The sequence below is a fragment of the Mesorhizobium sp. BR1-1-3 genome, assembly GCF_020165455.1.
GTDB classification, from domain to species: Bacteria; Pseudomonadota; Alphaproteobacteria; order Rhizobiales; family Rhizobiaceae; genus Mesorhizobium; species Mesorhizobium ciceri.
Genome location: NZ_JAIUIC010000008.1, coordinates 1 through 54738, shown reverse-complemented (window position 1 = coordinate 54738; position 54738 = coordinate 1). Strand labels below are relative to the sequence as shown.

Below are 54738 nucleotides of genomic sequence, written 5' to 3'. Positions count from 1 at the left end.
CTATGTCGATCAGGTCAAGGTCAGCGAGAACCAGCTGGTCAAGGCCGGCGATCCGCTGCTCGTCGTCGATGACGGCGATTACAAGATTGCCGTCGCCCAGGCCGAGGCGCAGATCGCCACCTTGAGCAAGACGCTCGACCGTATCGACGCCCAGACCGACGCGGCCCGCGCCTCGCTGCAGCAGGCCCAGGCGCAGAAGGTCGCCGACCAGGCCGCGGCCGACAACGCAGCCAAGGTCGCGGCGCGCGCCTCGCAGCTGCTCAAGACCCATGTCGGCACACAGGCGCAGCTGGACGACGCCCAGACCGCGGTCCAGCAGGCCGATGCCGCCCTTGTCGGCGCCGACGCACAGATCGCCGCCGCGCAAGCCAATATCGGCGTGCTGCAGGCGCAGCGCGCGGAATCGGCGAGCACGCTGGCGTCCCTGCAGCTCAGCCATGACAAGGCGCTGCGCGATCTTTCCTTCACCGTGCTCAAGGCGCCATATGACGGCATCGTCGGCAACCGCTCGGTCGAGCAGGGCGACCTTGTCAGCCCCGGCCAGAAGCTCGCCGTCATCGTGCCGATGGACAAGCTCTACATCGTCGCCAACTTCAAGGAGACACAACTTGCCCGGCTGGTTCCCGGCGAGAAGGTCAGGATCTCGGTCGATGCGACCGACGGCCAGGACTTCGAGGGAACCGTTTCGTCGCTGGCGCCGGCTTCGGGTGCCGTGTTCTCGCTGCTGCCGCCCGAAAACGCCACCGGCAACTTCACCAAGGTCGTGCAGCGCGTTCCGGTCCGCATCGATGTGCCGGCCGATGCGCTGAAGAGCGGTAAGCTGCGCGCCGGCCTGAGCGTCGTCGTCGCCGTCGACAGCCGCACCGCCCCATCCGGGTCGGCGTCAGTGGCAGCGTCGAATTGAGCGGCGGCCGGGGAGCAATGCCATGGCAACCGCAACCCTGACAGCAGGAGCGCCGCCGGCGAGGCCGGCTGTGCCTGACACCATTTCGACGCGGCGCGTCATCGCCTTCCTGGCGATGGTGTTCGGCATGTTCATGGCCATCCTCGACATCCAGATCGTCTCCGCCTCGCTGTCGGAGATCCAGGCCGGCCTGAGCGCCAGCTCCGACGAAATTCCGTGGGTGCAGACCGCCTACCTGATCGCCGAAGTGGTGATGATCCCGCTGTCGGGCTTTCTCAGCCGGATGCTGTCGACGCGCGTGCTGTTCACCATCTCGGCGGCAGGCTTCACCGCGGCCAGTGCGCTGGCGGCGACCGCCACCAACATCGACCAGATGATCGTCTACCGCGCCGTCCAGGGCTTCATCGGCGGCGGCATGATACCGAGCGTCTTTGCCGCTGCCTTCACCATCTTCCCGCCCTCGCGCCGCGCCGTCGTCTCGCCGATGATCGGCCTCGTGGCGACGCTGGCGCCGACCATCGGCCCGACCGTCGGTGGCTATATCAGCCATGCCATGTCATGGCATTGGCTGTTCCTGGTCAATGTCGTGCCCGGCATCCTGGTGACAACGGCGGCCTGGACGCTGATCGACTTCGACAAGCCCAACCTCAAGCTGTTCAGCAAGTTCGACTGGTGGGGCCTCGCCGGCATGGCGGCCTTCCTGGGCTGCATGGAATATGTGCTCGAGGAAGGCCCCAACAATGACTGGCTGCAGGACCAGGGCGTCTTCATCTGCGCCGTCGTCATGACCGTCGGCGCGGTGCTGTTCTTCTGGCGCGTATTCACCGCCGAGGAGCCGATCGTCGACCTGAAGGCCTTCACCAACATCAACTTCGCCTTCGGCTCGCTGTTCTCGTTCGTCATCGGCATCGGTCTCTACGGCCTGACCTATCTCTACCCGGTGTTCCTCGGGCGCATCCGCGGCTACGATTCGATGATGATCGGCGAGGCTCTGTTCGTCAGCGGCCTGGCGATGTTCTTCACCGCGCCGATCTCGGGCATCCTGTCGAACAAGATGGACCCGCGCCTGATGATGATGATCGGCTTCTTCGGCTTCGCCACCGGCACCTGGTGGATGACGCATCTGACCGCCGACTGGGATTTCTATGAGCTGCTCATCCCGCAGATCCTGCGCGGCTGTTCGATGATGCTGTGCATGGTTCCGATCAACAACATCGCGCTCGGCACCTTGCCGCCCGAGCGGCTGAAGAATGCGTCCGGCCTGTTCAATCTCACCCGCAACCTTGGCGGTGCCGTCGGCCTTGCGCTGATCAATACCGTGCTGATCGACCGCAACGCCTTCCACTACGCAAGGCTCTCCGAGCATGTGCAATGGGGCAGTGAAGCCGCGCAGGCCAAGCTGCAGAACATGACCCGCAATTTCGAGCAGACCCCCGGCCTCGACGCCACAAGCGCTGCGATCTCCAAGTTGTCTGGCATGGTCCAGCAGCAGGCGGCGCTGCTGTCCTTCATGGACGTGTTCTTCATGCTGACGGTGCTGTTTGCGACGCTTGGCCTGTTCACCATGCTGATCCGCAAGCCGGCCGCACCGGGTGGCGGCGGCGGTGGGGGGCACTGATACGGAGCAATTCCAGGAAAAGTGCGCAGCGCTTTCCCTTGGAGATTGCGACAAGACAAAGATACGTGGGCAGATGTTTCGGGAAGCTCCTCCAGTCCATGCCCGAAAAGCTCTGACCGCGCAAAAAACTCCGGGCCGCAAGCCCGGAGTTTTTTGCATTCCAGTCTATGGACTCAGGCCGTGGCGGGTTTGAAGGTCAGCGCGACGCCGTTGATGCAGTGGCGCAGGCCGGTCGGCGCCGGACCGTCGTCGAAGACATGGCCGAGATGGCCGCCGCAGCGGCGGCAATGTGCCTCGGTACGCGTCATGCCGAGCGACCTGTCCACGGTCGTGCCGATCGCCTTGGGGATCTCTTGCCAGAAGCTCGGCCATCCGGTGCCGGAATCGAATTTCGTCTCCGACGAATAGACCGGCAGGTCGCAGCCGGCACAGGCGAAAATGCCCTTGCGGTGTTCGTTGAGCAGCGGGCTGGTGCCGGGGTACTCCGTGCCTTCCTTGCGCAGCACGTCGAAGGCGGCCGGCGACAGGATGGCTTTCCACTCGGCGTCGGTCTTGACGACCTCGAAGCTCTCGGCCGCTTGTGCTGCCTGCGGATCGCCCATGCGCAGCATCGTTGCCGCGGCCCCGATCACGCCGATGGCGGCGGCACCGCTCAAAAGAAAGTCGCGACGGTTCATGACCAGTTCCTCCTGATGTCCTTTTGCCAAACTACACCGCCGCGCGGAAATCAAAAGCCGGTGACGGTAGCCCCTCGAACGAACACTCCGCGCCCTCCCACATCCGAATGCAGGCGGGCGCGAAGTGCACGGGCCAATTGCGGATCACGGGAGCGGGATCGTGCAATCGACGGAGGGGCCTTGCCGTCAGTTCGCCGGCAGCAAGCCCCTTGTTACATCTTGGGCAAAAGAACCTTGTCGATGACGTGGATGACGCCATTGGACTGTTCGACATCGGCGATCGTCACATTGGCGACATTGCCGTTCTCGTCGGTGACCGTGACCTTGCCGCCGTCGGCCTTGAGCGACAATTCGCAGCCGCCGACCGTCTTGACCTTGTGGGTGCCGCCGTCAGCCTTGGCCATCGCGGCGACATCTGCTCCCATCGCCTTGGCGCCGATGACATGGCAGGTCAGGATCTTGGTGAGCTTGTCCTTGTTTTCGGGCTTGAGCAGCGTCTCGACCGTACCGGCCGGAAGGGCTGCGAAGGCTTCGTTGGTCGGCGCGAACACGGTGAACGGACCGGCGCCCTGCAGCGTCTCGACAAGGCCGGCGGCCTTCACGGCGGCGACCAGCGTGGTGTGATCCTTCGAGTTCACGGCGTTCTCGACGATGTTCTTGTTGGCATACATGGCGGCGCCGCCAACCATCGGGTTTTCGGCGTAGGCGGCGGTGGCAAGGGCCGAAACGGCGATCGTACCGGCGAGCAAAAGGGTGGCGTATCTACGCATGATGTCGAACTCCTCGGGTTTTTCTCTTCCCATTTTTGGGGACGCGAGGAGATACGGAACAAACTCGCCCGAGTTTCAGAAATATTGTGATTCTTGATTTTATCCATGGCGCAGAGGGATTTCCCGAGCCATCGGCCGCCTGCCGACATGCTGTCTATGGGCATGTTCAGCGAAGGATAGACTTATGATAGTCTGTTGTGATCTTTCAGGTGAAGAGCCGGTCAGATGCTCTTCAGGTCGCCAGCGGCAACCACCGGTCCGGTCGGCTGTCCGGTCGGCGAACCGCCCGACGGCTCGAGGCTGACGGCAAGCACCGCGCCCTGGGCAAGTTTCTGATGGGCCGCCGGCGAGACGATAATATGCGCCGTTGCACCTGCCGGAATGACGCCCATCGAGACCGGCGGGTTCTTGCCCTCGATCATCCACAGCTCGAAGTCCTTGCCGGAAGCACGCTCACCGGAGACATGCGACAGGCCGACTTCGTGATGCGCGGCGTCGTAGACGGCAAGATATTTGACGTCGCTGCCTTCGGCGGCCAGCGAAGCGACGAGTCGCGCCTGCGGCTGCTCGACCGGTGGGTTGAGAATGGGCACGGCGATGTAAATCGCCAGTGCCGCAACCGCGGCTGCGGCAAGGCCGCGCCAGAAAGCCAGGCTGGACCACAGGCCGCCGCGCACTTCGGCGGGCCTGCTCACCGCGGCAGCGGTAGCGAACAGGCGGCGGTCGACCGCGGTCTTCACCGAAACCGGCGGCTCGACTTCCCGAAAGGCGGCGGCAAGCGGTGAAAGCCTGACCTCCCAGTCCTCGACAAGACGGGCGAAAACCGTATCCGCATCGATGCGGCGAGAAACGATCTGGCGTTCGTCGGCATCGAGCACGCCGAGAACGTACTCGGCGGCGAGCAGGTCGTCGCCTCCACGTTCCGGTCCTGTGTCTTCTGCCAGCGTCATCTTTCCAGGCATTCTCTGAGTTTCAACAGGCTGCGGCGCAGCCATGTACGCATCGTGTTCAGCGGCACGCCATGGCGCTCCGCCAGTTCGGCATAGCTCTCGCCCTTGAGATAGGCGCCCCGGACGGCTGCTGCCCGGTCCTTCTCCAGCTCATCGAGACAATGGTGGATACGTTCGGATTCGTCGCCCGCCACCGCCATCGCTTCAGGCCCCGGCGCCGGATCGGCCACGTCGAGCGCGGCATCGATGTCGGCGGCGGGGTTGCGCCGCGCTCTGATGCGATCGATCGCATGATTGCGAGCGATTGCCACCAGCCAGGAGATCGGGCTTAGATCGGAAACAGCAAAACGGTCGGCCTTCGTCCATATCTTGACGAAGACTTCCTGCAGCGCTTCTTCCGCGTCTCCCCGGTCGTTCAATACACGAAGACAGACGCCAAAAAGTTTCGCGCTGGTCTGCCGGTAAAGCAGATCGAACGCGGCCCGATCCTTCATCGAAGTCCGAACGATCAGCTTGGTGATGTCCTGCGGCGTCATTGCAGGCAAATTAGGCGATTGCCATGTATTTGCAACGACGGAAATAACCTTGTGCACGCCTAAGCTTTTGTGTGTCGCCGGCCCGGATCCGTCGGTCGATTGCCAATGGAATTGCCACTGGCTAGCTTGCCTTCATTGATGGGGGAGCGCGCATGTCGGTCGAACGGATCCTTTGGGAAGAAGATGCCACCGGCCTCGCCAATCTGGTCCGCAAGGGCGAGGTTTCGGCCGTCGAACTGACCGACGCCGCGATTGCCCGCGCCGAGGCCACCCGTCCCGACATCAATGCCACGGCCGAACCGCTCTACGATGCTGCCCGCGCCAAGACCGTCGACCCCTCGCTGCCGCTGGCTGGTGTTCCCTTCGCCATCAAGGATCTCGGCATCGCCATCAAGGGCGTGCCGACGCATGGCGGCAGCCGCATTCCGGCATGGCTGGCCGACGTCAATTCGGCGCTGACCGACCGCTATCTCGCTGCCGGACTTATCCCGATCGTCACCTCGACATCGCCGGAGCACGGGCTTCGATTGATGACCGAATCCAGGGCCTTTGGCATCACCCGCAATCCGTGGAACACCGGCCATACCAGCGGCGGCTCTTCGGGCGGTTCGGCAGCACTGGTCGCAGCCGGCGTCGTGCCGGTGGCGCATGCCTCCGATGGCGGCGGCTCGATCCGTGTGCCTGCCGCCTGCACCGGACTTGTCGGCCTGAAGACGTCGCGCGGCCGTATACCGCTGACGCCCCTGGTGAGCGAAAGCTGGTACGGCATGGTCGTCGACCATGCGCTCACCCGTTCGGTGCGCGATTGCGCGCTGCTGCTCGACCTGACCCACGGGCCCGATCCTCTGTCGCCCTATGCCGCGCCGCGGCCGAAAGGCACGTTCGCGGCTGCCGCCGCGCGCGATCCCGGCAAGCTCAGCCTGGCCGTGTACCGCAAATCGCCGCTTGGCCTGCCGATCTCGGACGAGACGCTCAAGGCGCTCGACACGGCGGTGGCGCTTGCCCGCGAGGGCGGCCACACGGTCGAGGAGATCGACTTGCCCTTTATCGGCCGCGATTTCTTCGCCGATTTCTGCAGGACGGTTGCCTCCGCCGTCGCTGGCACGATGCGGGCCGAAGCGCTGCGCGTCGGCCGTTCCGTTGCCGGCGACATCGAGCGGGCCACGCGCGTGCTCGCCCGCTTCGGCGAACTGGTGTCGGCCGGCGAGACCTATGCCGACCTGCAGCGGCTGCATGCCGCCTCACGGCGGCTGATCGCAGAGACCGCGCAGTATGACGCCGTGCTGATGCCGATCATTGCCCACCCGCCGCTTGCCTGCGGCGCAATGGATCCGAAAGGCGCCGACGACCTCATCGAGAACCTGCTCGACAAGCTTCACCTGACGCCCTTGCTGAAGCTGAAGCCGTTCTTCGGCCAGTTGATGGACAAGAGCCTCTGGTTCACCCATTGGCCGGCGATCCAGAATGTCAGCGGCCAGCCATCGATCGCCCTGCCGGTCCATGTCACCGACGCCGGCCTGCCGATCGGCGTCCAGGCTGCCGGCCGTCCGGGCGACGAGGAGACGCTTTTGTCGCTCGCCGCGCAGATGGAGAAGATCTCGGGTTGGCTGGGTCGCAGGGCGCCGCTGATGGTGCCGACACGATGACGAGGTCGTGAAGCGCTCGAATATGACAGCAAAGCCATTTGCGGGCGGCGCCAATTCCCGCTAAGACGCCGCCGTCCTTACCGATCTCCAGGGAAAAAAGCCGATGACGGAAATAACCGCCACCGCCGAAATGCAGGCAGCCCTGTTGTCGCGGGCGCTGCCCTACATGCAGCGCTACGAGCACAAGACGGTCGTGGTGAAATATGGCGGCCATGCCATGGGCGACATCGAGCTCGGCAAGGCCTTCGCGCGCGACATCGCGCTGCTCAAGCAATCCGGCGTCAACCCGATCGTCGTCCACGGCGGCGGCCCGCAGATCGGCGCCATGCTGGCCAAGATGGGCATCGAATCCAAGTTCGAAGGCGGCCTGCGCGTCACCGACCAGAAGACGGTCGAGATCGTCGAAATGGTGCTGGCCGGTTCGATCAACAAGGAGATCGTCGCGCTGATCAACGCCGAGGGCGAATGGGCGATCGGCCTGTGCGGCAAGGACGGCAACATGGTGTTCGCCGAAAAGGCCCGCAAGACCATGATCGATCCGGACTCCAACATCGAGCGCGTGCTCGATCTCGGCTTCGTCGGCGAGCCGGTCGAGGTCGACCGTACCTTGCTCGATCTTCTGGCACGCTCCGAAATGATCCCGGTGCTGGCGCCGGTGGCGCCGGGACGCGACGGCCACACCTACAACATCAACGCCGACACCTTCGCCGGCGCCATTGCCGGCGCCTGCCAGGCGACGCGCCTGCTGTTCCTCACCGACGTGCCGGGTGTGCTCGACAAGAACAAGAAGCTGATCGACGAACTGACCGTGGCCGAGGCCAAGGCGCTGATCAAGGACGGCACGGTCTCGGGCGGCATGATCCCCAAGGTCGAGACCTGCATCGAAGCGATCGAGCGCGGCGTCGAAGGCGTCGTCATCCTCAACGGCAAGACCCCGCATGCGGTGCTGCTGGAACTGTTCACCGAACATGGCGCCGGCACGCTGATCGTGCCCTGAGGGGCTCGTCAGCCGGCTAACTTTCTCGCCTCGGAAACTTCAATATTGTCGATGGTGGGAATGGCGGGCTTTCTGGCTGGGCGTCGAACGGACATCGATTCCTCCTCGGCGTCCTGCGGCGCGCCCCAGAATTCGGCCAGCGTCGGGCCGTCTTTCACCCTGATGTCGCGGACCAGAAAGCCCCAGACCTCGCGGAACCACACGCGGCGGCCCATCTGTGTGTACCAGCGCATCGAATGGCGCTGCTCGGGATCCTTGTGGAACAGGATGCGGGCCAGCGCCTTCGGCCGTGATTGCACCGCCAGCTCGATCAGCTTGACGCTGAAGAACAGCATCCACGGCCTCAGCCGCGTCATCTGCAGCACCTGGTGCTTGTAGTCCCACAGGCGCGCATCCTGCTGGATCACCTTGCGATCCCGCGCGATGCGGAAGAACGGCGTCCAGCGATGCGGCGTCACATAAAGCGCCTGGATCTGGTCGGGGTCGTAGGCGATGAGTTGGCGAAAGCCGCGCCACAGGTCGCGAAACCCTTCGTCCTCGAAGCCGGACACCCAGGTCGCCATAGACAGGATGCCGCTGAGACGCAGCAGCCTTATCGCCTCGCGATCGGATGAGGTGCTGCCGCCCTTGCGGATCAACTGAAGCGTCTGCTCGTCGGTGTTTTCCATGCCGAGCAGCCAGCGGATGACACCGGCCTTGCGGTAGAGATGCAGGATGTCGGCATCGCGCACTATGTCGTCGGCACGGGTCGAACCGACGATCAGCACCGGCACGTTCTCGGCGATCAGGGCATCGAGGAAGGCCCGCCAGGCTTTCTTCGAGACCGTCGGATTCTCGTCGGCGAGATTGATGAGCTCGACGCCATGTTGGCGATGCAGCCATGCGATCTCCCTGGCGAATTTCACCGGATCGCGATGCCGCCAGCGGGTCCAGAAGCCACGCTGGCCGCAATAGTTGCACAGATGCGGACAGCCGCGCGAAAACTGCATGACCACGGCCCGCTTGCCGCCCCAGTAGCTGTAACTGGTATGGTCGATCAGTTCCCAGCCGACGCGGTAGGCGTCGAGGTCGGCAATGGTCATGGCCGCCTGTGTGGCGAAGGGGCGGCTGAGATCGTCGCGATAGGCGATGCCGGCCACGCTCGCCGGCGGCTGGCGCATTTCCAGCCCTTCGACCAGCGCCACCACGGTCGCTTCGCCCTCGCCGCGCACGATGAAGTCGAAGGCATCGGTAGCGGCCAGGATGTCGCGCCAATGATAGGTCGGGAAAACGCCGCCATAGATGATGATGGTCGCCGGCTCGCGCTCCTTGATCATGCGCGCGATCGCCAAGGCGGTCGGATGCGCCGAGGTCGAGCCGGAATGGCCGATCAGGACGAAGTCGGGGTGGTCCTCCAGTGCGCTGCGCACGACGTCATCGAGCGGCATAGGCCCGAACTCGGCGTCGACGAGGCGCACCTGATGGCCGGCATCGATCAGCGGCCCGCCGATCGCCAGCAGGCCGAGCGGCGGCAGGTGATCGTCGGGCACGCGGCTGCCGATGGCGGTGTGCGGCGGATTGATCAGGACGATTTTCATGGCGGACCTCTTGGGCAGTTGGTCCGCGCAAGCTGGCCGGCGATGTGGACACGCGCTTGGCCCGTTTCAGCAGTTTGCGTGCAGCTTTTCCTCAAGGAGTGCGAAGGGCAGGCATTGTCATCGCCTGAGATGCCCGAGCGGCACATGGCCCGGGCCCTTGATGTTCTGCAGCACCAACTGCGTGTGGACGTCGCGCACGCCGTCGAGCCGCATCAGCCGGTGCATAACGAAAGCGTTGAGCTCGTCGACCGACGGCACCATGACATGCAGCAGAAAGTCATGGTCGCCGGTCATCGTCCAGCACGAGGAAACCTCGTCCATGCGCTGCACGGCGGCGATGAAGCTTTCGGGCGAGCCGTCGCTGTGGCTGACGAGGCGCACCTGGATGAACACCTCGACCATCAGCCCGACAGCGCGGCGGCTGATCACGGCGGCAAATCCCTTGATGATGCCGGCCTCCTGCAGCGCCTCGAAGCGCCGCGCGCATGGTGTCGTCGACAGGCCGATCTCTTGCGCCAGCTCGGAAACCGGTTTGCGCCCGTCGCGCTGCAGGACATCGAGCATCTTGATCTCGAAATCATCGAATTGAGGCATTTTCACTCCTTCTTGGGAATTTATGAGTGAATATTATCCCGATTTCCGAATTCGAGCCATCATCAAAACCGATTCGCCTCCGCAAACCCGCTTAACCTTCAACACGTCAGCCATTTGCTTTGCGAGGAGAAAAACCATGACGACGATGAGCGTTGCCGAATATGCCCGCGACTGCGCGGCGCAAGGATTGCGCGGCGACTACTCGGTCTGCCGTGCCGATTTCACCGTGTCGCAGGGTTACGATTACAGCGATGAAGAGCAGGCGGTGTGGCGCACGCTGTGCGACCGCCAGACCAGACTGACGCGCAAGCTCGCCCACCATTCCTACCTCGACGGCGTCGAAAAACTCGGCCTGCTCGACCGTATTCCCGACTTCGACGAGGTCAGCGCCAAGCTGCGCAAACTGACCGGTTGGCAGATCGTCGCGGTGCCGGGGCTCATTCCCGCGGCCCCGTTTTTCGACCATCTCGCCGATCGCCGCTTCCCGGTCACCAACTGGCTGCGGACCAGGCAGGAGCTCGACTACATTGTCGAGCCCGACATGTTCCATGATTTCTTCGGCCATGTGCCGGCGCTGTCGCAACCGGTGTTCGCCGATTTCATGCAGATGTATGGCGAGAAGGCCGGCGACATCATCGCGCTGGGTGGCGACGAGATGATTTCCCGGCTCTACTGGTACACGGCCGAATATGGCCTGATGCAGGAGGCCGGCCAGCCGCTGAAGGCCTTTGGCGCCGGCCTTATGTCGTCGTTTACCGAGCTGCAGTTCGCGGTCGAAGGCAAGGACGCCCACCACGTGCCCTTCGACCTGGAAACGGTGATGCGCACCGGCTACGAGATCGACAAGTTCCAGCGCGCCTATTTCGTGCTGCCGTCCTTCGACGCCTTGCGCGATGCCTTCCAGACCGCCGATTTCGCGGCAATCGTCGCCCGGCGCAAGGACCAGCCGGCGCTCGACCCGGCGACGCTCTAGAGCAATTCCAGGAAAAGTGTGAAACGGTTTTCCGTCCGGAATTGCGTCAAACAAAGAGTTAGAGCGGATCGCCGTTCCGTGAAACGGTGAACTGCCCTAGGCAGCATGCTGCCCTGCAGCCGTCAGGCGGTGACCACCTTGCTGAGATGGTCGCCCAGCCGGCAGGCCAGCGCGGTGATCGTCGTCGTCGGGTTGCATTGACCCGACGTGCAGAACACCGAGGAGCCGCCGACATAGAGATTGTCCATGCCGTGCACCTTGCAGTTGGCGTCGACCACGCTCTTGCTGATGTCGGTGCCCATGCGCGTGCCGCCCATATGGTGATGGCCCGCCGTCTCGTCGTTGGTCGGATAGTCCTGACCATTGCTGATCCAGTCGGCAATGCGCACGCGGCCGAGATTCTTCTCGATCAGCGTTGCGCCGAACAGTCTGAGCCCTTCGAGAAGGGTGCGATGTTCCAGTTCGGATTTCTTCCAGTGCAGTTCGATGCGCGGCACGCCGGCATGGTCGACATCGGTCTTCGACAACTCGATCTGGTTGGAGGCCAGCGGCGCCTGTTCCCAGGCGACGTAGAGCTGGGCCGCGCAGCGCAGTCTCTGACTGAGCTGGTAGGACATCCATTCCGCCATGCTGGGCGCCGTGCAGGCGAGGTCGGCGATAAGGCTCTTGACGCCGGGATACGGCGTCTCGATCAGCCGGATGCCGAAATTCATGATCTGCAGCCGCTCCATGGCGGCGAGTGTCGGCGAGAAGAAGGCCTCGTTGACGGCGTCGACCTCGAACGCGTTATAGTCGGCCAGGATGGCGTTGCCGCCCTCGAAGGTCGGATGCTCCATCCAGTAGCGGCCAAGCGCAGTTGCATTCGGCACGACGCCGCCGTTCGAGCGCTGGTTGGACCACAGAAGCAGCCGCGAATTCTCCAGCCCACCGGTGCAGACGATGAAATAGTCAGCGCTGAACGAGCCCGCATCCTGCCCGTGCGACCACAGCCTGGCGCCAGTCACGCGTCTGCCGTCGCCGGCAAGTTCGGTGGCACAAGTGTTGAGCACCACCGCGATGTTCGTGGCCTTGTCGAGTTCATCGCCGAACTTCTCGGCGAAGCGCACGGCCGGGCTCTTGATCAGCTGCACCCAGCGAATGTCGTCCGAGATCGGCATATCGGGCCGGAGGGCCGGAAGGTCGAGAATATCGCGCACTTCCGGCAGATAGGGTTCGATGTCGGTGCGGGCGATCGGCCAGCCCGTATCGGGTACCCAGGCCTTCGGCTCGAAATCCTGCTTGTCGAGCACGCGGCACCAGCCTGCCCAGTGGTTGGAACTGCCCCCCATGAACCGCAGCCGGGTGATGTCGAGATCGAAATAGAAATCCCCGACCGTGCTGCCCCGGTAAAAGTCCTGCGAGTCGTCGCTGAATTCGCGCGGACCGGCCTCCATCACCACCACCGGAATGCCGGCCGCGCCAAGCTTGCGGGCAATGGTCATGCCGGCCGGACCGGAGCCGAGGATGCAGACCTTCGGGGTGAAGTTCGCAGCGCGATACGCCTCGTAGCTGTCGAAGATCATGCCAGGTCGCTCCGCTTCAGGATCCAGCCACCGACCTCGACGATCTCGTTCGGGTCGGGCTTTGGACCGGCGGCATCGGCATCAGGCAGCTTGCGGAACAAAGACAGGGCAGGCAATGCGATCAACGCCTGCACGAGCGCGCGGCGTGACATTTTCTTGATGATGAAACTCATGGCTGGTCTCTCGGCTGGGCTTCGGCACTGCATGGCGTTCCCAGAACGGCAATTCCCGGAACGACACATGCATCACCGTGGAAGCCAGTATCGTGCCAAGTCTGGCCGCAAAGCAGTGAAAACCCGGCTAAGCGGTACAACCGAGTGCAAACAAGGTTAGAGTTTTCTTAACAGGCCGGTTGCGGCAGATCGGATCACGCCGCCTCGGAAATGCCGGTGTCGATGATCGTCAGGTTACGGCCCTGGTGCTTGGCCTGGTAGAGGCGTCGGTCGGCGGCGCGCATCAACTCCGACACGCTGGCTTCCTCGCCGCAGACAGTACCGCCGATGCTGACCGTGAGCGGAATGGTCCGCTCGTCGACGGGCCGGAAGCGGATCAGCTCGACTTCGCGGCGAATGCGCTCGGCGACGCGCTTGGCCTCCTGCTCGGTGGCGCCAACCAGAAAGGCGCCAAATTCCTCGCCGCCGATGCGGCCGAGCACATCGCCGCTGCGCACGCCGCGCTGAATCGCGCTGGCGATCAAAAGCAGCGCGTCATCGCCGGTCAGGTGGCCGAAATTGTCGTTGATGGTCTTGAAGTGGTCGGCATCGATGATCAGCAGCGCGCCGCGATCGGACTTGCGGCGCGAACCGTCGAGCGCGGCAAAGAAGCTTTCCCGGTTGAGCATGCCGGTCATGTCGTCGCGGCTCGCCTTTTCCGCCAGGCGGCGATGCGCGGCGGCGAGCTGGGCATGGGCTCGGGCGAGATCGCGATGCGCGTTTTTCAGCCTGTCGCTTTGCCAGAAAGTGCTTGCGCTGGCGGCCCACGCCAGCACCAGCGGACAGAGCGTGGAGGTCAGCCAGATCGTCCGGTTGACCGGAAATCCCATGGCCGGAACGATGATCAGGGTCAGCAGGAGAGAGGCCGCGACTGAGGCGAAAGCAACGGCGGCGGATCTCAGAATTATGCTGTTCATCGCTTGCTCCCACAAGACTGCCTCTCTGCCAGCAAGCCCTGAAGGCCACCTTTCCCAGATGCCTAAAATTTGAATCGTGAGACGATTTACGCAACCTCAACGAGCAGAAGTTGTGGATAAAGTCGCTTTCGGAATGCGCGTTTCATGCCATAAGGAGCCCATGACCACGCTCCCTGACCCCGCCCGCTTCGCCCATGTCACCGACTGGGTCTTCGATCTCGACAACACGCTCTATCCGCACCATTCGAATCTGTTCTCGCAGATCGACGTCAAGATGACCGCCTATGTCGGCGAACTGTTGGCATTGCCGCGCGACGATGCGCGCAAGTTGCAGAAGGAGCTCTACCGCGAATATGGCACGACGCTGAACGGCCTGATGACACGCCACGGCATCGACCCCGACGATTTCCTCGAGAAGGTCCACGACATCGACTATTCATGGCTGGTGCCCGATCCCGTTCTCGGCACCGCCATCCGCCAGCTTCCCGGCCGCAAGTTCATCTTCACCAACGGCGACCGCAGGCACGCCGAGCGCACCGCGCGCCAGCTCGGCATCCTCGACCATTTCGACGACATCTTCGACATCGTCGCTGCGGGGCTCAATCCCAAGCCGGCGCGCCAGACCTACGAGAAGTTCGCCGAACTCCACGCCGTCACCGGCCACAATGCGGTGATGTTCGAGGATCTTGCCCGTAACCTTTCGGTGCCGAAGTCGCTCGGCATGACCACGGTGCTGATCGTGCCGCGCAATTTCGAGCCGACCTTTTCCGAGATATGGGAGCGCGACCCGGCCAACGAGGATGATGTCGATTTCGTCACCGACGATCTGGCGGGGTTTCTGACGGCGATTGTGGAGAGGGGGGAGGGGAAATGAAGAAATGATGAATTGGGCATCGATCCGAATGCAGAGCCACAATCCCTTCATTCTTCAATTCTTCAATTCCCCGATCCCCAGCCCTACTCTCCTAACTTATAGAACCGGCTGATAATCCCCCACGCCTCATCCGCGGTGTCGACGAAGTCGATGATGTCCTGATCACCGGGGCTGATCGTGCCCTGCTCGGCGAGGAAATCGAGATCGATCGCCCGCTTCCAGAAGGATTTGCCGAACAGGATCACCGGCACGCGCTCCATGCGCCCTGTCTGGATCAGGGTCAGCGTCTCGAAGAATTCGTCCATCGTGCCGAAGCCGCCCGGAAACACCGCGACCGCCTTGGCGCGCATGACGAAATGCATCTTGCGGATAGCGAAATAATGGAAGTTGAAGCAGAGCTCCGGCGTCACATAGATGTTCGGCGCCTGCTCGTGCGGCAAGACGATGTTGAGGCCTATCGACGGCGCGCCGACATCGTCGGCGCCGCGGTTTCCCGCTTCCATCACGCCAGGCCCGCCGCCGGTCACCACGACATATTCGCGGTAATAGGAGGTAGCCGATTGCTGCGAGCAGAGGCGGGCGAATTTGCGCGCTTCCTCGTAGTATTTGCTGTTCTCTTCGAGGTTCTTCTTCTGCGTCTCGTTCTTGGCCGCCCAGGCCTCGCCGCCGGGTTCCGGCAGGCGCGCACCGCCGAACAGGATCACCGTCGAGCGGATGCCGCGTTCGGCTAGGATCATTTCCGGTTTCAGGAGTTCGAGTTGCAGCCTGACCGCGCGCAACTCGCGCCGCGTCATGAAGTCGGGATCGTTCCAGGCGAGCCGGTAGGTTTCGGCACGCGTCTGCGGCGTGTCAGGTACGCTCTTCGACCGCTCCAGATCCTCGTCCGAATGCGGCAGCGGCGTCCACCCCGCCTTTTCCATAGGAGTCATAACTACCCGTCCAATTCCCTTAACTGCGCCGTCCCGTGACGCACACGCGATTGACCCCCATTAAGCCTTAACATAGGGTCCGCGCGACTTTCAAAACAGGTTAAGGCTCAGCCCCTTAACAGCTTGGTAATGGAGCGAATTCATGTCGAAGCCCGATCTGGCGAGCCTCGAAAAGACCATCGAGAAGGCCTTCGAGGAACGCGATGCGATTTCGACTGCGACGCGCGGCGAAACGCGCGATGCCATCCAGTCGGCGCTTGACCTGCTCGACCGCGGCGCCGTCCGCGTCGCCGAGCGGCAGGCCGACGGCAAGTGGCATGTCAACCAGTGGCTGAAGAAGGCCGTGCTTTTGTCCTTCCGGCTCAACCCGATGGAGATCATCAAGGGTGGTCCCGGCGAAGCGACGTGGTGGGACAAGGTGCCGTCGAAGTTCGATGGCTGGGGCGCTGTCGATTTCGAAAAGGAGGGCTTTCGCGCCGTGCCGGGGTCGATCGTGCGTCGCTCGGCCTATATCGCGCCGGGCGCCGTGCTGATGCCGTCCTTCGTCAATGTCGGCGCCTATGTCGATACAGGCACCATGATCGACACCTGGGTCGGGGTAGGCTCCTGTGCCCAGATCGGCAAGAACGTGCATCTTTCCGGCGGCGTCGGCATCGGCGGCGTGCTGGAGCCGATGCAGGCAGGTCCGACCATCATCGAGGACAATTGCTTCATCGGCGCGCGCTCGGAAGTGGTCGAGGGCTGCATCGTGCGCGAAGGCTCGGTGCTCGGCATGGGCGTCTTCATCGGCCAGTCGACCAAGATCGTCGACCGCGCCACCGGCGAGATTTTCTACGGCGAAGTGCCGCCGAATTCCGTCGTCGTCGCCGGAGCGATGCCGGGCAAGCCCTTTCCGAACGGCGAGCCGGGTCCGAGCCTCTACTGCGCCGTCATCGTCAAGCGCGTCGACGCCAAAACCAGGTCCAAGACCTCGATCAACGAATTGCTGCGCGATTGATCTTTGCGCAAAGCGGGCGCACCTTCCGCCGGCGCGACAATCGGTCGCGCGGGTTCATCATGGAGGGGTGACATGGACTGGAAGTATCTGCTCACAAGTTTTGACGGTCGCATCAACCGTGGCAAGTTCTGGGCCGCGATTGGCGTTTTCATCGTCATTGGCATCGTTGCCTTTATTCTCGATGCGATCCTCGGTACACGCATCACCACGGCCAGTGGCGCCCAGATCGGCATCATCGGCATTCTCATCGCTCTGGCCTCGATCTATTTCGCACTCGCAGTCTACGCCAAGCGCTGGCATGATCGCGGCAAGTCGGGCTGGTGGAGCCTGATCATGCTGGTGCCATTGATCGGCCCGATCTGGTTTCTGGTGGAATGCGGCATTCTCGAAGGCGCCAGGGGCGCCAATCAATATGGACCGGACCCGCTTGCCTGACAGATCAGATCTCACCTGGCTTTTCTTCAAAACCTCGGGCCGCGTCAGTCGCGCGGCCTATTTTCTTGGCGGGTTGCTCGTCGCCATCATCCAGGCCTTCCCGCTCTACCGCTTCACGCTGGTGCCGGAAGGTTCGGCCGAGAGCAACATGTGGTCGTTCATCTTCTTCGTCGCCTTCATCGCCTCGCTGTGGTCGAACATTGCCCTGGCGGTCAAGCGGCTGCACGATTTGGACAAGCCGGGCATTGCGGCGCTGATCTTGTTCGTGCCGGTGGTCTCGATCGTGGCCTTCCTTGTGTTGTGCCTGTTTCCGGGGCAGCCTGGACCCAACCGCTACGGCCGGCGCACCAACGAGCCAGCACAACCCTGAGGTTCGATCGGACATGCGCTACCGTACGCTTGATCCGAAACTGATCATCGAGACCGCAGAACGGCTGGAGACGCGCGTTGCGGAGCGTTTCCCCGATGCCGGCCTGCGCGGCGTTGCCGCCGAACTGGTCTCGCTGTCGCGCGACCTGGCACAGGGCGCCAAGGCCCTGGAAGCGCCGATCTGGTGGCTGCGCGGCCTCATCGTCGCCGCTGTCGTTGCCGGCGCACTGATGTTCATCTTCGTCGGCACCGTCCTGCCATTCGACCGCATTTCCAAACCGGGTGATGCCGTCCAGTCGGTGCAAGGCATCGAAGCTTCGCTCAACATGTTCATCCTCGCCATTGTCGGATTTCTCGCCTTGATCCGCTCCGAGGAGCGCATCAAGCGCAAGCAGGTCTTTCGCCAGCTGCATGGCCTGCGCTCGCTGATCCACGTCATCGACATGCACCAGCTGACCAAGGATCCGGCGGCGCTGTCGGCCGATTTCAAGCCGACGTCGCATTCGCCCGCCCGCATCACCAATGCCGCCGACCTGGCGCGTTACCTCGACTATTGCTCCGAAATGCTGTCGATCACCGGCAAGATCGCCGCATTGTTCGCGCAGTCGGTCAATGACGACGTGGTCATCGACGGCGTCAACGACATCGAGAACCTGGCGTCCAACCTGTCGCGGAAAATCTGGCAGAAGATCACGTTGATCGACGGCCGGCCGGTGCAACAATCTGCTCCGGCGCCAGGCCCGGCGAGCCAAGCCGCTCCGCTTCCGCCGCGCGCACCAAGGCGATGATCCGCTGAACCGTCGGCACGGGCGTGCCGGCCTTCCCCGCCAGCCGCAAGATGGCACCTTGCAAGTCGTCGATCTCCGTCGGCCGGCCGCGCTGAAGATCGTCCCACATCGACGAGCGCGCCTGCGGGTCGATCGCCAGCATGCGCCGCGCCAAGAGCTTGAACAGCCAGTCCGGCAGCCTGAGCACCTTCGGCAGCAGCGCCGGCCGCAGGCCGGCGATCCGCGCCGGCTCGATGCCGGACGCTTTCAGCGCCGTCAGCGCCTCGTCGATCTGGCCGGCCAGGATCAGCCGCCAGCGTCGGTCGGCCAGTTCGGTTGCCAGCGGCAGGCCGGAAAGCGCCACCAGCGCGTTGTTCAGATTCATCAGCAGCTTACCCCACAGCACCGCCTTCATGTCGCCATGCGCTTCAACCGCAAACCCTTCGACGCCAAGCAGGCCGACCAGGCCGGCATCGCCATCCTCGACCATCACCTTGCCGTCGCTGGCGCGGTGCACGCGCAGCGGCAGCTCGCCGTCGGCGACTGCACCACATTGAACGGCACCATGCCGGCCAGCACCGTTCGCCGGCCAAGTCCGGCACGCAGCCTGTCGGCATTGTCGACACCGTTCTGCAGGCTGATCACCACGGCGTCGGGCCGGGCATGAGCTTTGATAAGATCCGCCATGTCCTGAGTGGCGCCGCTCTTGACCGTGACCAGGATCACGTCCGCCTGCGGCAGGGTGGCGGCCGGATCGGTGGTGACGGCAAGCGCCTCCGGCTTGATCGAGCGATCGCGGCCCTGGAGGTCGCTGACCCGCAATCCACCCTGCCGCAACGCTGCCTCGATGCGCGGCCGGGCCAGCAGAATGACCTTTCGGCCGGCCAGCGCCAGGCAGCCGCCGGCATAGCAGCCGATGCTGCCGGCACCGGCTATGACGATCCGTTTGTCCTTGTCTGCCATCCTGTCGCCCGCGCCGGGTCGCAACTATACGACATGAAAACCATAATATCGGCGGTATCGCCAGCCATGAGGCTGGCCCCTATGTCTGGCCGTGACAGGCCCTGCGCTTTCGACTATCGCTTTTGCCATGACGCTGCCGACCGATCCTGCCGAAAACCTCGCCGCCCTTATCCGTTGCGCTTCGGTGACGCCCGCTGAGGGCGGTGCGCTGACCGCGCTGGAGACGATGCTCAAACCGCTCGGCTTCCTGGTCGATCGGCCGGTGTTTTCCGAAGACGGCACGCCCGATATCGAAAACCTCTATGCAAGGCGTTCCGGCAATGGCCCGCATCTGATGTTCGCCGGCCACACCGACGTGGTGCCGGTCGGCGACGAAGCCGCCTGGACGCATCCGCCCTTCGCCGCCGAGATCGCCAATGGCGAGATGTATGGCCGCGGCGCCGTCGACATGAAGGGCGGCATCGCCTGTTTCATCGCCGCCGTGGCGCGCCATGTCGAGGCCAATGGCGGTCCGAAAGGCTCGGTCTCGCTGCTGATCACCGGCGACGAGGAAGGCCCCGCGATCAACGGCACGGTCAAGCTGCTCGAATGGGCGGCTTCCAGGGGCGAGAAATGGGATGCCTCTGTCGTCGGCGAGCCGACCAACCCGGATGCGCTGGGCGACATGATCAAGATCGGCCGCCGCGGCTCGATGTCCGGCGCCGTCACCGTCAATGGCCGCCAGGGCCATGTCGCCTATCCCTTGCTTGCCGACAATCCGGTGCGCGGGCTGATGAGCCTGGTCGATGCCTTGCTGCATCCGGTTTTCGACAAGGGAACCAGGGATTTCCAGCCGACCAATCTGGAGATCACCTCCATCGATGTGGGCAACCCGGCCACCAATGTCATCCCGGCCAAAGCGACCGCGACCTTCAACATCCGCTTCAACGACACCTGGACGGACGAGACCCTGCAGGCCGAAATCCACAACCGGCTCGACCAGGCGGCCAGGCGCAAGAAGTACCGGCAGGGCAAGAAGACGCCGGTCGACTACGAGCTCGTCTGGCGCGACCGGCCGAGCCATGTCTTCCTGACCCGTGACGACAGGCTGATCGAAACGCTGCGCGGCTCGATCAAGTCGGCGGTCGGCAAGGAGCCGACGCTGTCGACCTCCGGTGGAACCTCCGATGCGCGTTTCATCAAGGACTATTGCCCGGTGGTCGAGTTCGGGCTGGTCGGCAAGACCATGCACATGGTCGACGAGCGCGTCGCCATTGCCGACCTCGAGACGCTGACGCAAATCTACCAGCGCTTCATAGAAGACTGGTTCGGACAGGGCTGAACAGCATGCTTTCGGCGGACGAAACCCAAGCTTCGCTGACGGGCGCCTGGCGATTGATGCTCGGCAGAGCCGACGGCCTGCGCCTGCTCGACCTGTCGGCCGACGGCTTCTGGAATTCCTTCTTCGCCATTGTCGTTGCAGCACCGGCGCTGATCGTCGGCTGGGTCGGCATCGCCAACGAAATCGGCGATCCCGACGCCTTCGCGGGGCGCTTCAGCATGCTGGTGCGCCTGGCGACGGTCGACATCGGCTCCTGGGTGCTGCCGCTGGTTGCGCTCGCTTTCATCGCGCCGCGCGCCGGCATAGGCGGCCGCTTCGTCCACTACGTCGTTGCCAGCAACTGGGCTTCGGCCATCACCGCCTGGCTGATGCTGCCTTCGGCGCTGATCCGGCTTTTCCTGTCGTCCGCAAGCCAGGTTTCGAGCCTTGTGTCGCTGTTCCTCTTTGCCCTTTCTATGGTGCTGACCTGGCGCATGACAAATGCCACGATGGGCAGGGGCGCAGCGGTCGGCACGGCCGTTTTCGTCGGCATGTTCATTGCGTCGCTGCTGGTGCTGTTCGGCCTGCAGACGTTGCTCGGCATCACCGTCCCGGACGATGTCGGAGTTCAGAGCCTTTCCGGGCTCGTCTCGACCGGATAATCGACACCGGTGAGAAACAGCCCGTCGGGCGGCGCCACCTGGCCGCAGGCGGCGCGGTCGCGCGCCTCGAGCGCTGTTTTCAGGTCGGCCGCGCTCCAGCCGCCGTCGCCGACACGCTTGAGCGAGCCGACCATCGAACGCACCTGGTTGTGCAGGAACGAGCGCGCCGAAGCCCTGACCTCGATCATGTCGCCTTGTCGGCTCACATCGAGCCGTTCCAGCGTCCTGATCGGGCTGTTGGCCTGGCACTGGGTCGAGCGGAAGGTGGTAAAGTCATGCCGTCCAAGCAGGACCTTTGCCGCTTCGTGCATGGCGCCGGCGTCGAGCCGCTTCGGCACCCACCACACCTTGCCCTTGTCGAGCGCGGCCGGCGCGCGGCGGTTCAGGATGCGGTAGAGATAGTGGCGGCCAATGGCCGAGAAGCGGGCGTCGAAACTGTCGGAGACCACCGTCGCTTTCAGGATGGCGATGCGCGCCCCGGCCGCCTGCAGATGGGCGTTGACGGCATCGCGCACCTTGTCGCTCGGCCACGCCTTGACGAGGTCGACATGCGCCACCTGCGCGGTCGCATGCACGCCGGCATCGGTGCGGCCGGCGGCGCGCAGCCTGATCGCTTCGCCGCAGAATTTTTCGATCGCCTGCTCGATCGCCTGCTGCACCGAAGGCTGATCCGCCTGGTGCTGCCAGCCGGCAAACAGGCTGCCGTCATACTCGATGTCGAGGCGAAAACGCGGCATTTGCGGCTAGAGCTCTCGCCTCGAGCAATTCCAGGAAAAGTGTGAAACGGTTTTCCGTTCGGAATTGCGTTAAAACAAAGAGGAGTGCAGTTCGCCGTTTCCGTGAAAACGGCTGACTGTTCTACGCGGCGAGAGCGGTGAAGGCGGAGGCGTAGACCAGCCTGCCTGCTTCTGGCGCGTCACCCCAGGCCAGCGCCTGCAGCGCTTCGCCCTGGTATTCGCTTTCGAAGTTCTCGGCACGCGTGTGGCTATAGCCGAAACGCCCGTAATAGGTGGGGTCGCCCAGCACCACGGCCAGCGTCTCACCACCATCCTTGAGGCGTATATGCGCCTCGCGGATCAGCGCGCCGCCAATGCCGCTGCCATGGAACGAGGGCTCCACCGCCAGCGGCGCCAGCGCTACGGCCGCGAAGGTCTTGCCGCCATTCTGGACGAACAGCCGCGAAAACAGGATATGGCCGACCACCTGGCCGTCCTCTTCCGCAACCAGCTCGGCAACCGCGTCGCCGCCGGTCACCAGCGCGTCGACCAGACCGGCCTCCGCCTGCTGGCCGAAAGCGTGTTCCTCGACGAGGCGGATGGCCTCGCGATCCCGCGGCGTTGCCGCGCGTATCGACATCATGCTCATGAGAATTTCAGTCCTTTTTCGATCTTGGCCCCGCGCAGGAATTCCGACGCGGCAGCGGGCTTTCCGCCCGCCCGTTGAACTTCGACCAGCCTGATCGCGCCTGCCCCGCAGGCGACCGTCAGCCGGTCATCGAGAATTCCTCCCGACTCGCCCAAATCTTCCGAAGGCGACAGGCCTTGCGACAGCGTCGAGCGAAGCAGTTTCAGCCGCTCCTGGCGGCCGCCAATTCCTATCTCCGACCAGGCGCCTGGAAAGGGCGACAGGCCACGAATATGATTGTGGACCTCACTTGCCGAGCGAGTCCAGTCCACGCGAGTCTCGGATTTATCGATTTTCTTGGCGTAGGTCACCCCATCCACAGCTTGTGTGGTGAATGTCAGGGTGTTCCCTTCCAACCGCGCCAGCGCTTCCACCATCAAGGCAGCACCGACACTCATCAACCGATCATGCAGATCGCCGGCTGTCATATCGGGTTCGATGGCGCACTTTTCAACCAGCCCGACCGGACCGGTGTCCAGGCCCTCTTCCATGCGCATCACCATCATGCCGCTTTCCAGGTCTCCGGCCATGATGGCGCGCTGGATGGGGGCGGCGCCGCGCCAGCGCGGCAGAAGCGACGCATGGCCGTTGACGCAGCCGAGCCGGGTTGCCTCCAGAACCGCCTTCGGCAGCAGCAGTCCATAGGCGACGACCACCGCCACATCGGCCTGCAAGGCGCGAAAAGCGGCCTGTTCGGCCTCGCCTTTGAGCGAAACCGGCGTCCGCACCTCGATGCCCAGTCGCTCCGCCTCGCGCTGCACCGGCGACGGCGTCAGCTCCAGCCCGCGTCGTCCGGCAGCGCGCGGCGGCTGGGTATAGACGACTGATATCTCATGGCCAGCCTCGGCGATCGCGCGCAAGGTCGGCACCGAAAACTCCGGCGTACCCATGAAGATGACGCGAAGGGGCATTTTTTCTTCCGGTATCCTGTCTTCTTGCTCGCGCAGTGTGCCGGCTCAGGCATCCGCTTCAAACGGGTTTACGAGCTTCAGGTCAAGGCCGTCGAAGTCGCGGGATGACCGTCGCGCCATCTTTCCGCTTCGATCTTCTCCATGATTTCCGCGTATTCATCGCCAATTGCGCTTTCAGATACGAAAGCCGAGCGAATTGCAGCCCACGCCGAGAGGCTCGACTCCTCTCGGGCCGGCCTCTCCGCAACTATGCCTTTGCGCAGAAGGCCGATGGCCTTGTCCGAGACGCTCTGGCCGACCTCGCGCGCCGCCAGTTCGATCTCGCGCTTCAAAGGCTCAGGAATGTCCCTGATCAGCATGTCGACCGTCGGCATCTCCATTTGGTGGCAATCCTGCCGACAATAGGCCTGGAGGGGACTCCCGTACCTTATCCCGCGAGCTTGCCCGGCGCCTTGTCCCTGGCGAGCTTCTTGAATTTCTTTACCACCATGTCGCGCTTCAGCTTCGAGATGTGATCGATGAACAGGACGCCATTGAGGTGGTCGATCTCGTGTTGCAGGCAGGTCGCCATCAACCCCTCGGCCTCTATCTCCTGCAATTTGCCGTCGCGGTCGAGATATTTGACCCGCACGGCGGCGGGGCGTTCGACCTCGGCGTAATAATCCGGGATCGACAGGCAGCCTTCCTCATAGACGGAGCGCGCATCGGCGCTCTCCAGGATTTCCGGATTGATGAAGACATGCGGCGCCGGCGTCTCGTCTTCCTTGGCGAGATCGATCACCAGCAAGCGCAGCGGCTCGCCGATCTGGATTGCCGCCAGCCCGATGCCCGGCGCATCATACATGGTCGCCAGCATGTCGTCGGCTAATTTGCGCAAAGGCGCGTCGACACGCTCTACGGGCTTGGAAACCTGGCGCAGGATGGGGTCGGGAAGGATGATGAGCGGCTTGATCGGCATGGCGTTCCACCTAAGACCTCCAGCGAAACGCGTCAACCGGTTGGCATCAGGCGCGTTCACGTTTTGATCTGTGCTATCGCGGCGAATCGTCTATGCTGTCCACATGAATAATTTGAGCACCATCCTTTCGGAGCCTGTCGCCCGGCTTGGCGCCACAACGATCACGCTCGGCCATGCGCTGGCCTTCGGCGTTTTGCTGTTTCTGGCCCTGTTCGTGGCGCTGGTCATTGCGTTGTGGCGGTCGGCCAAGGCGCGCGCCGTGGCGGCCGCGGAAGCCGCCGATCATGCCCGCGATGCGGAAGTGCGGATGGCCGGCATTCTGCAAAGCCAGGCCGAAATGCAGGGCCGCATGGGCGCCATTGCGGAAGTGTTCGGCGCACGGCAGGCGGAGCTGACGCAATCGATCGGCCAGCGCCTCGACGCCATGACCGGCCGGCTCGGCCAGACCATGACCGAGCAGACCAAATCCACGCATGAGAGCCTGGCCAAATTGCAGGAACGGCTGGCGATCATCGACGTCGCGCAAGGCAACATCCAGTCGCTCGCCGGCCAGGTCGTGCAATTGCAGGCGATCCTCTCGAACAAGCAGACGCGCGGCGCGTTCGGCCAGTCGCGCATGGAGGCGATCGTTGCCGACGGCCTGCCGCACGGCGCCTATGAGTTCCAGGCGACGCTGTCGAACGGCAGCCGGCCCGACTGCCTGGTGAAGATGCCGAATGGCGCGCCGTCGCTGGCCATCGATGCAAAATTTCCGCTGGAAGCCTGGAACGCCATCCGCGCCGCCGATGGCGCCGATCTGCAGAAGGCAGCTTCGCAGGCCTTCCGCCGCGACATCGAGATCCATGTCCGCGATATCTCGGAAAAATACCTGATCCAGGGCGAGACGCAGGACACTGCCTTCATGTTCGTGCCGTCGGAATCGGTGTTCGCCGAGATCCACGAGAATTTCGAGGCGATCGTGCACAAGGCGCACCGTGCGCGCGTCGTCATCGTCTCGCCGTCGCTGCTGATGCTGTCGATCCAGGTCATCCAGGCGATCCTCAAGGATGCCCGCATGCGCGAACAGGCGCACCTGATCCAGGGCGAGGTCATCCGGCTGATGGAGGATGTTGCGCGTGTCGATGAGCGGGTGCGCAAGCTGCAGGTGCATTTCGGCCAGTCGGCCAAGGACATCGACGACATACTGGTTTCGACGTCGAAGGTCACCAAGCGCGGCCAGAAGATCGAGGCGCTGGAATTCGGCGCGCAGCCCGACGGCGATGCCGCCGTAGACGCCGCGTCACGGGGTCCCGCCGCCAAGGTCGATACCGGCGCGCGCGTTGCCGATTCGAAAACCGGGCAGCTCAGGCTGAGGGTCGTCGAAGGCGACGATTGAGGCGCGGTGCCGGACCGGTGCTACTGCTCCTCCAACGTGGTCATGCCCTGAAATTCAGGCAGCCAGTGCAGCGCCGAGCGGTGCCATTTCTGCTGTGTCGGGATCAAATCCTGGCGCTGCCGCGCGGTCCCCACGCGAATTCCATAGACCTTCGGACCATCTCCGACAGACGTGGCGTAAAGATGCGAACCGCAGTCGGCGCAAAAGGCCTGGGTGCGCTTGGCGCCGCTCGCCACGATCTTGATGTAGATTTTCGGCGTGCCCTTGGTGATGCGATAGTTGCTTTCCGGCGCCGGAACCGTAAGGCGAAAAGCCGTGCCAGTCAGTTGCTGGCAATCCGTGCAGTGGCAGATCGTGGTCTTTTCCGGATCGACCTCCGCCTCGTAGGTGATGGCGCCACAATGACAGCCGCCGTCTATTCTCATCTTCGTTCCTCCAAAGCCCCTTCAATCTAGCGGCGCAAGGCCGTGAGGCAATGGCACGGTTTTAGTCCAGGGCAGGATCGGATGCGGAATCGATCAGCCTGCGTCGCTGCTCCCAGGTGCCTGACGTCTGCGGCTTGACGAACAGCCGTGTGATCTCCGGCATTTCCTTCTTCAACTGCGCCTCCAGGCGCTCGACGCAAGCTTCGATCTCGGGCGCCGTCAAATGGTCCTCGAACTCGATGCTGAGCCCGGCGACGATCTCTGTCGGCCCCATATGGACGGTCAGGACGCCGTTCGCCCGCTGCACCGCCGGATCCTGCTGGGCGATCGCCAGCACTTTCATCTGCACCTCGGGCGACGCCGGCTCGCCGATCAGCAGGCCCTTGCTTTCGCGGGCCAGGAAGATCGCGGTCGCGCCAAGGATCAGTCCGATGCCGATCGAGGCGGCGCCGTCGAGCTCCGGCATCTCCAGCAGTTCCGCTGCCAATATGCCGGCGAAAGCGACGATCAGGCCGAGAAGTGCCGCACTGTCCTCGAACAGCACGGTGTAGACGCTCGGATCCTTGCTCGACTGCACGGCCTGCAGCCAGCCTTGCCTGCCCTTCTGCCGGCGAAACTCCTTCAGCGCCACCCACCACGAACTGCCTTCGAACAGGAAGGAAAGGCCCAGAACAATATAGTTGACCTTGGCGTTGGCGACCGGCTCCGGCGCCATGATATGGACCACGCCTTCGTAGAACGACACGCCGGCGCCCAGCGCGAAGACGAGGAGCGCGACGATGAAGCTCCAGAAGTAGAGTTCGCGGCCGTGGCCGAGCGGATGCGTGCGATCGGCCGGGCGAGCGGCGCGGTGCATGCCGTAGAGCAGCAGGCCGCCATTGCCGGTATCGACCAGCGAATGGACGCCCTCCGACAGCATCGCCGAACTGCCGGTAAAGGCGGCGGCGGCGAACTTGGTCAGCGCGATGGCGAGATTGCCGGCGAGCGCCGCGTAGATCACCTTTTTTGAGCCGCCGTGCCCGGCCATGGCATTTGCCCCCGTTCAAGGCGCAGTCTAGCGGCTAGGCCGCTAAAGCTCCACAGGCATCACACCGCGCGAATGTCGGGTCGTCCACGGCAGCGGCCATGAGAGATCGGTCTATGGAAAACGGCGACTACTCGATGATCTCGCTGGTCCACACCTTGAAGCCGGCAAGCGTTCCCGGGCCGAAAATATGGGTCAGCGGCACGTCGGCGGCGTCGCGGCCGGAGGCGATCAGGATGCGGCCGATGCGCGGTGCATTGTTGCGCGGGTCGAAGACATGCCAGCGGCCGCCGAGATAGACTTCCACCCAGGCGCAGAAATCCATGCTTGCCCATGGCTTCGGCATACCGATGTCACTGATGTAGCCGGTGCAATAGCGTGTTGGGATGTTGAGCGCCCGGCAGAAGGTGACGGCGAGATGCGCGTAGTCGCGGCACACGCCGCTCCGTTCACGATAGGCTTCCGCCGCGGTGCGCGTCGGCCGTGCATTGCCGTAGTTGAAGACGATGTGGTTGTGGACGAAGTCGCAGACCGCCTGCACGCGCGGAATACCCAGCGGCGTGTTGCCGAACAGCCGCCACGCCTCGTCAGCCAGAAGGTCGCTTTCGCAAAAACGGCTGGGCAGCAGGAACAGCAATGTGTCCGCCGGCAGGTCGCGCACCTCGTGCTGCCAGGCCATCAGGTCGCCCATCTCGAAGGTGCCGGGGTCGCGGATCACCGCGTCGGTGCCGAAGGTGAAGCGCCCGGGCGGCGCGACAAGCCGGTTGCACCAATTGCCGAAACTGTCGCGATAGCTTTCGATCGGCACCGGTGGATTGGAGATCAGGAAATCCGGCCGCTCGAGATCGGAGGCCCGCGAATAGTGCACATTCAGCATCGCGATGAGCGGCGTTTCCTGCGGAAAGTCGAAGCTCATCTCGCAGCCGATGTGGATTCGCATTGTCGTCCTGACGGCCTGCCTGACGATCACCCGGCGAAGCTCGGGTCGATGCTGCAGTGCGAAAATGACCATGGCACGGACCGCCATCGTTTACGAGCAAATTAGAGCAATTCCAGGAAAAGTGTGAAGCGGTTTTCCGTCCGGAATTGCGTCAAAACAAAGAGTTAGAGCAATTCACTGTTTCCGCGAAACGGTGAATTGCTCTAGAAACCGGTTGAAAGCGATCCGCTGTCGGCGGCAACAGTCGCTAACCCCTTGCGGTCGGGCGGTTCTCTTGTTTCACTTGGCTTCTCACATCAGGAGGAACGAATCATGGCTAAAGGTGCGATGAAGGCAGGCAAGGAAGCCCGCAAGCCGAAGAAGGACGCCAAGAAGCCCGCTCCGGCTCCGGCGCTGAAGGCGCCGCCGGTCAAGGCGATGAAGCTCAAGGACAAGTAGGTTCGGCGATCCACTTCGCAATAAGATTACGGCCGGCGACACTTGTTGCCGGTCGCTGTTGCTCGAGCGCCCGAAATTCTTATATTGGCGTGGCGGGGACGACCTCGCGCTTCCCCAAATCCGGACGGGACGACCCGCCATTGTTTGACTGATCGTCGGGCGCCGAAATACCTTTCGGGTCCGATGCTCTGATGGAGCGTTGTCGATGTCGTGGATTCTTCTCTTTTTCGCTGGCTTGTTCGAGATCGGCTGGGCAATCGGCCTCAAATACACCGATGGCTTCTCGAAGCTGGTGCCGACCGTGCTGACCGTTGCCTCGATGGTCGTCAGCCTCACTCTGCTCGGCCTGGCGCTGAAGGCGCTGCCCGTCGGCACCGCCTATGCGGTGTGGACCGGCATCGGCACCGTCGGTACGGCACTGCTCGGCATCTGGCTGCTCGGCGAACCGGCCACCGCGATCAGGCTGGCCTGCATCGCGCTCATCGTCTGCGGCATCATGGGGCTGAAGTTCGCCGCCTGACGGTAACGCTTAGGTCTCTTGGTTTGCGCATGTCGTCCTCCCAGAGCCGGGACCAGGGCGACATGCATGGGACAAACACGTTCAGGGCCGCTGCGAGGCGACCCTGATTCTCGAAGCAGATTGCTCCGTAGCCGAGAGCTAGCGGGCGGAGAAGCCCGGAGGCGTCCTGCCGGTACGCTGCTTGCGTGCCGCATAACGCGCGTCACGCTTGGCCTTGCGTTCGGCTTCGTCGGCCAGAAGACGGGCGATGCGCTCGTTCTCTTCGGATTCCCGAATCTTGGCCTCGGCCTGTGCAGCTTCCTCGGCGGCGATACGTGCCGCTTCGGCTGCTGCCTCGCGCTCGGCCTTCTCGACCGCTTCGCGTGCCAGCTTCTCCTGCTTCAGCCGGGCCTTTTCGGCCTCGCGGATTTCGCGGGCCGCAAGGATAGCCTTGCGTTCAGCCTGCCGCGCCAGCACTGCGGGATCATCCGCCGCCGGCTTTGCCTTGAAGCGCTCGAGGAGCGCCTTCTTTGCCTCGTTTGCGGCATTGCGCCGCTCGAAAACGTCTTTTTCCCTGTAGATAGCCAAGTCCACTTCCCTGAAGTCAATTCGCGACGCTTACATACGCGCGAAAACCGAGAGTTCAAGCGCCAAAACGGCATGGCAGCCATGAAATTGTCGGCTGTTGCACTCGGGAGACGCCTTTGGAGCAATTCCAGGAAAAGTGTGAAGCGGTTTTCCGTCCGGAATGGCGACGAAGAGATAGAGCCGAAACCGACATGCACTGTTCACCGGCCGCCCCACTGGCGGCGCGGCTGAGGCGTCGCTACGTCTAACCCGAAAAACCAACACCAGGATGATATCAAATGGAACTCGGTCTCTACACATTCGCCGACGTCAGCCCGCAGCCGGGCCCCGGTGCCATCGGCCCGCATGAGCGGCTGCGCAACCTGATCGAGGAGATCGAGCTGGCCGACCAGGTCGGCCTCGACGTCTTCGGCCTCGGCGAGCATCACCGGCCCGACTATGCCGCCTCCGCACCGGTCGTGGCCCTGGCCGCGGCGGCCGAGCGTTCGAAGCGCATCAAGCTGACCAGCGCGGTCACCGTTCTGTCTTCCGATGACCCGGTGCGCGTTTTCCAGCAATTTGCCACGCTCGATCTTCTGTCGGGCGGCCGCGCCGAGATCATGGCCGGGCGCGGCTCGTTCATCGAATCCTTCCCGCTGTTCGGTTTCAACCTCGAGGATTATGACGAGCTGTTCGCCGAAAAACTGGATCTGCTGCTTGCCATCCGCGACAGCGTGAAGGTCACCTGGTCGGGCAATCTGCGTGCGCCGATCAACGATCGCGGCGTTTATCCCCGGCCCTTCCAGGACAGGCTACCGGTCTGGATCGCCATTGGCGGCACGCCGCAGTCTGCCGCCCGCGCTGGCGCGCTCGGCCTGCCGCTGGCGCTCGCCATCATTGGCGGCGAGCCGGCGCGTTTCGCGCCGCTGTTCGATCTCTACCGCGAAGCCGCCAAGCGCGCCGGCAGTGATCCGGCGGGCCTCGCCACCAGCATCAACGTGCACGGCTTCATCGCCGAGACGACCGAGCAGGCGGCGGACGATTTCTACGGCCCGCAGGCGGAGGTGATGAACCGCATCGGCCGCGAGCGCGGCTGGGGTCCGACATCGCGGGCGCATTTCGACCAGTCGCGCGGCCCCACAGGCGCCCTGTTCGTCGGCAGTCCCGAGCAAGTGGCTGAAAAGATCGTCGCCCAGCATAAGATCTTCGGCAATGACCGCTTCCTGCTGCAGATGGCGATCGGCACCATGCCGCATGCCAAGATCATGAAGGCGATCGAACTCTACGGCACCAGGGTGGCGCCGATCGTTCGCAAGGAAACAGCCAAGCCCGCCACAGCCGTCACGTCGCCGGCAGCCTGACCCGGAGCCGGCGCGAGCGGCCTCAATCCCGAAGCCGGCTCATGGAACCCTCGCCCGTAACTCTGCGTTTCATGGAGGCGATTGCCGTGCGAAGGGGCACCGGCTTGAGGGGTGACCATGAAAACCGAACCCACAGCCTGGGGTCAGGACGTTTCCGATGAACCGGATTCGCGCGTCGCGGCTCGCGCCGACACGCGTCTGATGCGCTCGTTGCTGATCGGCATCTTTCTCTTCATGGCCATCTACGCGCTCTATTTCGCCCGCGCCTTTTTCATGCCAGTGCTTCTGGCTTTCCTGCTGGCGCTGACGCTGACGCCGATCGTCCGGCTGCTGCGCAAGCACGGTATCCCGGAAGTGATCTCGGCAACCCTTCTGGTGCTGTTGTCCCTTTGTGTGTTCGCCACCGCCGGCTATCTGCTCAGTGGCCCGATCATCGATCTTATCAACAACACCTCGTCGATCGGCCAGAAGCTCACCGAACGGTTGGCGCAATTGCGACAGCCGCTCGAGAAGATCATGCAGATTTCGCATCAGATCGAACAACTGACCGAGACCTCGCAGGAGTCGGGTATTCAGAAGGTGGCGGTAGCGCAGTCCGGCATCCTGTCGGCGGCCGCCAGCAACATCCTGTCGGCGGGAACAGGCCTCACTATCATCTTCGTGCTGTCGCTGTTCCTGCTCGCCTCCGGCACGATGTTTTATGAAAAGATCATCCAGTCCTTCGCCAGCCTCAGCGAAAAGAAGCGGGCGCTGCGCGTCGTCTATGACGTCGAACGCGAAATCTCGCACTATCTGCTCACCGTCACGATCATCAATGCCGGCCTCGGCACGGTCATCGCTCTCGGTCTTTGGGCGCTCGGCGTGCCCAATCCGCTGGTCTGGGGCGTTGCTGCCGCCCTGCTCAATTTCCTGCCCTATGTCGGAGCACTGATCACCATCGTGCTTGTCACGGTCATGGCGTTGATCAGCTTCGATACCATCTTCTACGCGCTTCTGGCGCCCGCCTTCGTGATCTTGTGCGACATCGTCGAAGGCCAGTTCGTGACGCCGATGGTGGTCGGCAGGCGCCTCGAGATCAACGCCGTGGCGATCTTCATCGCCATCGCCTTCTGGTCATGGCTGTGGGGTTTCGTCGGCGCCCTGATGGCGGTGCCGCTGCTGGTCGTCATCAAGGTGTTCTGCGATCATTTCGATGGGCTCAGCCATGTCGGCAATTTTCTCGCCGCGCAGCACGCGGTTGTCGTCGAGGAGGACGACATCGCCGACTCCGAAGCTGTCAAAGGCTGATCAATATTTTTGAATTTGCGGCGTCGCCGGATGCTTCCTACATGCGGTCCTGACACAGGATCCCACCCATGACCGCTCTTTCCGTTCTCGACCTGTCGCCGATCGTCGAAGGCAGCGATGCCTCGCAGTCGCTGGCCAACTCGCTCGATCTTGCCCGCCATGCCGAGCGCCTGGGCTACAAGCGTTTCTGGCTGGCTGAGCATCACAACATGCCGGGTATTGCCAGTGCCGCCACAGCCGTCGTCATTGCCCATGTCGCGGGCGGCACCAAGACCATTCGTGTCGGCGCCGGCGGCATCATGCTGCCCAACCATTCGCCGCTGGTGATTGCCGAGCAGTTCGGCACGCTGGCCGCATTGCATCCGGGCCGCATCGATCTCGGCATCGGCCGGGCGCCCGGCACCGACATGGGTACCGCCCGCGCCTTGCGCCGCAATCTAGAGGCCGGGGTCGACAATTTCCCGCAGGATGTCGTCGAGCTGATGGGCTATTTCCAGCCGGCCGAGGAAGGCCAACGCATCCGTGCCGTGCCCGGCGAAGGCCAGGGCGTGCCGGTCTGGATCCTCGGCTCCAGCCTCTACGGCGCGCAGCTTGCCGCCATGCTCGGCCTGCCCTATGCCTTCGCCTCGCATTTCGCGCCGGCGGATCTGGATCACGCGCTGGATGTCTACCGCTCGCGCTTCAAACCCTCCGAGCAGCTCGACAAACCGCATGTCATGCTTGGCCTCAACGTCTTTGCCGCGCCCACCGATGCCGAGGCTCGTTTGCTGTTCACCTCGCTGCAACAGGCTTTCGTCAATCTGCGCACCGGCCGGGCCGGACGGCTGCCGCCACCTGTCGAGAACTATGACCGCGATCTCGATCCGATGGCAAAGACCATGCTGGGCCAGGCATTGTCCTGCGCCGTCGTAGGCTCCCCGGAAACGGTGCGGCAAGGCATCGATGCCTTCGTGCGCCGCACCGGCGCCGACGAGCTGATGGTCACCGCGCAGATTTTTGATCATGCGGCGCGGGTACGGTCGTTCGAGATCCTGGCCGAGGCGCACAAATCGCTGTCGCAGGCGGCCTGACAAGTCCTGATAGGACTATACGGGCGAAAGACTACGCGCTCACGCTCTGCGCCTTCACCCCCAGCGGGCGACAGGAATTGCGGATCATCAGCCGACCCTTGAGCAAAAGCTTGCGCGGCGGCGCGTCCCTGTTGCCGGCGAGACGGTCGAGAAGCAGATTGGCCGCTTGTTCGCCGATCGCCTGCACCGGCTGCGCCACCGTGGTCAGCTGCGGCTGAAACACGTCTGACCATGGAAAGTCGTCGAAGCAGGCAACTGAAATGTCTTCCGGGCAGGACAGGCCGATGTCGCGGATCGCCTTCATGGTGCCGATCACCATCGGGTTGTTGGCCGAGAAGATCGCGCTTGGCCGATCGTGCGAGGACAGCATCTGCATGGTCGCATTGTAGCCGTCGATCTCGTGGAAATTGCCGAAGCGGATCAGCTCCTCCGCGATCGGCAAGCCGGCGGCGTGAAGCGCCTCGCGATATCCCGCCATGCGGTCATGCATCGGCGAAATGTCCGACGTGCCGGTGATGTAACCGATGCGCCGGTGGCCGAGATTGATCAGATAGGTGATGGCGTCGAACACCGCGCGCTGGTTGTCCAGCACCACGGCATCGGTGTCGACGCCTTTGCAGATACGATCGAGCAGCACCACCGGCACGTTGGCGTCGTCGACGATCCGCTTGAGGATCGCGCCGTCGCCGACGCGCGCCACGATCAGCCCGTCGACCATGCGGTCGAGCAGCAGCTTGATCTGATCGTCCTGGGTATTCAAATCCTCGTCCGTGCAGCACAGCATGACGGCATAGCCGGCCCGGTCGAAGGCCTGCTGGATGACCGAGACGACATCGGTGAAGAATGGGTTGGTGATGTGCGGCACGGTCAGTCCGATCGTGCGGGTCGTGCCCATCTTCAGGCTGCGGGCGATCGCGTTGCGCTTGTAGCCGATATCGCGGATCGCCTGTTCGATGCGCTGGCTAAGCTCCGGACTGACCGTCGCCGTGCCATTGATCAGCGCCGAAACGGTGGCGACAGACACACGTGCCGCTTCAGCCACATGAAGCATGGTGGGCGCGGTGGATTTCCGGTGCTTTTTTTGCCCTGATGCTGTCATTTTCGAAACGTTTCGCCACCCTTGCCGGCCAATACGTACGGAATCCTGTCCTTTTTTGCAAGAATCGAAATGCAGTAAACATGCGGCACCTCATATCAGCTTGACATGATCGAAACGTTTAGATTAGCGTTTGCGGGAAGTTGACGAGGACGGAAGGGAGGCCGCCATTGTCATGCGAGAGAGCAGTTCCCTTTCCCCGCAGCACGGCGCTGCCGATCGGTCGGACACCGTTCTGAGCGCCGAGCATATTTCCAAGAGCTTCGGCGGCATCGCCGCCCTGGTCGATGTCGGCTTCGAGCTGCGGCGCGGCGAGGTTCATGCCTTGATGGGCGAGAACGGCGCCGGCAAGTCGACGCTGATGAAGATCCTCTCCGGCGTCTACACCGGCTATGAAGGCACGGTCAGCGTCGATGGCCACCCTGTCAATTTCGCTGGCGTACGCGACGCCGAGGATGCCGGCATTGCCATCATTCATCAGGAGCTCAACCTGGTGCCCGAACTCAGCGTCGCCGACAACATCTTCCTTGGCCGCGAGAAGCTGATCGCCGGGCTGATTGTCGACCGCAAGGCAAGCAGCCGCGCGGCGGGCGCTTTGTTGCAGCGGCTCGGCATCGAGCTCGATCCGCAAGCCCGCGTCGGTGCCCTGCGTGTCGGCGAGCAGCAGCTGGTCGAGATCGCCAAGGCGCTGTCGATGTCGGCACGCATCCTGATCATGGACGAGCCGACCTCGGCGCTGTCGCCGGCCGAATGCCAGCGGCTGTTCCGCATCATCCGCCAGCTTGCCGAGAGCGGTGTCGCCATCGTCTACATCTCGCACCGCATCGACGAGGTCATGCATCTGGCCAGCCGCGTCACCGTGTTTCGCGACGGGCGCCATGTACTGACCGAGCCGATGGCCAGGCTGGACGAAGATGCGATCATTTCGGCGATGGTCGGACGCAACCTGCTCGCTTCCTCCCAGGAAGAGCGCCACTCCGGCGGCAACATTGTGCTTTCGGTCGAAAACCTGTCGCTGTCGAAGCCCGATGCGCATGGCTGGCGCACGGTGATCGACGGCGTTGGCTTCGATCTTGCCGCCGGAGAGATCCTCGGCATTGGCGGGCTGCTGGGTTCGGGCCGAACCGAGATCCTGGAAGCGATCTTCGGCTCGAGCGATGGCCGCACCGGTGGCGAAATCCAGGTCGACGGCTGGCCTGTGGATATCCGTTCGCCCCGCGACGCAAGGCGGCTGGGCATTGCACTGGTCACCGAGGACCGCAAGACGCAAGGCCTGCATCTGCAGGCTTCGATCGCAGACAATGTCGCGCTGCCGCTGGTCGGGTCGCTGTCCCGCTTCGGCATCCGCTCGCTGGCCTCCGAGCAGGGGCTGGCGCGGCAGGCGGTCAAGGCGCTCGGCATCCGCTGCCGGGACATCGACCAGCCCGCCGGCACGCTGTCCGGCGGCAACCAGCAGAAGGTCGTCATCGGAAAGTGGCTGGCGACCAGGCCGAGGGTGCTTTTGCTGGACGAGCCGACGCGCGGCATCGATGTCGGCGCCAAGCGCGAGATCTACGACCTGATCTTCAAGCTGGCGCACGACGGCCTTGCCATCGCCGTGATCAGTTCGGAACTGCCTGAGCTTTTGCATCTCTCCGACCGCATCCTGGTGATGGCCGATGGCCGCCAGACAGGCATTCTTTCCCGCGACGCGGCAAGCGAGGAGGCCATCATGCGCCTTGCCGCTCCGCGCCGGACCATATCGAGACCAGCCGCATGACTGCCCTGAAACTCCTGTCCCGTACCAAGCTCTATTGGGGCCTGATCGCCATCTTCCTCATCGGCGTGCTGGGCTCGCCGATGAGTTCGAAGGGCAACAACATCTTCCTCTCCTACGGCAACCTGCTCGACGTGCTGCGCCAGGTCTCGACCACCGGGCTGATCGCCACCGGCATGACGGCTGTCATCATCACCGGCGGCATCGATCTCTCCGTCGGCTCGCTGATGGCCATCTGCTCGGTGGTCTGTGCCATGCTGCTGACGGTCCCAGGCGTGACGCCGGGCGTCGTGCTGGGCGTGCCGACCGTCGCGCTGGTGGCGCTTTGCCTCGGTTTCGTCGTCACCCGCTTCATCTTCCAGAACCTGGCAAAGTCCCGTGCCGGCGCCGATCTCGTCCGCGAGATCAGGCTGGACGGGATTCGCGGCCTGATCACGCCCGCCGTCGTCGGCGTGGTCTTGTGCTGCCTGTCGCTGTGGTTTCTGCTGCCGCAGATCGAGCCGAAATTCGGCGTGGTCGGCGTGCTGCTGGTGGCGCCGTGCGTTGGTTTGCTGTTCGGCGCGCTCAACGGCTTCATCATCGTTGCCGGACGGCTGCAGCCCTTCATCGTCACCCTGGCGATGATGGTGACGGCGCTCGGCATCGCACGGCTGACCGCCGGCCAGAACAATGCGGTGCTGCCGGTCTATACCGGCTCCAACGCCACCGCCGATTTCGAGATCCTGCGCTCGCTGGTGTTCGGCATCATCCCGATGCCGGGCCTGTTCTTCCTCGGCGCCATCGTGATCTACGGCGCGGTGCTGCGCTTCACGCCGTTCGGCCGCTATGTCTATGCCATCGGCGGCAACGAGGAGGCGGCGCGCCTCTCCGGCATCGCCGCCGGCCGCGTCAAGATCGCCACCTATGCCGTCTCCGGGCTGCTCGCCGGCATTGCCGCCGTGCTCTATGTTGCGCAGTACCGGCAAGGCAAGCCGGATGCCGGCGCCGGGCTGGAGCTCGACGCCATTGCCGCTGTGGTCATAGGCGGCACCAGCCTGATGGGCGGGCGCGGCAGCCTCATCGGCACGTTCTGCGGCGTGCTGATCTTCGGTCTGCTCTCCAACATCCTGCAGCTCCACAACATCAATTCGAACCTTCAGCTGGTGCTGAAGGGGATGATCATCATCGGCACCGTGCTCGTGCAGGAGCGCAATGCCGGTGATCTCCTGGCCTATCTGCGCCTGCCCGGCGGGCAATCGGCGCACAAGGAAACGGCCGCGGCAAAGCGGCCGTCGCAAGAGACACCGTCTCTCAATCTCGGAGGAAACAAAAAATGAAACGACGTGACATGCTGAAGCTTGCCGCCGTGACCGCGGCACTGCTGACCACCACCGCGCTGCTGACCACTGGCAACGCTTACGCTCAGGACAAGAAGTGGAAGATCGGCTTCTCCCAAGTGACGACCATCGAGCCCTGGCGCGCGCAGTTCAACAAGGACATCCTGGCCGAAGCCGCCAAGCACCCCGAGGTCGAGCTGATCATCACCGACGGCGAGGACAAGACCGAAAAGCAGGTCGCCGATGTCGAGAACCTGATCCGCCAGGAGGTCGATGCGCTGTTGGTGTCACCGAAGGAATCGGCCGGCCTGACCGGCGTCGTGCAGCAGGCGATCGACGCCAAGATCCCGGTCTTCGTGCTCGACCGCAATGTCGACACCAAGGACTACACGCAGTTCGTCGGCGGCGACAACGCGCTGATCGGCCGCGCGGCCGGCGAATATGCCGTCGAACTGCTGGGCGGCAAGGGCAAGGCTGCAGGCAATGTCGTCGAGATCTGGGGCGGCATGGGCACCCAGCCGGCGCATGACCGCCATGACGGCTTTCACGAATTCACCGACAAGGAGCCGGGCATCAAATATCTGCTTGACCAGCAATCGGGCGACTGGAAGCAGGACCAGGCCTACAATCTGATGGCCAACGCGCTGAAGAGCAACGAGAAGATCGATCTCGTCTACGGGCACAACGACCCGATGGCCTATGGCGCCTATCTCGCCGCCAAGGATGTCGGCCGCGAGAAGGACATCAAGTTCATTGGTATCGACGGCCTGCCCAATGAAGGCGTGCAGATGGTGAACAAGGGCGAGCTGACGGCGACCTTCACCTATGTCACTCCCGGTGCCGAAGGCCTGCGCCAGGCGATCAAGTTCCTCAACGGCGAGAAAGTCGAAAAGACCATTACCCTACCAACCGAGAAGATCACCAAGGAAAACGCCGCCCAGGTGCTGAAGGACAACGGCCTCTGAGGCAAACTTCCTGCCGGGTGCCTCCTTTGGCGCCCGGCGGGTCTAAGCCAGCTTCACCAGCAGCTTCATGAAGGTGGCGATCTCCTTGGCCGAGAGCGGCGCCAGCGTCTCCTTTGTGATCTCGCGCGCCAGCGGGATCAGGCGCTCGATGGCATCGCGGCCTGCCGCGGTCAGATTGACCAGCAGCCGTCTTTTGTCGACCTCGTGCCTGGAAAGCTCGACCAGGCCGCGCGCCTTCAGCCGGTCGATGACGCCCTTCACCGTCGCCGCATCCATCGCGATCAGCGTGCCGAGCTGGTTCTGCGAGGTCTCGCCGACGTCACGCAGCTTGGCCAACGCCGCGAATTGCGGCGGCGTCAGATCGCCGATATGCGCGGCAAAGATCGCGACATGGCGCTGATGCGCCTTGCGCAGGATGAAGCCGACCTGCTCCTGCAGGAGGTAATCCTGGTCGTCCGGCGCCTCGACCTCGACCAGCTTGAGCAGATTGTCCTCGCCGCTCACCGCAGCCCATCCCAGGCTTTGATGTCATCGGCCGCGAGGCCACCCATGCGATCGTGGATGCGCGGGCCACAAGTCATGGCGAGGCAGAACAGGATCTCGTCGGGGCGCGGACCATCGGACATGCCGACTTCCATGGCGTCGAAATGGCTGCGCACATAGGCGGCGTTGATGTGGCCGAGCGGCACGTCGAGCTTCGAACCGAAAGCGCCGACCTTCTTGGCCGACGGCACGATCGCCTTGGCGTCGCCGAGCCGCTCGCGCATGGCGTAGCCGCCGGGCACATGCCAGAGCGCGCCGTGTTCCAGCTCACCCGCCGCGCCGACAATGGCACCCTTGCCGTAGCCGTCGATCTGCTTGACGTCGCCGCCGAGCGCCGCGATCAGCCGGTCGGCGAGCAGCAGGCCGAGCGGCTTGAGATCGTCCATGGCGCTCTGCAGCTCCTCGACATAGCGCCCGGCGAACGGGTTCTTTACCAGCGCCATGGCGGCGGCACGGCGGCGCGGCACCTTGGCCACCGGCCCGCCCTCGTGAAAGATCTCTTCGGTCAGAACCGCGATCTTGCGGATCGGAAACTCAGGCATGGGCAACTTCCTCCCTCGAAGTTTCGTTGGGCGCGGCAAGCGCAACCGAGCCACTGATGCGGATCTCGCCGCCGAGAAACAGCGCCGACCCGGCAATAAGCCCCCGCCGGCGAAAATCTTCGGCGACGGCAAGGCCATTGTCCAGCGCGCGCGCCACTTCGCCAAAGGCAAGCGTGCCGACGCCTTGCGTCACCAGCCGCGAGCCGAGATCGCTGTCGGGCGACAGTTCGTGTGCGGAAATGCGCTTGATGGCGGGATTGCCGGGCAGGTCCACCGCGTTGGCGATGAGCGTCGCCGCCGCATCGGCTTCGGCGCCGGTCCGCGCCAGAACGGTGACGGCGTCGGCAATGCCAAGCGAGAAGGAGCGGCCACGCCAACCGCTGGTGGCGACGCCGCGAACGCCATCTTCCGCGCGGATCGTGATCCGGTCGGCCATGCCGCTGCCGGTACCGGCTACCGCCAGACCCATCGACTGGCCCTTGCCGATATGGAGCGCGCAGTCGCCGCCATTGTTGACATAGGCGCGCTCGATCTTGCGACCGGCAAGCAATGCGGCGAGCATTTCGTCGGCTACCGATCCCGCGACGGCCGCCATCGGAGTTATAAAGCATTCCGCCAGGGGCATGACGGCTGCCTCCATGCGGCGCGCCGTCGGGCCGGCGAAGGTGCGCGGCGCCAGGAAAAACGCCGGCAGCCGCAATTCGGGGAGTTCCTCGACCAGCTCCACCAGGATCGTCTGGAAGCGCGCTATGGCCTGTTCATAGGCTCGGCGGCATTCATCCGCCTCACCAAAAACCTCGACGATCAGGTCGATCGGCCCGTGGTTGAGATGCAGCCGCTTGCCCTCCTGCAGCCAATGCGCTTGCGGGCCTTGCATCACCCGGCTCCATTCGAGCCGGCACGACGTAGCTGCGCGAGTGGCGGCCATGGATTGTTGGCTTCGGCGCCTGTGCCGCGGCGCGGATTCAGGTACTCACCGCCTTTTGCGACAATATCCTCGACGCTGCGGATCTCCGCCTCGTACCCGCCGAGCCTGACATAGTCGTCGCGGCGCAGCGTGAATTCGATCGGCGCCACCAGCGCCGGTGTAGGCACATAGCCGAAGGCGCCTTCCGGCACCCGTGTGACATCGACCATCAGCGTGATGCCGCCGCCCGGCCAGACATAGACCGGCGCGCCGCCGACCGTGACATAGGTGGTCAGGCCCTGAACCGAGCGGGTGAGATTGACCGGGTTTTCGGTGACGCCGGCGCGCAGCGAACCGCCGGCGCCGCCGATGAACAGCACCGTGCACAAAGCCGGCTCGCAATTGTCCTCGATCAGGCCGACCGACTTTTGCAGCCGTTCCGGAAACGGTTTTTGCACCGGCTTCAACTCGTCGTCGAGCTCGTAATAGGCGAATTGCTCGCCGGTGGTCGAAACCATCAGCAGCGACAGGCCCGGCCGCGCACCCTTCTTGGCGTTCCACTCGCCAAGGATCGACAGCGGGTCTGAAATGCTGGTGCCGCCCCAGCCGAGGCCTGGCTCGGACACCTTGAAATAGCGGCCCGGCGTCGAACGGCGGCCGATGATCTTTATCCCTGTGTCCTGCCAGCCCAGCACCTTGCCGGCCTGATGCTCGGAAACGACGCCGGTGATGTGGTCGTCGACCACCACCACCTCGTCGACAAGGCCGCGCCATTGCGTGGCGAACATGCCGATGGTCGCCGAGCCGCAGCCGACGCGCATGCGATGTTCCTGCTTGCCGTCGATGACAGGCGCTTTGCCGGCTTCGACTGTTATGGCGGCGCCGCCGTCGATGGCGAGTTCCACCGGCTTGCGGTTGCACAGATTGAGCAGCGCGTCGCAGGTGGCGCGTCCTTCGGCCTTCGAGCCGCCGGTCAGATGATGCACGCCGCCCAGCGACAGCATCTGCGAGCCATACTCGCCCGTCGTGACATGGCCGATTGCCTCGCCTTGCGATCGCACAATAGCCGTCTCGGGTCCGATATGCCGGTCGGTGTCGATCTTCACCTTGACGCCGCAGTACGAAAAAATGCCTTCCGTGACGACGGTGACGAGATCGACGCCTTCGACTTCCTGGCTGACGATGAACGGCGCCGGCTTGTAGTCGGGATAGGTGGTGCCGGCGCCGATTGCGGTAACGAAGCGGCGGCCGGTGTTGACCAGTTCGCCGTCCCATTGTTCGCCCTCGGCGACGAACGGCACGATTGCCGCGCCGGTCTCGGCCGCATGGTCGAGGATGGTCAGCGGGTCCATCCGCACGATCCTGCCGCCGACATTGCCGTAGCGGTCGCAGGCGCCGGTGCGCCCATCTGATATGTAGCACATCACCGGGCAGGCATCGCAGCGGATCTTCTCCGCAACCAGCTTCTCGCCGGGATCATGGGTCTCGAAGCGTTCGGCAAGCTCGCTCATCGGCGTGCCTCCTTTTCGCGGATGCCATCTTTTTCGCGGATGCCAGCGCGGATACGCGTCGGCGTCGCCGGAACCTTGGTGATCAGAACGCCGGTGGCGTGGCGGATGGCGTTGAGGATTGCCGGCGCCGTCGGGATCAGCACATGCTCGCCCAAACCCTTGGCCCCAAAGGGTCCTTCCGGATCCGGAACTTCTATCAGGATGGTCTCGATCGGCGGCACGTCGCCAATGGTCGGGATGAGATAATCGTGCAGATTCTCGGTGCGGCCGGGGATGTACTCTTCCATCAGCGCCATGCCGATGCCTTGCGCGATACCGCCTTCGATCTGGCCTTCGGCCAGCAGCGGGTTGATCGCCTTGCCCACATCATGCGCGGCGGTGATCTTGATCAGCTTCACCGTGCCGAGCTTGAGATCGACCTCCAGTTCGGCAATCTGCGCGCCATAGCCGTAAACGGCGTAGGGTTTGCCCTGGCCCTTGGCATCGAGGGGCAGCGTCGGCGGGTCGTAGCTCTCCTCGGCGCGGAAGACGAAGCCCTCGGCATCCAGATCCAACGTCGTGAGATCAATGCGGCGGGTGGCTTCGCCTTCGCGGATGACGATCGCCGGGCCGTCGAGTTGGAGAGCGGCTTTTTCCGAAACATTGGCGAAACGCAGGATCTTTTCACGCAAGGCGCGGCTGGCCTTCTCGGCCGCCTTGCCGGTGACGAAGGTCTGGCGCGAGGCCGATGTCTTGCCGGCATCGGGAGTAATTGATGTATCGGCGCTCTTCAGCTGGAATCTCTCCAGCGGCAGGCCGAGCGCGTCGGCGCAGATCTGGGCGATGACCGTGTTCGAACCCTGGCCGATATCGACCGCGCCCTGGTGCAGGATGACCGTGCCGTCGGCCGCGATGCCGGCCCGAATGGTCGACGGATTGGGCAGCGAGGTGTTGCCGCAGCCATACCAGCAGGACGCGACGCCGACGCCGCGCTTTCTATCTGTGTTGGCACTGTTGAATGCCTCCGCATCGGCCGCCGCGCGCGCCCAATGCGGCCGCAGCGATTCGAGGCATTCGGCAATGCCGACGCCCGAGTCCAGAAGCTGTCCTGTGACCGTTTCGGAGCCGTTCCGAAGGCAGTTCTTCAAGCGAAAATCGAGCCTGTCCATGCCGAGCTTGCCGGCCAGCTCATCGTAGAGGGTCTCCTGCATGATCGTCGCTTGCGGCACGCCGAAGCCGCGGAAGGCGCCGGAGATCGGCCCATGCGTATGGATGGCGCGGCCTTCGGCGCGGTAGTTCGGCGTCGCGTAGGGTCCGGAGGCGTGCACCGGCACGCGGTTGGCCACGGTAGGGCCCCAGCTTGCATAGGCGCCGGTGTTGAAATCGCCTTCAAAAATCATGCCGGTGACAAGGCCGTCGGCATCGGCGCCGATGGTCGCCTTCATCTCGGCCGGATGGCGCTTGGTGGTCGACATCATCGATTCGGTGCGGGTGTAGGCAAGTGCCGCCGGCCGCCCTGTCTTCATCGCCACAAGGCCGATCAGCGGCTGCAGCGAGACGTCGAGCTTCGAGCCGAAACCGCCGCCGGTCGCGGTCGGCACGATGCGCACCTTTTCGACGGCAAGGCCGAGCACCTTCGCCGTCTCGTCGCGGTCCATATAGGGCGCCTGGGTGCAGGCGACGACGACCAGCGTGTCGCCGTCCACATAGGCATAGCCGGCTTCCGGTTCGATATAGGCGTGCTCGACATAGGAGGTGTCGATGACGCCGGAAACCGTGAAGGCTGCACCGGCAAGGGCCCCTTCCGGATCGCCGCGTTCGACGAAGCCGGAGGTCAGCAGGTTTGCCGGTCTGTTCTCATGGATGAGCTTGGCACCGCCGGCGCGCGCTTCGCAGGATTGGAGAACATGCGGCAATTCGGTCCAGCGGATCGGAAAATCCGAGAGGTCGATATCGAGCATCGCCTCGCGCTCGCCAGCGACCAACGCCACCGCCTCACCGCGAAGGCGGGCGAACCCTTCGGCCAGTGCCGGCTGGTCGGCGAAGGGGCCGATGACGCCGAAACAGTTTTTTCCCGGAATGTCGGCGGCGGTGAAGACGCCGGCGACACCGGGATGTGCCTTCGCCCAGCCATCGAGGTCACCGAAGGCGAAGCTGGCGTGGTAATGCGGAGAGCGGACCACCAGCACGGCCAGCGCATCGGCGGGGAAAGAATCGCCGCCGAATTTCTCAGCCCCGGTGACCTTCGGCACGCCGTCGAGCCGGATGGGCGAGGAACCGATCGCGTGGCCTGACCGGGGCAAGCGGAAATCCAGGCTTGCTGCCTGCAGGGAGGCATCCATCACTGCGGCAATGATCTTCCGGTAGCCGGTGCAGCGGCACAGAATTCCGCCGAGCGCGTCCTGTACCTCGACCTCGGTGGGGCTCGCCTTCTTCTCCAGCAACGCCGTCGCCGCGACCAGCAGCGCCGGCGTGCAGATCCCGCACTGCGCAGCGCCATGGGCGAGGAAAGAGGCCTGCAACGCCGACAGCCGGCCGTTGGCAAGCCCTTCCACGGTCGTCACCGATGCGCCGGCAGCGGACGCCGCCGACATCAGGCAGGCGCAGACGGGATCGCCGTCGACCAGCACCGTACAGGCGCCGCAATCGCCGGCATCGCAGCCGACCTTGGTGCCGGTCAGCCCCAGTTCGTCGCGCAGCACCAGGGACAGCCGGCGCAGCGGCGGCACATTGACCGATACGGCGCTGCCATTGACCTCGAAGGCGATGTCAACGCGCTCCGGGCCGCGAGCAGGCCGGACGGCGCCCAGGTCGGGCACTGCTTCACGCACGTCAGGTTGAACCTGGCTCATGCCGCCACCTCTTCGCCAGTCGTCCGCCCCACAGCCGCAAGCACGGCGCGGGCAACAATCTCGCGCACTGCATCGAGCCGGTATTCGGCGCTGCCGCGCACATCGGCGATCGGCGACAGTTCGCTCATCGGTGCGGACAGGACCGCATCGGCAAGCTCGCCATCCACCGGCAGCCCGCACAACGCGGCTTCGACGCCGGCCAGCCGCTTGGCCACCACCGAACAGGAGCCGGCCGCGACCGCCGCTTGCCGGACGGTGCCATTGTCGACGGCCAGACGTGCTGCCACCATGGCGATGGAAATGACGAGGTAGCGCCGGGCGCCGAGCTTGACGAAAGCCGACGTGCCGCTGGGCTTCGGCACGCGGATCGCCGTGACCATCTCACCGGGCAGCAGAGCCGTGCGGCGGTTGCCGAGAATGAAGTCCTGCAACGGCAGGTGCCGCGTCGCTGCCACCGAGCGCAGCTCGACCTCGGCATCGAGGACGAGCAGGGCCGGCACGCCGTCGGCGGCAGGCGAGGCGTTGCAGAGATTGCCGGCGACCGAGGCGACGTTCTGGATCTGCGCCGAGCCGACCTCTCGCGCCGCCTGCTTCAGAGCCTCGAAGGCCGGCGGCAAGGGATGGCGGACGATGTCGGTCCAGGTCGTGCGCGCGCCGATGACGAAATGGTCGCTCGTCTCGGCAATGCCGCACAGCGCCGCCAGGCCGTTAATGTCGAGAACATTGTCGCGGATCGGTTTGCTGCCCTGTGCCGGATAGAAATCGGTGCCGCCGGCAAGGATGCGCCAGGCGCCCTCGCCAAGCAAAGCGAGCGCTTCGTCGACCGAGGTGGGTTTCGCGTAACGGATCACGCTTTGCCTTCCCGAAAAGAGGCCTTCCAGAGCTGGTACTTCGAAAGATCCTTCCAGCACAGGGGTCGGAAAATTCATTCGTATGCAAATGATATCAAGCTGGCAGGATTTGTCAAAGCCGGAGTTTGCCGCGGCGCCGCCGGCACGCATTTGTTATGGCTTGAGAGGTTGACGCGGCCGGCCATCTGGTCAAGTTTCTGCGTCCGGTCGCGTCAGCGGCATTTTCCACTGGAGCCTGCATACGGAAGAGGAAAGCCCATGGCCGACGAAGCGCTTGTCGTCATCGACCTGCAGAACGATTTTTGTCCCGGCGGCGCGCTGGCGGTTGCCGGCGGCGACGAGATCGTGCCGCTGGTCAACGACCTGATCCGGCGAACCGACCATGTCGTGCTGACGCAGGACTGGCATCCCGCCGGTCACTCCAGCTTTGCTTCCAGCCATCCGGGCGCGCAGCCCTTCACCATGATCGAAATGCCGTACGGCCAGCAGACGCTGTGGCCGGACCACTGCATCCAGGGCAGCCTGGGCTCGGATTTCCATTCCGGCCTCGCCTGGACCAAGGCCGAGCTCGTCATTCGCAAGGGATTTCGGCCTGATATCGACAGCTACTCGGCCTTCTTCGAGAACGACCGCACGACCCAGACCGGCCTTGCCGGCTACCTCCGGGAGCGCGGCATCGACACGCTGACCCTGGTCGGGCTGGCGACCGATTTCTGCGTCGGCTTTTCGGCGCTGGATGCCGTCAGCCAGGGCTTCAAAACCACAGTGCGGCTGGATGCCTGCCGCGGCATCGATCTCAACGGTTCGCTCAATGCCATGCTGCAGCGCATGCGCGACGCCGGCGTGAGGCTCGAAGACCCTTTGTCGGACTGACGGATCGTGAGGCACAAGAGGGGCTTTTTGTGGGTCGCGACGAAAGCGGCAATCGTCGTGGCCGTGCTGTTTCCGGCACAGGCTTTCGGGGCGGAGGAACACGGCCTGCCCGGCGCTTCGATGTCGCTGTGGTGGGCGCTGCCCTTTGCCGGGCTGCTGTTGTCGATCGCCACTGGTCCGCTGCTGTTTCTTCATGTCTGGGAGCATCACTACGGCAAGATCGCGGCCCTTTGGGGCGCTCTGGTGATCCTGCCGCTGGCGGTTGCCTTCGGTGTCCCCACGGCGACCGAAGCGGTACTGCATGCGTTGCTCACCGAATACATGTCGTTCATCATCCTGCTGTTTGCGCTGTTCACCATTTCCGGCGGCATCCTCCTTGCCGGCAACATTCACGGTACGCCGCTGGTGAATGCCGGCCTGCTGCTGGTCGGCGCGCTGCTGGCCTCGGTGATCGGCACGACCGGTGCCTCGATGATCCTGATCCGGCCGATCATCCGCGCCAACGATAACAGGCCGTTCAACGCCCATGTCGTCATCTTCTTCATCTTCCTGGTGTCCAACATCGGCGGCTCGCTGACGCCGCTTGGCGATCCGCCGCTGTTCGTCGGCTTCCTGCGCGGCGTCGACTTCTTCTGGACGACGACGAACCTCTGGCGCGAGACGCTGTTCGTCGGCGGTGTCGTGCTGGGCGTTTTTCTGGTGATCGACATCATCCTGCACCGGCGCGAGGCTGGCGCGCCGAAGATCAAGGACCCGACACCGGATACCAAGGTGCGCCTGCGCGGCCTGGCCAACCTTCCGCTGCTGGCGGGGGTGATCGGCGCCATCCTGCTATCGGCGGCTTGGAAGCCGGGCGTCAGCTTCTCCGTGTTCGGCGTCAGCCTGGAACTGCAGAATCTGGTGCGCGACGCCATGATCCTGGCGCTCGCCCTCGTTTCGCTTGTCATTTCGCGCAAGGAATACCGCGAGGCCAATGGCTTCAACTGGGGTCCGATAGCAGAGGTGGCCAAATTGTTTGCCGGCATCTTCATCTGCATCGTGCCGGTCATCGCCATCCTCAGGGCAGGCCATGAGGGTGCGCTGGCGCCGCTGGTGTCGCTTGTGAGTTCTTCCTCCGGCCAGCCCAACGATCTCGCCTATTTCTGGCTGACCGGGGCGCTGTCATCCTTCCTCGACAATGCGCCGACTTATCTGGTGTTCTTCGAGCTTGCCGGCGGTGACCCCCGGCACCTGATGACGGAGTTCGCTTCGACGCTTGCCGCGATCTCGGCCGGCGCGGTGTTCATGGGCGCCAACACCTATATCGGCAATGCGCCGAATTTCATGGTCTACGCCATCGCCCGACATCGCGGCGTGAAGATGCCGGGCTTTTTCGGCTATATGGCATGGTCGGGCCTGGTGCTGATCCCGACATTTTTGGTAGCGGGTTTTCTGTTCTTCGGCTGATCAACCCACGCCGACATAACGGCGCACCGCTGACGGATCGGCGCGCAGTTCTTGGACATCGACTGTCTCGCGGTTGCGGCCGTTTTCGACGAAGGCAACGCGGTCGGCGACAGAAAGCACTGCATCGACCCGTTGTTCGACCAGGATGGTCGACACGCCCATGTCACGCAGCGTCGACACCGTCTCGCGGATCTTGGCGATCATCGACGGCATCAGCCCTTCGGTCGGCTCGTCGAGCAATAGCACCTGCGGTTCGAGGCAGAGTGCACGCGCCATCGCCAGCATCTGCTGTTCGCCGCCGGACAGTGTGCCGGAACGCTGCCGCAGCCGCTGGCGCAGCAATGGAAAGAGGTCGAGCACGTTTTCACGCGTCGCCTTGCCTTTGCCGCGCGCCATCAGGCCGATCTCGATGTTTTCCGCCACCGTCATTTCGGCGAACAGTCGCCTTCCCTGCGGCACATAGGCGACGCCGGCCTTGGGCACCTCATGCGCCGGCAGGCCGGTCAACTCCTTGCCATCGAGTCTGATCGAGCCGGCGCTCGAGGGGACCAGCCCCATGATGGCCTTGAGTGTCGTCGTCTTGCCGGCGCCATTGCGGCCGAACAGGCACAGCACCTCGCCTTTGTTCAGCACCAGGTCGAGGCCATAGAGCACCTGGACCTCGCCATAGAAGCAGTCGAGCCTCGAGATGGTGAGCGCTTGAGACTTCGGCTCGGCCTTGTTTGTCTCGGTCATGGGGCGGTCCCCAGATAGGCTTCCTGCACCGCCGCGTTTTCGCGGATCGCTTCGGGCGTGCCTTCGGCGAGGATCTTGCCGGCATTGAAGACCGTGATGCGGTCGGCCAGCTGCATGACGACCGGCATGTTGTGCTCGATCAGAAGCACGGTGGCGTTCTTGGCGATCTCGCGCACCAGGGTGACGAAATTGTCGATCTCGCTGTCGGCCAGCCCTTGCGTCGGCTCGTCGAGGATCAGCAGGCGCGGCTTCAGCGCCAGGCCCATCGCCACTTCCAGCAGGCGCTGATGGCCGTAGGACAACTGCCCGGCCGGCATGTGGGCGCGATCGGCCAGGCCGGTGCGTTCGAGTGCGGTCATGACAGCGGCCTGTATCGCGCTCCTGGAATGGCTGCCATGCCGCAGCGTCAGTTGCGCGGGCAGCGCGACGTTGGCGTAGACGGACAGGTTGGCATAGACGCTGGTGAGCTGGAAGGTGTAGGCGATCCCCCTGCGGACCCTGACATAGGCAGGCAGATTGGTGATGTCGGCGCCGTCGAAGACGATCATGCCGGCAGACGGCTGGATGCGGCCGCTGACCAGGCTGACGAAGGTGGTCTTTCCCGCTCCATTGGGGCCGATCACGGCGCGGATTTCGCCCGGCATCAAGGAGAAATCCACACGGTCGACGGCACGCAGGCCGCCGAAGTCGCGAGAAAGGCCCTTGGTGGTCAAAAGCGGCATCATGGCAGCCACCCGAGCCAGCGCTGCCTAATGCTGCCCAGAATGCCTTTGGGGAAGAACAGCACAAGCAGGATCAGCGCGATGCCGACGATCAGCAGATAGGCGGAGGTGTAGCCGCTGGTGATATCGATGACATAGTACATGAACAGCGTGCCGATCAGCGGCCCGAGCGTTGTTGCAGCACCGCCCAGCAGCACCCACAGCAGCGGCAGGATCGAATATTGCACCGACGCGAAGCTCGATCCGACATAGCCGAACAGCAGCGCATAGGCGGCACCCGAGGCCGCGCAGATGATGCCGGAGATGACGACGGCGGCGAGCTTGTTCGAAAACGTGTCGTATCCGAGCATCTTCGTGCGCTCCTCATTTTCGCGGATGGCGACCAGCACGCGGCCATAGCGGGAGCGGACGATGCCCAATGTGACGAGCAGCACGATGGAAAACAGCGCCAGCGCTGTCATGTAGCGAACGGTCGGATTGGTGAGCTCGAGCGATGTCGCGCCGAAGCTGAGCACACGGGCCGGCTGCGGCACGACCATGCCCTGGTCGCCGCCGGTCCACGTCGCGAAGTAGAGGATGAGGAGGTAGAACACTTGCGCGAACATCATGGTGACGATCATGAAGGCGACGCCCGTGGTGCGCAGCGCCAGCAGGCCGATCACGAGTGACACAACAACACCACAGGCAAGCCCGGCGGCGAACGCCGCTGGTACGCTCCAGCCGAGCTGGATGACGGCAAGGCCGGCGCCATAGAGCCCGGCGGCAAAGAACATGGCATGGCCGAGGCTGAGCAGGCCGACATAGCCGAACAGCATGTTGTAGCCCATGGCGAACACCGCCAGCACCATGATGCGGGCGAGCAGGCCGTGATAGTATTCCGGCAGAAGGAAGCTCAGCACGAAAAGCAGCCCGACGACGCCGAGATGCAGGGCATAGGCTTTTACCGGCGAAGCTTCGCTCATCGCGACCTCGTCCCGAACAAGCCTTGCGGACGGAACACCAGCACCATGGCGACCAGCAGCGTGGCGATGATCTTGGCCAGCGTCGGCGAGAAGAACATCGAGATGATGCCGTCGGAGAGACCGATCAGCACGGCGGCGACGACCGTGCCGCGCAGCGAGCCGAGGCCGCCGATGATGACGACGATGAAGGAGAGCAGCAGCGGGTCCTGCCCCATCAGGTAATGCGCCTGGCTGATCGGCACGATCAGCACCGCGGCAATGGCCGCCAGCATGGCGCCAAGCGCGAAGACGCCGCCATAGACGCGGCCGACGGGAATGCCGAAGGCCTGCGCCGTCTCGCTGTCATACTGCGTGGCGCGCATGACGAGGCCGATCCTGGTGCGCGTCAGCACCAGCCATGTCGCGGTGAGCAGCAGCGCGGAGGCGGCGATGACAGACAGTTTGTAGCCGGAGTAGCCGAACCACGGCAAAAGGATGCGGTAGCTGAACGGCGGCTCCACCGGTCGCGCCTCCGGACCGTAGAAGGTCAGCGCCAGCTGCTGGATGATGTAGAGCATGCCGATGGTGGCGACGATGGTGGCTTCCGGATTGTAGTTGAGCCGGCGCAGCACCAGCCGTTCGGCGACCAGCGCAATGGCGCCGACGATCAGCGGCGCAATCACAAGTGCGGCCAGGAAGCCGAGCGCGGGATGGCCGCCAATGGCTGTGGTGATCGCCCAGGCGAGCACGGCGCCCAGCATGAAGAACTCGCCATGCGCGACATTGACCACCCGCATGACGCCGAACACCAAGGACAGGCCGAGCGCGGTCAGCGCCAGCACGGCTGAGGTGACGAGGCCTTCGAGGGCGGCGAGGAGGAGGTGGGGTCCGAAGTGCATCGGCTAGACACCAGCGGATGCGCGAGGCACCCCCCTCTGCCCTGCCGGGCATCTCCCCCTCAAGGGGGGAGATCGGCTGACATCGCGGTTTTCGCCAATCTCTGCCGTAGCAAGACCGGGCGAAACGTCAAAACTGCCAATCTCCCCCCATGAGGGGGAGATGTCCGGCAGGACAGAGGGGGGCGGCTTGGCGCTCACGCTGATTGGCGCAGCTAAACCTACAGCGCCTGCGTCGTGTAATCCCCTTCGGCCTCGTAAAGTCCGTCCTCGATCTTGGTCTTGTGCACGACCTTGAGCTTGCCGCCTTCGATCTTGGAGATGTTCTGGATGCCAAAGCACTGGTGGATCTTGCCGTTGAAGGTCTTCGGTCCCTGCGGATGTTCCGGACCTTCGGCGAATTCGGTCAGCGCCTCGGTCGCCTCGATCAGCTTGGCGCGGTCTTCCGGTCCCTTGTAGCCGGCGTCCTCCATCGCCTTCTTGACGACGTAGAGCGTTTCCCAGCAGCCGAACATGTGGGCTGCGGTGGAGACGTCCTTGGGGTCGCCGACGGCGGCGCCATTGTCGTCGATGCCGACAGCAGCGCGATAGGCCTTCTGCGCCTCGGAATCATCGGCCTGCGCATAGCGCGGCGAGCCTTCCCAGAAATGGCTGCCATCGAGGAATTCGAGGCCGGGGCTGTTGATGTCGGTGGCTTCGAGCGAATCGATGAAGCCGAACAATTGCGGCCGGTTGGAGCCGTAAAACTCACCAAGCTCCTTGACGAAGGTGAGCACGGCCGGGCCGACCATGACGTGGTAGATCACCTCGGTCTCGGCCGGGATCTGCGGAAAATACTTGGTGAAGGACGATTCCGTCGGCGGGATGGCGATCTGCGCGATGACCTCGCCGCCTTGCGCCTTCAGCGCCGGCGGCAGGTAGTCGCGGTGGTCGTAGCCGAAGGCGAAATCCGGGAAGATCTGCGTCACCTTCTTGCCGGCGTTAGCCGCGATCCACGGCGCCATCGACTGGATCTGACTCTTCACGTCGGTGATGCCGGGCTGGAAGACATAGCGGTTCAGCTTGGTCGAGGCGACGTGATGGCCTTCGCTGACGACGAAATAGGGCATCTTGTTTTCGCCGGCGGCGGGCGCCGAGCCGATGACGACATGCGAGAACAGCGTGCCGAAGACGATGTCGGTTTTGTGCTGGGTGGCGAACTTGCCGACCACCTCGGCGCCACGGCCGGGATCGGTGCCGTCATCCTCGATGATCACCTCGACCTGACGGGCATTGATGCCGCCGGCGGCATTGATCGCCTTGACCGCGGCAGCCGTGGTCTTTTCGTACCAGCGGCCATAGGCAGCGCCGATGCCGGTGCGGTGCGACTGGAAGCCGATCTTGATCGGCGCCGAACTCTGCGCCTGGGAATAGCGGACGAAGCCAGGGGCAAGGCCGAGGCCGGCGCCTGCGGCCAGACCTTTCAGTGCGGTGCGGCGGGTGAGCGTGGATCTGGAGAGATCGAAAAACCCATTCTTGTCAGTCACGGCAGTTCCCCTGTTTTTTGAGTTTTGACCAATGGCTGTAGCGCGGCAGGCCGCCTTATCGGAGGGCCGAAATCGCATGTGTACAAACTAAATCACCAAAGCCCCGACGTGGCAAGCGGGCTTTCCCCGAAGGCATGCTGGTCGCCTTTTCTCATCCGACAGTCGGCGTGGCAAGCAACCAGAGGCCGAAGACGGTGTAGGCGATCATCAGCAAGGTAAGCGGGAACTGGCTGAGGGCCGCGCGGGAGGGCTGTGGGTGCAGGCGCCAGGCGAAGCCGTGAGCGACGAGGACGGCGAGCACATGGCCCAGGATGATGGCGCCGGCCTGGATATTCCACAGCCACCACGCAGAGTCCGCCCCCGCAACGATGCCGGCCTCGATCTGCATATCGGCGGTGCCGAACAGGTTCCAGCCCATCGCGAACGGATCGGAAAGTGCCGCAAGCGCATATTGGCCGTCGACGAGCAGCGCCGTCAGATAATGCGCAATGTGATAGGCAAGCGCGATCGGCACGATCGACCACACCAGCTGACCGGCCGCCTGGTTAAGAATGTGATCGCTGCCGGCAAGACGTTGGCCGAGCCAGGCGGCAAGCAGGAACACCGCCGCCAGCAGCGCGAATGTCAGGATCAGCCCGAAAGTGCCGCTGCCGATCAGCGCCGTGCGGCCGGGAAATTCGAGCGGGTTGATGCCGAACAGGCCGAGCCAGAAGAAGGTTTTCGACAGGCCGTCGAAGGACACCGACGACAGGGCGAGCAGCAGGAAAGCCATGCCGCTGGCCGGCAAGGGCTCCGCGGCCAGCAGCTTGGCGCCCGGCCAGCACAGGGCAAGCCGGCCATGTTCGTTCCGTACCACAATTGCGAAACGCGCCACCATGGAGAAGAAGACCGTCAGGAATTCGCCGCTGCGGCTCCAGCCGCGATAGCCGAACGCCAGTATGGCGAGGAAAGAGAACAGCCAGTAGAGGCCGGCGGCCACGGCCAGACGCGCCGGATCGTCGGGCGCCGGATCGATGAGTTCGAACCAGGCAAAGGCGAAGAACAAGATGGCCGCAGGCCAGCAGCCGACCCATCGGGGCAGGCGCCATGTCCCGGTCCCGAACAGGCGCGAGGCGATACGCCATGGTCCATACCAGGGGTTCAGCCATGACCAGAGATCGCCGAAGAGGCCTTGCAACAGCGTGACGCCGGCCCACAAAAGGGTCCAGATCACCAAAGGCAGCGGGTTTGAAAGCGGGTCGCGGCTGCCGAAAAGGCCGGCGGCGATGAGAATTGCAAAGCCGGCAAAGGATATCAGGCTGATGGCGGCGCGGGCGCTGTCGCCGAAGGTGAACAGCGGCAGGCGTCGGCGCCAGAAGCGGTCAAGCGAAGCCGCCGGCAGCAGCGCCAGGACGAGGAAGCTGATCGCCACGGCGAAAGCGCCTCCAACCAGATAGTAGCCGGTCGGCAACAGCAGGACGTGGCCCCGGTCGGAGGCGTGTGCGCAGGCGGGGGCGGGCAATACGAGCGATACGGCTGTAAGCAACAATGCCAACGATAGATGACGGCACCCTGCGGCGCCCCCCTCTGTCCTGCCGGACCCGGCCCTTCGCCGTCGCTCCGGGCGTTCGTCGTTCGGAAAGCCAAGCAATTGGCTTTCCGTCCGCTGCGCGGACCACTCCTCACCCCCCGCAAGGGGGGAGATTGGCAGTTCGCTCGATCGGCGCTTTTCGTTGGGCGTCGAAAATTGGCGAAAGCGGAGATGACGTCCAATCTCCCCCCTTGAGGGGGAGATGTCCGGCAGGACAGAGGGG

55 protein-coding genes and 1 pseudogene (1 of these 56 only partly in view) are annotated in these 54738 nt (G+C 63.9%); 23 read left to right on the top strand and 33 right to left on the bottom strand.

Annotated features, from left to right (window positions below; all coding sequences use genetic code 11):
• Both LB559_RS18875 and LB559_RS18870 read left to right on the top strand, forming a co-directional pair.
• A protein-coding gene (locus tag LB559_RS18875; RefSeq protein ID WP_013528495.1) for an HlyD family secretion protein crosses the window boundary here: on the top strand, positions 1-904 show its 3' portion. The gene continues 296 nt to the left of window position 1, outside the view; 904 of the gene's 1200 nt are visible here — the last part of the coding sequence; its start codon lies off the left edge, out of view; its stop codon occupies positions 902-904.
• A gap of 22 nt (positions 905-926) precedes the next feature.
• Positions 927-2522, top strand: coding sequence for a DHA2 family efflux MFS transporter permease subunit (locus LB559_RS18870; protein WP_224674709.1), 1596 nt, complete (start codon positions 927-929; stop codon positions 2520-2522).
• A 173-nt stretch (positions 2523-2695) separates the two neighbouring features.
• On the opposite strand, the gene msrB is transcribed toward LB559_RS18870, so the two are convergent.
• The 4 genes from msrB to LB559_RS18850 all read right to left on the bottom strand — a co-directional run bounded on the left by msrB (position 2696) and on the right by LB559_RS18850 (position 5455).
• Positions 2696-3199 (bottom strand): peptide-methionine (R)-S-oxide reductase MsrB, encoded by a 504-nt coding sequence (msrB, locus tag LB559_RS18865; protein ID WP_013528493.1) that lies wholly within the window; start codon positions 3197-3199, stop codon positions 2696-2698.
• Positions 3200-3411: 212 nt separating this feature from the next.
• Complete coding sequence (locus LB559_RS18860; RefSeq protein WP_013528492.1) at positions 3412-3969, bottom strand: fasciclin domain-containing protein; 558 nt, start codon at positions 3967-3969, stop codon at positions 3412-3414.
• Between the two features lie 221 nt (positions 3970-4190).
• Entirely contained in the window at positions 4191-4919 is a 729-nt protein-coding gene (locus tag LB559_RS18855; protein ID WP_027161111.1) for an anti-sigma factor domain-containing protein, read from the bottom strand.
• The gene (locus tag LB559_RS18850) at positions 4916-5455 is read right to left on the bottom strand and encodes a sigma-70 family RNA polymerase sigma factor (protein WP_063169719.1); all 540 of its coding nucleotides are present in this window, start codon (positions 5453-5455) and stop codon (positions 4916-4918) included. Before LB559_RS18850 ends, LB559_RS18855 begins: the two co-directional genes overlap by 4 nt.
• Before the next feature lie 152 nt (positions 5456-5607).
• On the opposite strand from LB559_RS18850, the gene LB559_RS18845 reads away from it, so the two are divergent.
• The gene (locus LB559_RS18845; RefSeq protein WP_224674708.1) at positions 5608-7101 is read left to right on the top strand and encodes an amidase; all 1494 of its coding nucleotides are present in this window, start codon (positions 5608-5610) and stop codon (positions 7099-7101) included.
• A gap of 103 nt (positions 7102-7204) precedes the next feature.
• The gene (gene argB, locus LB559_RS18840) at positions 7205-8098 is read left to right on the top strand and encodes an acetylglutamate kinase (RefSeq protein WP_013528489.1); all 894 of its coding nucleotides are present in this window, start codon (positions 7205-7207) and stop codon (positions 8096-8098) included.
• An 8-nt stretch (positions 8099-8106) separates the two neighbouring features.
• Here the strand turns inward: argB and bchE are convergent, their stop codons facing one another.
• Complete coding sequence (gene bchE / locus LB559_RS18835; RefSeq protein WP_224674707.1) at positions 8107-9675, bottom strand: magnesium-protoporphyrin IX monomethyl ester anaerobic oxidative cyclase; 1569 nt, start codon at positions 9673-9675, stop codon at positions 8107-8109.
• A 117-nt stretch (positions 9676-9792) separates the two neighbouring features.
• A complete protein-coding gene (locus LB559_RS18830; protein ID WP_027040109.1) occupies positions 9793-10269 on the bottom strand; it encodes an Lrp/AsnC family transcriptional regulator in 477 nt (158 codons plus the stop codon).
• 136 nt (positions 10270-10405) lie between these two features.
• Between LB559_RS18830 and phhA the strand changes: the two genes are divergently transcribed.
• Positions 10406-11242 carry a phenylalanine 4-monooxygenase gene (phhA, locus tag LB559_RS18825; RefSeq protein ID WP_224620819.1) on the top strand — a complete coding sequence of 279 codons (837 nt, stop codon included), beginning with the start codon at positions 10406-10408 and terminating at the stop codon, positions 11240-11242.
• Positions 11243-11364: 122 nt separating this feature from the next.
• Here phhA and LB559_RS18820 read toward each other — a convergent pair whose 3' ends face one another.
• The 3 genes from LB559_RS18820 to LB559_RS18810 all read right to left on the bottom strand — a co-directional run bounded on the left by LB559_RS18820 (position 11365) and on the right by LB559_RS18810 (position 13933).
• On the bottom strand, positions 11365-12804 hold the full coding sequence (locus LB559_RS18820) for a GMC oxidoreductase (RefSeq protein ID WP_013528485.1): 1440 nt from the start codon (positions 12802-12804) through the stop codon (positions 11365-11367).
• Entirely contained in the window at positions 12801-12977 is a 177-nt protein-coding gene (locus tag LB559_RS18815) for a hypothetical protein (RefSeq protein ID WP_013528484.1), read from the bottom strand. Before LB559_RS18815 ends, LB559_RS18820 begins: the two co-directional genes overlap by 4 nt.
• Positions 12978-13171: 194 nt before the next feature.
• Positions 13172-13933: a GGDEF domain-containing protein gene (locus LB559_RS18810; RefSeq protein WP_013528483.1), complete on the bottom strand. Its 762-nt coding sequence runs from the start codon at positions 13931-13933 to the stop codon at positions 13172-13174.
• Positions 13934-14093: 160 nt separating this feature from the next.
• Between LB559_RS18810 and LB559_RS18805 the strand changes: the two genes are divergently transcribed.
• Positions 14094-14807: a pyrimidine 5'-nucleotidase gene (locus LB559_RS18805; protein WP_013528482.1), complete on the top strand. Its 714-nt coding sequence runs from the start codon at positions 14094-14096 to the stop codon at positions 14805-14807.
• An 83-nt stretch (positions 14808-14890) separates the two neighbouring features.
• Here LB559_RS18805 and LB559_RS18800 read toward each other — a convergent pair whose 3' ends face one another.
• Entirely contained in the window at positions 14891-15736 is an 846-nt protein-coding gene (locus LB559_RS18800) for an LOG family protein (RefSeq protein ID WP_013528481.1), read from the bottom strand.
• A 142-nt stretch (positions 15737-15878) separates the two neighbouring features.
• Between LB559_RS18800 and dapD the strand changes: the two genes are divergently transcribed.
• The 4 genes from dapD to LB559_RS18780 all read left to right on the top strand — a co-directional run bounded on the left by dapD (position 15879) and on the right by LB559_RS18780 (position 18325).
• Positions 15879-16733: a 2,3,4,5-tetrahydropyridine-2,6-dicarboxylate N-succinyltransferase gene (gene dapD, locus LB559_RS18795; protein ID WP_013528480.1), complete on the top strand. Its 855-nt coding sequence runs from the start codon at positions 15879-15881 to the stop codon at positions 16731-16733.
• A gap of 72 nt (positions 16734-16805) precedes the next feature.
• Positions 16806-17168 (top strand): DUF805 domain-containing protein, encoded by a 363-nt coding sequence (locus LB559_RS18790; RefSeq protein WP_013528479.1) that lies wholly within the window; start codon positions 16806-16808, stop codon positions 17166-17168.
• On the top strand, positions 17161-17538 hold the full coding sequence (locus tag LB559_RS18785) for a DUF805 domain-containing protein (protein WP_024502086.1): 378 nt from the start codon (positions 17161-17163) through the stop codon (positions 17536-17538). The genes LB559_RS18790 and LB559_RS18785 overlap by 8 nt, the downstream gene beginning before the upstream one ends.
• A 13-nt stretch (positions 17539-17551) precedes the next feature.
• Positions 17552-18325, top strand: a complete 774-nt coding sequence (locus LB559_RS18780) for a hypothetical protein (RefSeq protein WP_063169724.1) — start codon at positions 17552-17554, stop codon at positions 18323-18325.
• On the opposite strand, the pseudogene LB559_RS18775 reads toward LB559_RS18780, so the two are convergent.
• Positions 18228-19267, bottom strand: a pseudogene (locus tag LB559_RS18775) (2-dehydropantoate 2-reductase). The gene LB559_RS18780 and the pseudogene LB559_RS18775 overlap by 98 nt on opposite strands.
• 127 nt (positions 19268-19394) lie before the next feature.
• Here LB559_RS18775 and dapE point away from each other — a divergent pair.
• Positions 19395-20588: a succinyl-diaminopimelate desuccinylase gene (gene dapE / locus LB559_RS18770; protein WP_013528475.1), complete on the top strand. Its 1194-nt coding sequence runs from the start codon at positions 19395-19397 to the stop codon at positions 20586-20588.
• A 5-nt stretch (positions 20589-20593) separates the two neighbouring features.
• On the top strand, positions 20594-21229 hold the full coding sequence (locus LB559_RS18765; protein ID WP_013528474.1) for a hypothetical protein: 636 nt from the start codon (positions 20594-20596) through the stop codon (positions 21227-21229).
• On the opposite strand, the gene truA is transcribed toward LB559_RS18765, so the two are convergent.
• The 5 genes from truA to def form a co-directional block, all read right to left on the bottom strand.
• A complete protein-coding gene (gene truA / locus LB559_RS18760) occupies positions 21196-21966 on the bottom strand; it encodes a tRNA pseudouridine(38-40) synthase TruA (protein WP_013528473.1) in 771 nt (256 codons plus the stop codon). The two genes, LB559_RS18765 and truA, sit on opposite strands and share 34 nt — an antisense overlap.
• Positions 21967-22087: 121 nt before the next feature.
• Entirely contained in the window at positions 22088-22594 is a 507-nt protein-coding gene (locus tag LB559_RS18755) for a GNAT family N-acetyltransferase (protein ID WP_013528472.1), read from the bottom strand.
• A complete protein-coding gene (fmt, locus tag LB559_RS18750) occupies positions 22591-23544 on the bottom strand; it encodes a methionyl-tRNA formyltransferase (protein ID WP_063170946.1) in 954 nt (317 codons plus the stop codon). The genes LB559_RS18755 and fmt overlap by 4 nt, the downstream gene beginning before the upstream one ends.
• Positions 23545-23621: 77 nt before the next feature.
• The gene (locus tag LB559_RS18745; protein ID WP_224674706.1) at positions 23622-23924 is read right to left on the bottom strand and encodes a plasmid stabilization protein; all 303 of its coding nucleotides are present in this window, start codon (positions 23922-23924) and stop codon (positions 23622-23624) included.
• 47 nt (positions 23925-23971) lie between these two features.
• Entirely contained in the window at positions 23972-24502 is a 531-nt protein-coding gene (def, locus tag LB559_RS18740; protein ID WP_064992801.1) for a peptide deformylase, read from the bottom strand.
• Between the two features lie 103 nt (positions 24503-24605).
• On the opposite strand from def, the gene LB559_RS18735 reads away from it, so the two are divergent.
• Positions 24606-25877, top strand: a complete 1272-nt coding sequence (locus tag LB559_RS18735) for a DNA recombination protein RmuC (RefSeq protein WP_224674705.1) — start codon at positions 24606-24608, stop codon at positions 25875-25877.
• 20 nt (positions 25878-25897) lie between these two features.
• On the opposite strand, the gene LB559_RS18730 is transcribed toward LB559_RS18735, so the two are convergent.
• From LB559_RS18730 to LB559_RS18720, 3 genes are all read right to left on the bottom strand, one after another.
• The gene (locus tag LB559_RS18730) at positions 25898-26302 is read right to left on the bottom strand and encodes a GFA family protein (RefSeq protein WP_013528467.1); all 405 of its coding nucleotides are present in this window, start codon (positions 26300-26302) and stop codon (positions 25898-25900) included.
• Positions 26303-26363: 61 nt separating this feature from the next.
• Entirely contained in the window at positions 26364-27329 is a 966-nt protein-coding gene (locus LB559_RS18725; protein ID WP_013528466.1) for a cation diffusion facilitator family transporter, read from the bottom strand.
• A 127-nt stretch (positions 27330-27456) separates the two neighbouring features.
• Positions 27457-28266 (bottom strand): transglutaminase-like domain-containing protein, encoded by an 810-nt coding sequence (locus LB559_RS18720; protein ID WP_224674821.1) that lies wholly within the window; start codon positions 28264-28266, stop codon positions 27457-27459.
• 312 nt (positions 28267-28578) lie between these two features.
• On the opposite strand from LB559_RS18720, the gene LB559_RS32905 reads away from it, so the two are divergent.
• Together LB559_RS32905 and sugE are read left to right on the top strand one after the other, a co-directional pair.
• Positions 28579-28704, top strand: a complete 126-nt coding sequence (locus tag LB559_RS32905) for a hypothetical protein (RefSeq protein ID WP_013528464.1) — start codon at positions 28579-28581, stop codon at positions 28702-28704.
• 205 nt (positions 28705-28909) lie between these two features.
• Positions 28910-29224 carry a quaternary ammonium compound efflux SMR transporter SugE gene (gene sugE, locus LB559_RS18715; protein ID WP_013528463.1) on the top strand — a complete coding sequence of 105 codons (315 nt, stop codon included), beginning with the start codon at positions 28910-28912 and terminating at the stop codon, positions 29222-29224.
• A 138-nt stretch (positions 29225-29362) separates the two neighbouring features.
• Here the strand turns inward: sugE and LB559_RS18710 are convergent, their stop codons facing one another.
• The gene (locus tag LB559_RS18710; RefSeq protein WP_013528462.1) at positions 29363-29791 is read right to left on the bottom strand and encodes a DUF6481 family protein; all 429 of its coding nucleotides are present in this window, start codon (positions 29789-29791) and stop codon (positions 29363-29365) included.
• Positions 29792-30069: 278 nt separating this feature from the next.
• Here LB559_RS18710 and LB559_RS18705 point away from each other — a divergent pair, with 278 nt between their 5' ends.
• The 3 genes from LB559_RS18705 to LB559_RS18695 all read left to right on the top strand — a co-directional run bounded on the left by LB559_RS18705 (position 30070) and on the right by LB559_RS18695 (position 33488).
• Complete coding sequence (locus tag LB559_RS18705) at positions 30070-31131, top strand: LLM class flavin-dependent oxidoreductase (RefSeq protein ID WP_013528461.1); 1062 nt, start codon at positions 30070-30072, stop codon at positions 31129-31131.
• Positions 31132-31248: 117 nt separating this feature from the next.
• Positions 31249-32418: an AI-2E family transporter gene (locus tag LB559_RS18700; RefSeq protein ID WP_024502077.1), complete on the top strand. Its 1170-nt coding sequence runs from the start codon at positions 31249-31251 to the stop codon at positions 32416-32418.
• Positions 32419-32486: 68 nt separating this feature from the next.
• Entirely contained in the window at positions 32487-33488 is a 1002-nt protein-coding gene (locus LB559_RS18695) for an LLM class flavin-dependent oxidoreductase (protein WP_224674704.1), read from the top strand.
• A gap of 31 nt (positions 33489-33519) precedes the next feature.
• Here LB559_RS18695 and LB559_RS18690 read toward each other — a convergent pair whose 3' ends face one another.
• On the bottom strand, positions 33520-34539 hold the full coding sequence (locus LB559_RS18690) for a LacI family DNA-binding transcriptional regulator (protein WP_063170953.1): 1020 nt from the start codon (positions 34537-34539) through the stop codon (positions 33520-33522).
• A 220-nt stretch (positions 34540-34759) separates the two neighbouring features.
• Here LB559_RS18690 and LB559_RS18685 point away from each other — a divergent pair, with 220 nt between their 5' ends.
• Genes LB559_RS18685 through LB559_RS18675 form a run of 3 tightly spaced genes read left to right on the top strand, consistent with a single transcriptional unit; the run spans position 34760 to position 38621 of the window.
• Entirely contained in the window at positions 34760-36343 is a 1584-nt protein-coding gene (locus tag LB559_RS18685) for a sugar ABC transporter ATP-binding protein (protein ID WP_224674703.1), read from the top strand.
• Entirely contained in the window at positions 36340-37656 is a 1317-nt protein-coding gene (locus LB559_RS18680) for an ABC transporter permease (protein WP_224674702.1), read from the top strand. Before LB559_RS18685 ends, LB559_RS18680 begins: the two co-directional genes overlap by 4 nt.
• A complete protein-coding gene (locus LB559_RS18675) occupies positions 37653-38621 on the top strand; it encodes a substrate-binding domain-containing protein (RefSeq protein WP_013528455.1) in 969 nt (322 codons plus the stop codon). Before LB559_RS18680 ends, LB559_RS18675 begins: the two co-directional genes overlap by 4 nt.
• 42 nt (positions 38622-38663) lie before the next feature.
• Here the strand turns inward: LB559_RS18675 and LB559_RS18670 are convergent, their stop codons facing one another.
• Genes LB559_RS18670 through LB559_RS18645 form a run of 6 tightly spaced genes read right to left on the bottom strand, consistent with a single transcriptional unit; the run spans position 38664 to position 45806 of the window.
• On the bottom strand, positions 38664-39125 hold the full coding sequence (locus LB559_RS18670) for a MarR family winged helix-turn-helix transcriptional regulator (protein ID WP_013528454.1): 462 nt from the start codon (positions 39123-39125) through the stop codon (positions 38664-38666).
• Positions 39122-39706, bottom strand: a complete 585-nt coding sequence (locus LB559_RS18665; RefSeq protein ID WP_224674701.1) for an amino acid synthesis family protein — start codon at positions 39704-39706, stop codon at positions 39122-39124. Before LB559_RS18665 ends, LB559_RS18670 begins: the two co-directional genes overlap by 4 nt.
• On the bottom strand, positions 39699-40583 hold the full coding sequence (locus LB559_RS18660) for a UPF0280 family protein (protein ID WP_224674700.1): 885 nt from the start codon (positions 40581-40583) through the stop codon (positions 39699-39701). Before LB559_RS18660 ends, LB559_RS18665 begins: the two co-directional genes overlap by 8 nt.
• Positions 40583-42124, bottom strand: a complete 1542-nt coding sequence (locus tag LB559_RS18655) for a 6-hydroxynicotinate reductase (RefSeq protein WP_224674699.1) — start codon at positions 42122-42124, stop codon at positions 40583-40585. The genes LB559_RS18660 and LB559_RS18655 overlap by 1 nt, the downstream gene beginning before the upstream one ends.
• Positions 42121-44955 carry a molybdopterin-dependent oxidoreductase gene (locus LB559_RS18650; RefSeq protein ID WP_224674698.1) on the bottom strand — a complete coding sequence of 945 codons (2835 nt, stop codon included), beginning with the start codon at positions 44953-44955 and terminating at the stop codon, positions 42121-42123. The genes LB559_RS18655 and LB559_RS18650 overlap by 4 nt, the downstream gene beginning before the upstream one ends.
• Complete coding sequence (locus tag LB559_RS18645) at positions 44952-45806, bottom strand: FAD binding domain-containing protein (RefSeq protein ID WP_027161092.1); 855 nt, start codon at positions 45804-45806, stop codon at positions 44952-44954. The genes LB559_RS18650 and LB559_RS18645 overlap by 4 nt, the downstream gene beginning before the upstream one ends.
• A gap of 258 nt (positions 45807-46064) precedes the next feature.
• Here LB559_RS18645 and pncA point away from each other — a divergent pair, with 258 nt between their 5' ends.
• Both pncA and LB559_RS18635 read left to right on the top strand, forming a co-directional pair.
• Entirely contained in the window at positions 46065-46679 is a 615-nt protein-coding gene (gene pncA, locus LB559_RS18640; protein ID WP_013528448.1) for a bifunctional nicotinamidase/pyrazinamidase, read from the top strand.
• 27 nt (positions 46680-46706) lie between these two features.
• Positions 46707-48125: a sodium:proton antiporter gene (locus LB559_RS18635; protein ID WP_024502065.1), complete on the top strand. Its 1419-nt coding sequence runs from the start codon at positions 46707-46709 to the stop codon at positions 48123-48125.
• Here LB559_RS18635 and LB559_RS18630 read toward each other — a convergent pair whose 3' ends face one another.
• The 6 genes from LB559_RS18630 to LB559_RS18605 all read right to left on the bottom strand — a co-directional run.
• Positions 48126-48860 (bottom strand): ABC transporter ATP-binding protein, encoded by a 735-nt coding sequence (locus LB559_RS18630; RefSeq protein ID WP_224674697.1) that lies wholly within the window; start codon positions 48858-48860, stop codon positions 48126-48128.
• Positions 48857-49585: an ABC transporter ATP-binding protein gene (locus tag LB559_RS18625; RefSeq protein WP_024502063.1), complete on the bottom strand. Its 729-nt coding sequence runs from the start codon at positions 49583-49585 to the stop codon at positions 48857-48859. Before LB559_RS18625 ends, LB559_RS18630 begins: the two co-directional genes overlap by 4 nt.
• Positions 49582-50544: a branched-chain amino acid ABC transporter permease gene (locus tag LB559_RS18620; protein ID WP_224674696.1), complete on the bottom strand. Its 963-nt coding sequence runs from the start codon at positions 50542-50544 to the stop codon at positions 49582-49584. Before LB559_RS18620 ends, LB559_RS18625 begins: the two co-directional genes overlap by 4 nt.
• The gene (locus LB559_RS18615) at positions 50541-51422 is read right to left on the bottom strand and encodes a branched-chain amino acid ABC transporter permease (RefSeq protein WP_013528443.1); all 882 of its coding nucleotides are present in this window, start codon (positions 51420-51422) and stop codon (positions 50541-50543) included. The genes LB559_RS18620 and LB559_RS18615 overlap by 4 nt, the downstream gene beginning before the upstream one ends.
• Positions 51423-51640: 218 nt before the next feature.
• Positions 51641-52945, bottom strand: coding sequence for an ABC transporter substrate-binding protein (locus tag LB559_RS18610; protein WP_224674695.1), 1305 nt, complete (start codon positions 52943-52945; stop codon positions 51641-51643).
• 151 nt (positions 52946-53096) lie between these two features.
• Positions 53097-54738, bottom strand: a 1642-nt coding sequence (locus LB559_RS18605; protein ID WP_411970084.1) for a hypothetical protein, incomplete at its 5' end; no start/stop codon positions are given.

Excerpts from the sequence above, each read along its gene's own strand:
- LB559_RS18870 (WP_224674709.1), top strand. The coding sequence starts at position 927 with ATGGCAACCGCAACCCTGACAGCAGGAGCGCCGCCGGCGAGGCCGGCT.
- msrB (WP_013528493.1), bottom strand. The coding sequence starts at position 3,199 with ATGAACCGTCGCGACTTTCTTTTGAGCGGTGCCGCCGCCATCGGCGTG.
- LB559_RS18860 (WP_013528492.1), bottom strand. The coding sequence starts at position 3,969 with ATGCGTAGATACGCCACCCTTTTGCTCGCCGGTACGATCGCCGTTTCG.
- LB559_RS18855 (WP_027161111.1), bottom strand. The coding sequence starts at position 4,919 with ATGACGCTGGCAGAAGACACAGGACCGGAACGTGGAGGCGACGACCTG.
- LB559_RS18850 (WP_063169719.1), bottom strand. The coding sequence starts at position 5,455 with ATGACGCCGCAGGACATCACCAAGCTGATCGTTCGGACTTCGATGAAG.
- LB559_RS18845 (WP_224674708.1), top strand. The coding sequence starts at position 5,608 with ATGTCGGTCGAACGGATCCTTTGGGAAGAAGATGCCACCGGCCTCGCC.
- argB (WP_013528489.1), top strand. The coding sequence starts at position 7,205 with ATGACGGAAATAACCGCCACCGCCGAAATGCAGGCAGCCCTGTTGTCG.
- bchE (WP_224674707.1), bottom strand. The coding sequence starts at position 9,675 with ATGAAAATCGTCCTGATCAATCCGCCGCACACCGCCATCGGCAGCCGC.
- LB559_RS18830 (WP_027040109.1), bottom strand. The coding sequence starts at position 10,269 with ATGCCTCAATTCGATGATTTCGAGATCAAGATGCTCGATGTCCTGCAG.
- phhA (WP_224620819.1), top strand. The coding sequence starts at position 10,406 with ATGACGACGATGAGCGTTGCCGAATATGCCCGCGACTGCGCGGCGCAA.
- LB559_RS18820 (WP_013528485.1), bottom strand. The coding sequence starts at position 12,804 with ATGATCTTCGACAGCTACGAGGCGTATCGCGCTGCGAACTTCACCCCG.
- LB559_RS18815 (WP_013528484.1), bottom strand. The coding sequence starts at position 12,977 with ATGAGTTTCATCATCAAGAAAATGTCACGCCGCGCGCTCGTGCAGGCG.
- LB559_RS18810 (WP_013528483.1), bottom strand. The coding sequence starts at position 13,933 with ATGAACAGCATAATTCTGAGATCCGCCGCCGTTGCTTTCGCCTCAGTC.
- LB559_RS18805 (WP_013528482.1), top strand. The coding sequence starts at position 14,094 with ATGACCACGCTCCCTGACCCCGCCCGCTTCGCCCATGTCACCGACTGG.
- LB559_RS18800 (WP_013528481.1), bottom strand. The coding sequence starts at position 15,736 with ATGACTCCTATGGAAAAGGCGGGGTGGACGCCGCTGCCGCATTCGGAC.
- dapD (WP_013528480.1), top strand. The coding sequence starts at position 15,879 with ATGTCGAAGCCCGATCTGGCGAGCCTCGAAAAGACCATCGAGAAGGCC.
- LB559_RS18790 (WP_013528479.1), top strand. The coding sequence starts at position 16,806 with ATGGACTGGAAGTATCTGCTCACAAGTTTTGACGGTCGCATCAACCGT.
- LB559_RS18780 (WP_063169724.1), top strand. The coding sequence starts at position 17,552 with ATGCGCTACCGTACGCTTGATCCGAAACTGATCATCGAGACCGCAGAA.
- dapE (WP_013528475.1), top strand. The coding sequence starts at position 19,395 with ATGACGCTGCCGACCGATCCTGCCGAAAACCTCGCCGCCCTTATCCGT.
- LB559_RS18765 (WP_013528474.1), top strand. The coding sequence starts at position 20,594 with ATGCTTTCGGCGGACGAAACCCAAGCTTCGCTGACGGGCGCCTGGCGA.
- truA (WP_013528473.1), bottom strand. The coding sequence starts at position 21,966 with ATGCCGCGTTTTCGCCTCGACATCGAGTATGACGGCAGCCTGTTTGCC.
- LB559_RS18755 (WP_013528472.1), bottom strand. The coding sequence starts at position 22,594 with ATGAGCATGATGTCGATACGCGCGGCAACGCCGCGGGATCGCGAGGCC.
- fmt (WP_063170946.1), bottom strand. The coding sequence starts at position 23,544 with ATGCCCCTTCGCGTCATCTTCATGGGTACGCCGGAGTTTTCGGTGCCG.
- LB559_RS18745 (WP_224674706.1), bottom strand. The coding sequence starts at position 23,924 with ATGGAGATGCCGACGGTCGACATGCTGATCAGGGACATTCCTGAGCCT.
- def (WP_064992801.1), bottom strand. The coding sequence starts at position 24,502 with ATGCCGATCAAGCCGCTCATCATCCTTCCCGACCCCATCCTGCGCCAG.
- LB559_RS18735 (WP_224674705.1), top strand. The coding sequence starts at position 24,606 with ATGAATAATTTGAGCACCATCCTTTCGGAGCCTGTCGCCCGGCTTGGC.
- LB559_RS18730 (WP_013528467.1), bottom strand. The coding sequence starts at position 26,302 with ATGAGAATAGACGGCGGCTGTCATTGTGGCGCCATCACCTACGAGGCG.
- LB559_RS18725 (WP_013528466.1), bottom strand. The coding sequence starts at position 27,329 with ATGGCCGGGCACGGCGGCTCAAAAAAGGTGATCTACGCGGCGCTCGCC.
- LB559_RS18720 (WP_224674821.1), bottom strand. The coding sequence starts at position 28,266 with ATGCGAATCCACATCGGCTGCGAGATGAGCTTCGACTTTCCGCAGGAA.
- LB559_RS32905 (WP_013528464.1), top strand. The coding sequence starts at position 28,579 with ATGGCTAAAGGTGCGATGAAGGCAGGCAAGGAAGCCCGCAAGCCGAAG.
- sugE (WP_013528463.1), top strand. The coding sequence starts at position 28,910 with ATGTCGTGGATTCTTCTCTTTTTCGCTGGCTTGTTCGAGATCGGCTGG.
- LB559_RS18705 (WP_013528461.1), top strand. The coding sequence starts at position 30,070 with ATGGAACTCGGTCTCTACACATTCGCCGACGTCAGCCCGCAGCCGGGC.
- LB559_RS18700 (WP_024502077.1), top strand. The coding sequence starts at position 31,249 with ATGAAAACCGAACCCACAGCCTGGGGTCAGGACGTTTCCGATGAACCG.
- LB559_RS18695 (WP_224674704.1), top strand. The coding sequence starts at position 32,487 with ATGACCGCTCTTTCCGTTCTCGACCTGTCGCCGATCGTCGAAGGCAGC.
- LB559_RS18690 (WP_063170953.1), bottom strand. The coding sequence starts at position 34,539 with ATGCTTCATGTGGCTGAAGCGGCACGTGTGTCTGTCGCCACCGTTTCG.
- LB559_RS18685 (WP_224674703.1), top strand. The coding sequence starts at position 34,760 with ATGCGAGAGAGCAGTTCCCTTTCCCCGCAGCACGGCGCTGCCGATCGG.
- LB559_RS18680 (WP_224674702.1), top strand. The coding sequence starts at position 36,340 with ATGACTGCCCTGAAACTCCTGTCCCGTACCAAGCTCTATTGGGGCCTG.
- LB559_RS18675 (WP_013528455.1), top strand. The coding sequence starts at position 37,653 with ATGAAACGACGTGACATGCTGAAGCTTGCCGCCGTGACCGCGGCACTG.
- LB559_RS18665 (WP_224674701.1), bottom strand. The coding sequence starts at position 39,706 with ATGCCTGAGTTTCCGATCCGCAAGATCGCGGTTCTGACCGAAGAGATC.
- LB559_RS18660 (WP_224674700.1), bottom strand. The coding sequence starts at position 40,583 with ATGCAAGGCCCGCAAGCGCATTGGCTGCAGGAGGGCAAGCGGCTGCAT.
- LB559_RS18655 (WP_224674699.1), bottom strand. The coding sequence starts at position 42,124 with ATGAGCGAGCTTGCCGAACGCTTCGAGACCCATGATCCCGGCGAGAAG.
- LB559_RS18650 (WP_224674698.1), bottom strand. The coding sequence starts at position 44,955 with ATGAGCCAGGTTCAACCTGACGTGCGTGAAGCAGTGCCCGACCTGGGC.
- pncA (WP_013528448.1), top strand. The coding sequence starts at position 46,065 with ATGGCCGACGAAGCGCTTGTCGTCATCGACCTGCAGAACGATTTTTGT.
- LB559_RS18630 (WP_224674697.1), bottom strand. The coding sequence starts at position 48,860 with ATGACCGAGACAAACAAGGCCGAGCCGAAGTCTCAAGCGCTCACCATC.
- LB559_RS18625 (WP_024502063.1), bottom strand. The coding sequence starts at position 49,585 with ATGATGCCGCTTTTGACCACCAAGGGCCTTTCTCGCGACTTCGGCGGC.
- LB559_RS18620 (WP_224674696.1), bottom strand. The coding sequence starts at position 50,544 with ATGAGCGAAGCTTCGCCGGTAAAAGCCTATGCCCTGCATCTCGGCGTC.
- LB559_RS18615 (WP_013528443.1), bottom strand. The coding sequence starts at position 51,422 with ATGCACTTCGGACCCCACCTCCTCCTCGCCGCCCTCGAAGGCCTCGTC.